Annotated in this window: 52 protein-coding genes, 1 tRNA gene, 3 pseudogenes and 1 riboswitch (1 of these 57 only partly in view); of the genes and pseudogenes, 35 read left to right on the plus strand and 21 right to left on the minus strand. The window is 62.1% G+C overall.

Annotated features, from left to right (window positions below):
• Both AC0L20_RS23430 and AC0L20_RS23435 read left to right on the plus strand, forming a co-directional pair.
• On the plus strand, positions 1–460 hold the 3' portion of the coding sequence (locus AC0L20_RS23430) for a cytochrome c oxidase subunit 3 family protein (RefSeq protein WP_473292613.1). The gene continues 185 nt to the left of window position 1, outside the view; 460 of the gene's 645 nt are visible here — the last part of the coding sequence; its start codon lies off the left edge, out of view; it ends in the stop codon at positions 458–460.
• Between the two features lie 53 nt (positions 461–513).
• Entirely contained in the window at positions 514–756 is a 243-nt protein-coding gene (locus AC0L20_RS23435; protein WP_473292615.1) for a cytochrome C oxidase subunit IV family protein, read from the plus strand.
• A 150-nt stretch (positions 757–906) separates the two neighbouring features.
• Here the strand turns inward: AC0L20_RS23435 and AC0L20_RS23440 are convergent, their stop codons facing one another.
• Positions 907–1,620 carry a PRC-barrel domain-containing protein gene (locus AC0L20_RS23440; protein WP_473292617.1) on the minus strand — a complete coding sequence of 238 codons (714 nt, stop codon included), beginning with the start codon at positions 1,618–1,620 and terminating at the stop codon, positions 907–909.
• 363 nt (positions 1,621–1,983) lie between these two features.
• Between AC0L20_RS23440 and AC0L20_RS23445 the strand changes: the two genes are divergently transcribed.
• On the plus strand, positions 1,984–2,796 hold the full coding sequence (locus tag AC0L20_RS23445) for a Crp/Fnr family transcriptional regulator (RefSeq protein ID WP_473292620.1): 813 nt from the start codon (positions 1,984–1,986) through the stop codon (positions 2,794–2,796).
• A gap of 99 nt (positions 2,797–2,895) precedes the next feature.
• Here the strand turns inward: AC0L20_RS23445 and AC0L20_RS23450 are convergent.
• A pseudogene (locus AC0L20_RS23450) lies at positions 2,896–3,070 on the minus strand (DUF1328 domain-containing protein).
• Positions 3,071–3,285: 215 nt separating this feature from the next.
• A complete protein-coding gene (locus AC0L20_RS23455) occupies positions 3,286–3,663 on the minus strand; it encodes a response regulator (protein WP_473292622.1) in 378 nt (125 codons plus the stop codon).
• A gap of 361 nt (positions 3,664–4,024) precedes the next feature.
• Between AC0L20_RS23455 and AC0L20_RS23460 the strand changes: the two genes are divergently transcribed.
• The 4 genes from AC0L20_RS23460 to AC0L20_RS23475 all read left to right on the plus strand — a co-directional run bounded on the left by AC0L20_RS23460 (position 4,025) and on the right by AC0L20_RS23475 (position 9,329).
• Complete coding sequence (locus AC0L20_RS23460) at positions 4,025–4,309, plus strand: BA14K family protein (RefSeq protein ID WP_473292849.1); 285 nt, start codon at positions 4,025–4,027, stop codon at positions 4,307–4,309.
• Between the two features lie 74 nt (positions 4,310–4,383).
• On the plus strand, positions 4,384–5,136 hold the full coding sequence (locus AC0L20_RS23465) for a PRC-barrel domain-containing protein (RefSeq protein WP_473292624.1): 753 nt from the start codon (positions 4,384–4,386) through the stop codon (positions 5,134–5,136).
• A gap of 84 nt (positions 5,137–5,220) precedes the next feature.
• Complete coding sequence (locus AC0L20_RS23470) at positions 5,221–6,603, plus strand: DUF2254 domain-containing protein (RefSeq protein ID WP_473292627.1); 1,383 nt, start codon at positions 5,221–5,223, stop codon at positions 6,601–6,603.
• 377 nt (positions 6,604–6,980) lie between these two features.
• Entirely contained in the window at positions 6,981–9,329 is a 2,349-nt protein-coding gene (locus AC0L20_RS23475) for a membrane-bound PQQ-dependent dehydrogenase, glucose/quinate/shikimate family (protein ID WP_473292629.1), read from the plus strand.
• A 105-nt stretch (positions 9,330–9,434) separates the two neighbouring features.
• On the opposite strand, the gene AC0L20_RS23480 is transcribed toward AC0L20_RS23475, so the two are convergent.
• The gene (locus AC0L20_RS23480; RefSeq protein WP_473292632.1) at positions 9,435–9,701 is read right to left on the minus strand and encodes a helix-turn-helix transcriptional regulator; all 267 of its coding nucleotides are present in this window, start codon (positions 9,699–9,701) and stop codon (positions 9,435–9,437) included.
• A gap of 124 nt (positions 9,702–9,825) precedes the next feature.
• Between AC0L20_RS23480 and AC0L20_RS23485 the strand changes: the two genes are divergently transcribed.
• The 8 genes from AC0L20_RS23485 to AC0L20_RS23520 all read left to right on the plus strand — a co-directional run bounded on the left by AC0L20_RS23485 (position 9,826) and on the right by AC0L20_RS23520 (position 20,292).
• Positions 9,826–10,677 (plus strand): hypothetical protein, encoded by an 852-nt coding sequence (locus AC0L20_RS23485; RefSeq protein ID WP_473292635.1) that lies wholly within the window; start codon positions 9,826–9,828, stop codon positions 10,675–10,677.
• Positions 10,674–11,168, plus strand: coding sequence for a hypothetical protein (locus AC0L20_RS23490; RefSeq protein WP_473292639.1), 495 nt, complete (start codon positions 10,674–10,676; stop codon positions 11,166–11,168). The genes AC0L20_RS23485 and AC0L20_RS23490 overlap by 4 nt, the downstream gene beginning before the upstream one ends.
• 21 nt (positions 11,169–11,189) lie before the next feature.
• Complete coding sequence (locus tag AC0L20_RS23495; protein ID WP_473292642.1) at positions 11,190–11,741, plus strand: hypothetical protein; 552 nt, start codon at positions 11,190–11,192, stop codon at positions 11,739–11,741.
• Complete coding sequence (locus AC0L20_RS23500) at positions 11,738–12,556, plus strand: metallophosphoesterase (RefSeq protein WP_473292645.1); 819 nt, start codon at positions 11,738–11,740, stop codon at positions 12,554–12,556. The genes AC0L20_RS23495 and AC0L20_RS23500 overlap by 4 nt, the downstream gene beginning before the upstream one ends.
• The gene (locus AC0L20_RS23505) at positions 12,553–14,118 is read left to right on the plus strand and encodes an AAA family ATPase (protein ID WP_473292649.1); all 1,566 of its coding nucleotides are present in this window, start codon (positions 12,553–12,555) and stop codon (positions 14,116–14,118) included. The genes AC0L20_RS23500 and AC0L20_RS23505 overlap by 4 nt, the downstream gene beginning before the upstream one ends.
• 151 nt (positions 14,119–14,269) lie before the next feature.
• On the plus strand, positions 14,270–15,544 hold the full coding sequence (locus AC0L20_RS23510; protein ID WP_473292651.1) for a DUF2130 domain-containing protein: 1,275 nt from the start codon (positions 14,270–14,272) through the stop codon (positions 15,542–15,544).
• A gap of 501 nt (positions 15,545–16,045) precedes the next feature.
• On the plus strand, positions 16,046–17,182 hold the full coding sequence (locus AC0L20_RS23515) for a hypothetical protein (protein ID WP_473292653.1): 1,137 nt from the start codon (positions 16,046–16,048) through the stop codon (positions 17,180–17,182).
• 41 nt (positions 17,183–17,223) lie between these two features.
• Entirely contained in the window at positions 17,224–20,292 is a 3,069-nt protein-coding gene (locus tag AC0L20_RS23520) for a DEAD/DEAH box helicase (protein WP_473292656.1), read from the plus strand.
• On the opposite strand, the gene AC0L20_RS23525 is transcribed toward AC0L20_RS23520, so the two are convergent.
• The 6 genes and pseudogenes from AC0L20_RS23525 to AC0L20_RS23550 all read right to left on the minus strand — a co-directional run bounded on the left by AC0L20_RS23525 (position 20,289) and on the right by AC0L20_RS23550 (position 27,363).
• Positions 20,289–21,395: a DNA methyltransferase gene (locus tag AC0L20_RS23525; RefSeq protein WP_473292660.1), complete on the minus strand. Its 1,107-nt coding sequence runs from the start codon at positions 21,393–21,395 to the stop codon at positions 20,289–20,291. The genes AC0L20_RS23520 and AC0L20_RS23525 overlap by 4 nt on opposite strands.
• 16 nt (positions 21,396–21,411) lie before the next feature.
• A complete protein-coding gene (locus AC0L20_RS23530) occupies positions 21,412–22,767 on the minus strand; it encodes an anti-phage deoxyguanosine triphosphatase (protein ID WP_473292664.1) in 1,356 nt (451 codons plus the stop codon).
• Between the two features lie 725 nt (positions 22,768–23,492).
• Positions 23,493–24,200 carry a hypothetical protein gene (locus AC0L20_RS23535; protein WP_473292666.1) on the minus strand — a complete coding sequence of 236 codons (708 nt, stop codon included), beginning with the start codon at positions 24,198–24,200 and terminating at the stop codon, positions 23,493–23,495.
• Between the two features lie 987 nt (positions 24,201–25,187).
• Entirely contained in the window at positions 25,188–26,966 is a 1,779-nt protein-coding gene (locus AC0L20_RS23540) for a site-specific integrase (RefSeq protein WP_473292862.1), read from the minus strand.
• A 63-nt stretch (positions 26,967–27,029) separates the two neighbouring features.
• Positions 27,030–27,188: pseudogene (locus AC0L20_RS23545) on the minus strand (DUF6538 domain-containing protein); the annotation flags it as partial.
• A gap of 100 nt (positions 27,189–27,288) precedes the next feature.
• A tRNA-Gln gene (locus AC0L20_RS23550) sits at positions 27,289–27,363 on the minus strand.
• Between the two features lie 254 nt (positions 27,364–27,617).
• On the opposite strand from AC0L20_RS23550, the gene AC0L20_RS23555 reads away from it, so the two are divergent.
• Positions 27,618–29,396 (plus strand): acyl-CoA dehydrogenase, encoded by a 1,779-nt coding sequence (locus AC0L20_RS23555; RefSeq protein ID WP_473292668.1) that lies wholly within the window; start codon positions 27,618–27,620, stop codon positions 29,394–29,396.
• Between the two features lie 91 nt (positions 29,397–29,487).
• On the opposite strand, the gene AC0L20_RS23560 is transcribed toward AC0L20_RS23555, so the two are convergent.
• On the minus strand, positions 29,488–30,729 hold the full coding sequence (locus AC0L20_RS23560; RefSeq protein ID WP_473292672.1) for an MFS transporter: 1,242 nt from the start codon (positions 30,727–30,729) through the stop codon (positions 29,488–29,490).
• A gap of 246 nt (positions 30,730–30,975) precedes the next feature.
• Here AC0L20_RS23560 and AC0L20_RS23565 point away from each other — a divergent pair, with 246 nt between their 5' ends.
• The 8 genes and pseudogenes from AC0L20_RS23565 (at position 30,976) to AC0L20_RS23600 (ending at position 40,039) form a co-directional block, all read left to right on the plus strand.
• Entirely contained in the window at positions 30,976–31,737 is a 762-nt protein-coding gene (locus AC0L20_RS23565) for an enoyl-CoA hydratase-related protein (RefSeq protein WP_007607416.1), read from the plus strand.
• 147 nt (positions 31,738–31,884) lie between these two features.
• A pseudogene (locus AC0L20_RS23570) lies at positions 31,885–33,542 on the plus strand (bifunctional metallophosphatase/5'-nucleotidase).
• A gap of 134 nt (positions 33,543–33,676) precedes the next feature.
• The gene (locus AC0L20_RS23575; RefSeq protein ID WP_007607412.1) at positions 33,677–34,606 is read left to right on the plus strand and encodes a histone deacetylase family protein; all 930 of its coding nucleotides are present in this window, start codon (positions 33,677–33,679) and stop codon (positions 34,604–34,606) included.
• A gap of 73 nt (positions 34,607–34,679) precedes the next feature.
• Complete coding sequence (locus AC0L20_RS23580; protein ID WP_027516568.1) at positions 34,680–34,931, plus strand: exodeoxyribonuclease VII small subunit; 252 nt, start codon at positions 34,680–34,682, stop codon at positions 34,929–34,931.
• A gap of 594 nt (positions 34,932–35,525) precedes the next feature.
• On the plus strand, positions 35,526–37,454 hold the full coding sequence (dxs, locus tag AC0L20_RS23585; RefSeq protein WP_247290957.1) for a 1-deoxy-D-xylulose-5-phosphate synthase: 1,929 nt from the start codon (positions 35,526–35,528) through the stop codon (positions 37,452–37,454).
• Positions 37,455–37,486: 32 nt separating this feature from the next.
• On the plus strand, positions 37,487–38,041 hold the full coding sequence (locus tag AC0L20_RS23590; RefSeq protein ID WP_473292684.1) for a nucleoside 2-deoxyribosyltransferase: 555 nt from the start codon (positions 37,487–37,489) through the stop codon (positions 38,039–38,041).
• 26 nt (positions 38,042–38,067) lie between these two features.
• Entirely contained in the window at positions 38,068–38,802 is a 735-nt protein-coding gene (locus AC0L20_RS23595) for a TlyA family RNA methyltransferase (protein WP_473292686.1), read from the plus strand.
• Entirely contained in the window at positions 38,795–40,039 is a 1,245-nt protein-coding gene (locus AC0L20_RS23600; RefSeq protein WP_473292688.1) for a class I SAM-dependent RNA methyltransferase, read from the plus strand. Before AC0L20_RS23595 ends, AC0L20_RS23600 begins: the two co-directional genes overlap by 8 nt.
• Here the strand turns inward: AC0L20_RS23600 and AC0L20_RS23605 are convergent.
• The 3 genes from AC0L20_RS23605 to AC0L20_RS23615 all read right to left on the minus strand — a co-directional run bounded on the left by AC0L20_RS23605 (position 40,036) and on the right by AC0L20_RS23615 (position 42,536).
• Positions 40,036–40,638 (minus strand): hypothetical protein, encoded by a 603-nt coding sequence (locus AC0L20_RS23605; RefSeq protein WP_473292691.1) that lies wholly within the window; start codon positions 40,636–40,638, stop codon positions 40,036–40,038. The two genes, AC0L20_RS23600 and AC0L20_RS23605, sit on opposite strands and share 4 nt — an antisense overlap.
• A gap of 205 nt (positions 40,639–40,843) precedes the next feature.
• Positions 40,844–41,476 (minus strand): hypothetical protein, encoded by a 633-nt coding sequence (locus AC0L20_RS23610; RefSeq protein ID WP_473292693.1) that lies wholly within the window; start codon positions 41,474–41,476, stop codon positions 40,844–40,846.
• Between the two features lie 175 nt (positions 41,477–41,651).
• Positions 41,652–42,536: a DUF1194 domain-containing protein gene (locus AC0L20_RS23615; protein WP_247290966.1), complete on the minus strand. Its 885-nt coding sequence runs from the start codon at positions 42,534–42,536 to the stop codon at positions 41,652–41,654.
• Between the two features lie 286 nt (positions 42,537–42,822).
• A riboswitch (Fluoride riboswitch) is annotated at positions 42,823–42,913 on the plus strand.
• 136 nt (positions 42,914–43,049) lie between these two features.
• On the opposite strand from AC0L20_RS23615, the gene AC0L20_RS23620 reads away from it, so the two are divergent.
• The 5 genes from AC0L20_RS23620 (at position 43,050) to AC0L20_RS23640 (ending at position 47,142) form a co-directional block, all read left to right on the plus strand.
• Positions 43,050–44,258 (plus strand): MFS transporter, encoded by a 1,209-nt coding sequence (locus AC0L20_RS23620; protein ID WP_473292695.1) that lies wholly within the window; start codon positions 43,050–43,052, stop codon positions 44,256–44,258.
• Positions 44,259–44,286: 28 nt separating this feature from the next.
• A complete protein-coding gene (gene crcB / locus AC0L20_RS23625; protein ID WP_247439028.1) occupies positions 44,287–44,670 on the plus strand; it encodes a fluoride efflux transporter CrcB in 384 nt (127 codons plus the stop codon).
• 137 nt (positions 44,671–44,807) lie between these two features.
• Positions 44,808–45,113, plus strand: a complete 306-nt coding sequence (gene clpS / locus AC0L20_RS23630; RefSeq protein WP_027568716.1) for an ATP-dependent Clp protease adapter ClpS — start codon at positions 44,808–44,810, stop codon at positions 45,111–45,113.
• Positions 45,114–45,659: 546 nt separating this feature from the next.
• Entirely contained in the window at positions 45,660–45,911 is a 252-nt protein-coding gene (locus AC0L20_RS23635) for a hypothetical protein (RefSeq protein WP_084462249.1), read from the plus strand.
• Positions 45,912–45,972: 61 nt separating this feature from the next.
• Positions 45,973–47,142: a sensor histidine kinase gene (locus tag AC0L20_RS23640; RefSeq protein WP_473292852.1), complete on the plus strand. Its 1,170-nt coding sequence runs from the start codon at positions 45,973–45,975 to the stop codon at positions 47,140–47,142.
• A gap of 44 nt (positions 47,143–47,186) precedes the next feature.
• Here AC0L20_RS23640 and AC0L20_RS23645 read toward each other — a convergent pair whose 3' ends face one another.
• From AC0L20_RS23645 to fabI, 4 genes are all read right to left on the minus strand, one after another.
• Positions 47,187–48,377, minus strand: coding sequence for an adenylate/guanylate cyclase domain-containing protein (locus AC0L20_RS23645; protein WP_473292700.1), 1,191 nt, complete (start codon positions 48,375–48,377; stop codon positions 47,187–47,189).
• Between the two features lie 80 nt (positions 48,378–48,457).
• Entirely contained in the window at positions 48,458–49,546 is a 1,089-nt protein-coding gene (gene aroC, locus AC0L20_RS23650; protein WP_473292704.1) for a chorismate synthase, read from the minus strand.
• A gap of 86 nt (positions 49,547–49,632) precedes the next feature.
• Positions 49,633–50,232, minus strand: coding sequence for a histidine phosphatase family protein (locus AC0L20_RS23655; protein WP_473292708.1), 600 nt, complete (start codon positions 50,230–50,232; stop codon positions 49,633–49,635).
• A gap of 14 nt (positions 50,233–50,246) precedes the next feature.
• Positions 50,247–51,062, minus strand: coding sequence for an enoyl-ACP reductase FabI (gene fabI / locus AC0L20_RS23660; RefSeq protein ID WP_007594677.1), 816 nt, complete (start codon positions 51,060–51,062; stop codon positions 50,247–50,249).
• Positions 51,063–51,234: 172 nt separating this feature from the next.
• On the opposite strand from fabI, the gene AC0L20_RS23665 reads away from it, so the two are divergent.
• Positions 51,235–51,723 carry a sigma-70 family RNA polymerase sigma factor gene (locus tag AC0L20_RS23665; protein ID WP_007594679.1) on the plus strand — a complete coding sequence of 163 codons (489 nt, stop codon included), beginning with the start codon at positions 51,235–51,237 and terminating at the stop codon, positions 51,721–51,723.
• Between the two features lie 106 nt (positions 51,724–51,829).
• Positions 51,830–52,600 (plus strand): anti-sigma factor family protein, encoded by a 771-nt coding sequence (locus AC0L20_RS23670; protein WP_473292711.1) that lies wholly within the window; start codon positions 51,830–51,832, stop codon positions 52,598–52,600.
• A 329-nt stretch (positions 52,601–52,929) separates the two neighbouring features.
• Here AC0L20_RS23670 and AC0L20_RS23675 read toward each other — a convergent pair whose 3' ends face one another.
• A complete protein-coding gene (locus AC0L20_RS23675) occupies positions 52,930–53,892 on the minus strand; it encodes a DnaJ C-terminal domain-containing protein (RefSeq protein WP_473292713.1) in 963 nt (320 codons plus the stop codon).
• 109 nt (positions 53,893–54,001) lie between these two features.
• Positions 54,002–54,403, minus strand: coding sequence for an RT0821/Lpp0805 family surface protein (locus tag AC0L20_RS23680; protein WP_027516547.1), 402 nt, complete (start codon positions 54,401–54,403; stop codon positions 54,002–54,004).
• A 113-nt stretch (positions 54,404–54,516) separates the two neighbouring features.
• Here AC0L20_RS23680 and pdxH point away from each other — a divergent pair, with 113 nt between their 5' ends.
• The 4 genes from pdxH (at position 54,517) to AC0L20_RS23700 (ending at position 56,766) form a co-directional block, all read left to right on the plus strand.
• Positions 54,517–55,158, plus strand: a complete 642-nt coding sequence (gene pdxH, locus AC0L20_RS23685) for a pyridoxamine 5'-phosphate oxidase (protein ID WP_247369234.1) — start codon at positions 54,517–54,519, stop codon at positions 55,156–55,158.
• A 71-nt stretch (positions 55,159–55,229) separates the two neighbouring features.
• The gene (locus AC0L20_RS23690; RefSeq protein WP_007607375.1) at positions 55,230–55,982 is read left to right on the plus strand and encodes an SDR family NAD(P)-dependent oxidoreductase; all 753 of its coding nucleotides are present in this window, start codon (positions 55,230–55,232) and stop codon (positions 55,980–55,982) included.
• A gap of 16 nt (positions 55,983–55,998) precedes the next feature.
• The gene (locus AC0L20_RS23695) at positions 55,999–56,484 is read left to right on the plus strand and encodes a class I SAM-dependent methyltransferase (protein ID WP_473292716.1); all 486 of its coding nucleotides are present in this window, start codon (positions 55,999–56,001) and stop codon (positions 56,482–56,484) included.
• A gap of 36 nt (positions 56,485–56,520) precedes the next feature.
• Complete coding sequence (locus AC0L20_RS23700; protein WP_473292718.1) at positions 56,521–56,766, plus strand: hypothetical protein; 246 nt, start codon at positions 56,521–56,523, stop codon at positions 56,764–56,766.
• A 78-nt stretch (positions 56,767–56,844) separates the two neighbouring features.
• On the opposite strand, the gene AC0L20_RS23705 is transcribed toward AC0L20_RS23700, so the two are convergent.
• Entirely contained in the window at positions 56,845–57,063 is a 219-nt protein-coding gene (locus AC0L20_RS23705) for a hypothetical protein (protein WP_026233114.1), read from the minus strand.
• Between the last annotated feature and the right edge of the window lie 116 nt (positions 57,064–57,179).

Consider the following 57,179-nt stretch of genomic DNA (forward strand, 5'->3'; position numbering starts at 1 on the left):
AAATATCTGGTACGGCACGATCAATACCGCCGTGCTGTTGACGAGCAGCCTCACCATGGCCATGGCTTCGCAAGCGTCCGAAGCGTCTGCGCGACTGCGACGGCTCGTCCTCGTGTGCCTCATGCTCACCGCGTTGCTCGGGCTCGCATTCATCGTCATCAAGGGCTTCGAGTACAAGGAGGACATCGATAAGGAGCTCGTACCGGGAGCCGGGTTTGCATTGTCTCTGCCAGGAGCGCAGCTGTTTTATGGATTTTATTGGCTGGTCACGGGCGTCCACGCAATCCACCTTTCCATCGGGATTGCTCTCGTGAGCCGCTTGTTCTGGGTGCTGCTCCGGCGCCGACTTCCGACCAAAGACAATCCCGAAATCGAGGTCACAGCCCTCTACTGGCATCTGGTCGATATCGTGTGGATCTTCCTCTATCCGCTGATCTATTTGCCGGGGCGTGCATCATGAACAGGCAAGGTGAATCAGGCAGTATTGTGCGCCGCCTGTGGGCGAGAAACCTCTTGATCTGGGCAGCGCTCCTCGCACTCCTCGTGCTCAGCCTCGTCGCCGCCTATGTTCCCATGGGCCGAATGACAGCAGCCAGCGGCATCATCATTGCGGGGGTGAAATCGACCCTCGTCGTCTTGCTCTTCATGGAACTCGCCTCAGCCAAGCCGCTGGTCCGGATCGCGGCGATCTCGGGGCTTGTTTTCGTGATCGCGATGTTCGCATTGACCTTCGCTGATGTTCTCGCACGCATCTGACGCACGGGAGCAAAGCGCCCTGATGCAGCCACGTTCGAACGCAAGCTTGGGAGAGGAGAACATTCGCTGCGCTCAAAGGCGTGACTGCACCAGTTCGCTCGTGAAGCCGCGCGCCTCTCTCATGAGGCACACCGCCGGGGACCATTAGGCTCACGAGTTCTGAAACTCCTTCATGTTGAGCCGCAGACCGGCTTTGTTTGCTTGCTCTGCCGTTGCGTAAGGCAGACCATAATAGCTTAGCTTTGGGCTCCACCGCCCCGTTTGACCCGGGTACGGAAAGGCATACGTCCCTCCGCCAACGGACGCCTCGCGGGATATCACAACGGCCGCGAGCTTTCCCCCGCTGTCGAAAACGAGATCGGAGACATAGCCATAGCCTTGGCCTGCCTGCAGCTGCGCATAGTCTCCGATGACCTTGGAGACCGAGAATTCGTGCGGCTCTGCTTGCGCCTGATCAGGGTCAACGAAGAGGCCGTATTCTCGCGACCTCAAATCGGAAAAGTCGGCCACGATAGCTCCTTCGTGGAGCGGGCGCAGCACCCGCTTGAAGGGAATTCGGGAGATGAACTCCGGCTCATCCTTCGTTCTGAAGCCTTCGACGAGCAAAGAATCAATCTGCCCGTCGTCTGCCAAGGTCACGTTCCGGACGGCTCCCAAATACTCACCTTTCAACGAGAACACCGCGCTCCCAAGCAGTCGCGACGCACGGTATCCATTATAGACCGTGCTGGCGAACTGCTCGGACTCCGCCGACTGTTCCGTCGCAGCCTGCGTCGCCGTCTCTGCCCATGCGGGACCCAACAGCACAGAGGTCGAGATTGTACCCACGACAATTGCAAGGGTGATCCTGCTCTTTAGGCCCATTCAGCGCTCCTACGATCCGTCGTGCGAACATTACCATTGATCGTATAATCGTCTCCGATGCGCGAAGTTCTGGCCGCCGGTCAAACGAACGGTCCGCTGCCGTGCCAAGAAGAGAGTGCCGCGACCAATCGGGTACCCGGCCCTTAGGAAACGCCCCGGAGATCCACGCGTGCACATCGAGGCACGCTGTTGCATGCCTCGGCCGACGTACTTCATTCCCTCGCGCATCAAAGGCAAGCTCACGATCCAGGCCTTGAGGACCAGGTCAGGTTTCTCCTGACGAGTCCTCACCTTCAGCCCGACTGTGAGGAGGCCGGCGCGCGCCCCACATCTTGGTGAATAGCCGTTCCAAGGAGACGCGAAATGTTGAGCAACGAACTCGAAAACGTCCTGCCAACGCACAGTCCGACGCCATCTCTCGCGCCGTCACGAGAGCGCGATCAAACGCCGCACGCACATCACGCCACGAACGATCTGGTGCGCCGCCTTCCACACTCATCACGCAGCCGGCTAGTCGAACTCTGCGACGAAGTAACGCTGCGACCGAGACAAATGCTGCAGGAACGTAATGTGCTGTTGCAAAATGCTTATTTTCTTGAAAATGGCGCGGCCTCACTGACTGCCAGAGCCGGAAACTGCCTTCCGGTCGAGATACAGACTGTCGGAGCGAAGGATTTCATCGGCATTCCCCTGATCCTTGGCATGCGCGTTTCCCCTCACCGTTGCATGGTTCAGGTTCCCGGGAGGGCCTTGCGCATCGAGGCAGATGCTTTGATTGAGCTGGTGAGGGGCGATGTCGAGATCCAGAAGCTATTGCTGCGCTACGTGCAGGCCACGCTGATCCAAAGCTCGCAGCTCGCTGCATGTAACTCGCGTCACAGCTTGCAGCAACGACTGGCTCGGTGGCTTCTCGTTGCAGCGGACAAATTGTTCTCCCGTGAAATCCCGCTCACGCATCGATGCATTGCACAGGCCCTTGGAGTTCGGCGCTCAGGTATCACGTCGACAATGGGCGAAATGGAAGCGCGAGGCATCATCAAGCGAGGTCGCGCTCAAGTCGAGATTCTGGATCAGTCGCAACTCGAGCAATTGTCCTGCAACTGCTCTCGCGTGATTTTATCTGCACATGAGAACTCTCTCAATGCAGCCAATGCTCGGCGGACAAGCAATTCGTGATGGATGGCTCAAAAGGCGCGCGTCTCCAGTCGAAGTGGGGCCGCGTGCGGATCACAGTGCTCGCTGTTGCTGGACGTGCCGAGCGCCCGTTTATCAGCGCTAAAGAATCAGCTCCCCCGCAAAGAAGGCGAGGAGCACGAACACCAGAAAAATCGCAACAGCCGCGAAAAACAGCCACTTGGCGATGGTGGATGCACCAGCGGCGATTCCGCTGAACCCGAGCAATCCGGCTACGATCGATATCACAAAGAAGATCAAACGCCCACTTCAGCATGCCAAGCTCCTACGGCCCTCTTTACAGTCGAGGTATGCACAAGTCCGGTTCGGAAGCACACCCACTGCGAAGGTGCTCCGGGCTTGCCTAGCGACAATCGTTCTGGGCATTCGGCGTTCCGATCAGAACGTTTATGCCCGGGAGAAGGTCGGCGCGCCTGCGTACGCGCTACGTCAGACGCCAAGCCACAACGCTATGCGCCCCTGTCGCGGCAATTACGGACCAACGCCATACCAGTCCCGCGGCGAGCCGTGCACAAGCGCATGGCGACACAAGCGATCAATCACATCACGAATTGGAATCGGCTTTTCAACCACGTACCGGGCAAATCGGCTGGGTATCACTTCGCGGCTGTATCCCGTGTAGATCAGGAAGGGGATGCTTCTGTTCAAGAGGAGATCTGCAAATTCGAACGAGGGCCGCCCGTGCAGGTCGACGTCGAGAAGCGCCGCATCGATAGCTGCGTTAGCCGCTGCATGGAAAGCAGGGCTTAGCTCTGCAAACGGGCCAATTGGTTGATGACCGCTGCGTCGGATCTCGACCGCGAGATCGTCGGCGATGAAGTATTCGTCTTCGATTATGGCTATTCGCATTGGGACTCCAATGACCTTGCGGCAAGCCCCTCGAGTCTTGCTTATCGTATGGATGATGCCGCGGTGATCAACCCGGACCCGGATCGTAGACGCATAAGTTGGTCCGCTGCCGCACGGGGCCAGTGGTGCTTCGACCGGAGCCTTGCCGCTGCTGCAGGAAGCAGGTGCTCCCGGCCGGGTACACATACGTACCAACTGTCTCTGCAACGGCACCGCAGCTCGCGCATTTTCTTCAGGTAATGAAAACCGCGGAGATGAGTTTATGAAAGCAAACAGATGGTACGTTGCCGTCGCCGTATTGGCGCTCGCGATTCCGGTCGGAACTACTGCGCAAGCCGCACCTATGTTGGCCGCGAGCGGGATGGCCAAGAACCACGCAAGCCTGGTGGAAGTTCAATGGAGGCATGGCCGCCACCAGGGTTGGCATCGTCATCACTGGCGTGACGGATACCGGCACCGATATAGCCGCGGCTGGGGTCCAGCGTTAGGCGGCTTCGTGGCAGGTGCGGCGATTGGAGGCGCCGTCGCCAACAGCCGGGCGCAAGCTGCCGAGAACAACGCCTACTGCTCCCAGCGATACAAGTCGTACGACCCGAGCTCCGGGACTTACGTGGGATACGACGGAATACGGCATCCATGTCCCTGAGCAAGACGGCGTTCTGCCGGCGCGGGCCGCTACGGACGCCATCAACTTTTGAACTCGAGCGAGGAGATCCATACATGAAGGCGACCTCATTCTTGGCGGCGGCAGTTCTTGTCGGCGCATCATCGCTTGCGATGGCACAAAGCGCTCCGCAAGCTACCGGTCCCGCGGACCATAGCGCAGTGCAGAACTCGAGCCGCAATCAGTCGGCTGACCAACGCGCTGAAAACGGCATGACAAACAAGGGGGGCAACAAGGCGGACGCGGTCCAATCCGACCCTGGTCAGGCAAGCACTCGGCAACAGATGGTCAACGACCTGCAACAGGCAGGTTTCACTGACGTCAAGGTGCGGCCGCAGTCGTTCCTGGTGGAGGCCAGGGATCGATCAGGCAATCCGGTGACAATGTTCGTTGGTCCAAATACGTTCGCCGAGGTGAAAACGGTCGGCGCTAACGCGCAGAAGTCGTCTTCGAATTCAAACTCGTCCAGCAACAGCGCTAACGCAACTTCGGATCGCCCTGGCGGAGTCTTCACGTCGGTGCCGCCGAAGGACGGCCTGAGCTCGCAGTTGATGGGTCTGCAGGTGTACAACAACGCCAAACAGGACATTGGCACGATCAAGGACGTCGCGCTGAACGAGAACGGCATCGACGGCTATATCCTCTCGGTGGGAGGGTTCCTGGGCCTTGGCGACCACTACGTTGCAGTGCGGCCTTCGGCAATCAATCTGAAGTTCGATCATGCGGCCAACAAGTGGACCGCGACCATGGACACGACGGCCGACCAGTTGAAGTCGGCGCCTGAATTCAAGTACCCCAGCAACGGGTAATCTTCTGAGGTGGAGCGGTTGGGCGGAACCGCTCCACCTCCCGGCTGTTGGTTCCAGGTTCGATGTGGTTATGCGGCTCAAAATATGCTCGCCCGCGCTGAAAAACTGCTGGCTGACCTTGGCGAGACATTCTGGCTGGTGCCTATACTCATGGTGCTTTCCAGCCTGATCGGCGCCTTTACTCTCGTTCATGTTGACCAAAGCGATGCGGTCTCCCTATCAAATCTACAGGGCTGGATGTACGACGGCGGCGCGACCGGCGCTCGCACCCTGCTCGGCACCGTAGCCGGCGCCACGATCGGTGTCGCGGGAACCGTGTTCTCGATCACCATTGCCGCGTTGTCTCTCGCTGCAGGTCAGATGGGGCCGCGACTGCTGCGCAATTTCACGCGCGATCGCGGCAATCAATTCACGCTGGGGATGCTGCTCGGCACCTTCTGTTACGCTCTCGTCGTGCTGAGAAGCGTCCGGACAGAGCCGGAAGGCGGCTTCGTCCCTCATCTATCACTGAGCGTTGGAATTCTGCTCGCATTGGCCTGCGTGGGGACGCTCGTCTACTTCGTCGGTCACGTCGCCGGCCGGATCAACGTTGAGACTGTCGTCGAACTCGTCAGTGAAGACCTCCGCAGCGCTATGCGCCAGCTAACCGTCCAGGATCCGCAGCCGAAGCCTCCGCCGAGTGAGTACTGGATCGGCTCCCTGCCCCTGAAGGACTCGCGGCGCGGTTATCTGCAGCATCTGGACGAAGAGGGCCTGGCCACCTGGGCGGCCAAGCATAGAGCCACCATTCGGCTGTTGATCGGCCCCGGCGACTATGTTTTTCCGGGAGCGACCGTCGCTCTGGTTAATCCTCCCGTCGACGGCGCCGAAGCGGCTATCCGGAATGCGACGGCGCTGGGCGCAACAAGCAGCATCGCTTCCGATCTGCGCTTTGCCGTTCGGCAACTCGTCGAAGTCGCGGTGAGGGCGCTTTCGCCTGGCATCAACGATCCACATACCGCCCTCTCGGTCCTGGATCGGTTGGGTGCGGCGCTCTGCGATCTCGTACCCCTGCATCTGCCATCAGGAGTGTCGATCAGAGGAAGTCAGCCGGTGCTGGTGGTGCCGCATGTGCAATACGATCAACTGCTCGGGACGATGTTCCATATGATCCGGCAAAGCGCAGGCGCCCAGCCTGCAATATCGATCCGAATGATTGAGGTGATGACACAAGTCGCAAGCTCCGAGCGCGACCCCACCCGGCTCTCGGCGCTCTCCCACCACGCCGACCTCGTCCTTGCAGACGCTCGTCGCCTGATTGCCGCTCGCAGCGACAGGGAGGATGTCGAAGGTCGACATCAGCTGTTTACTCTGATGGTCCGGGCAGGTCCGATGGGGCAATTCACCGAACAGGTCTTGCCTCTAGCGGGCGACGATGATCCGCCAAAGGCTATCGCTGAGACAGTCGCCTTTCGATCTCAGCGTTGAGTTCGGCGCCGCCAGGACGGAATAGGCGGCGACCCAGAGCCATATCGTCAACACGGCAACTGCGCCGAGCGAGCCGCAGGTCTTTATGATAGGCAGCGAACGTATTCACATACGTTGAGAATGCGTAGGACCCCGAAATCAAGATAGCCGAGCAGAAACGAATTGCCCTTCTCTTCGGGCTGCTCACGGTCGCTTGAGCTCATCGCCTCCCCGAGCCAACGGCGCTCCGTGGTCCGGAAGCGTACGAGCAAATGCAGGAACCAAAGCGGCGGACGCACTCTTGGATCTGGAGCAAAGTAATCAACAGATGACGAGTAACCGGCATGGCTCAGAGATATCGTGCACCAGATTGGGCGGCATTCACTCTCGGTGGAGTCATGGTTCTGATTGGCCTCGTGCTCGGAGCCGGCGGAGCATGGCTGCTTTGGTTGGGAGGCTCCTTCTATTATCTGCCCAGCGGAATCGTCCTGATCGTCTCGGGTCTCCTGTTGTCCCGCCGGCGCGTTGAGGGCGCATGGCTTTACCTTCTGCTCTTCCTGCTCACCCTCGCCTGGGCGTTCTGGGAAGTTGGCGCCAACGGTTGGGCCTTGGTGCCGCGGACTGTCGGGCCGGCCATTTTGCTGATCGCCGTCATGGCGCTCACGCCGAAGCTTCGCCCCATTCGCCACCAGTATGAAGCTGCGGCGACAATCGCTGCGGGGCTTGTACTGCTGATAGCCACAACTGTGTTGATGACCGGGGCTTTTCGGCCGGCAAGCGCCGCTCCTCGCGTCATGCCGTCTCCGACCGTCGCGATGACCGATCCTTCGCCTCTGAAGACTGGCGCAGATTGGCCTGCCTATGGCGGCAGCTACAGTGCGCGCCGCTATTCGCCGCTCGACGAGATCAACTCGACGAACGTCGCCAAGCTCACCAAGGTCTGGACCTTTCACACGGGCGACTTGCCCACCAAGAATACAAAGGGCACATACGGCGCAGAGAACACGCCGCTGAAGGTGGGGGATAACCTCTACGTCTGCACGCCCAAGAACATCGTTATCGCCGTCGACGCCAAGACCGGCAAGCAGATCTGGCGATTTGACCCGCGCGTCCCGGACGAGTTCATCCCGTACACTGCAGCTTGCAGAGGCCTTGCATATTACGAACTGTCCAATGCCGATCAGGGCGCGGCCTGTCAGAGCCGCATCATCGAAGGCACGCTCGACGCACGCCTGATCGCAATCGACGCGAAGACCGGCAAGCGTTGCGAGGCATTCGGATATGACGGACAGGTCGACACCGCGACGGGCGTCGGCCGGCACGATCCCGGCATGTTCGCGATTACCTCGGCGCCCACGATCGTTCGCGGCGTCGTTGTCATCGGGCATGAAGTGCTCGATGGGCAAAAGCGGGACGCGCCCTCGGGTGTGATTCAGGGATATGACGCGCAAACGGGCGCGTTGCGTTGGGCCTGGGACATGGGCAAGCCGGATGCAAGCGCACCGCCGCAGGTTGGACAAACCTATACCAGGGGCACACCCAACATGTGGACGACCGCCTCCGGCGACGAGGAGCTGGGACTCGTCTATCTGCCGCTTGGGCTTTCGGCCGTGGACTACTGGAGCAGCAGCCGCTCGGACCGCGAGAAAGAGTTCGCGACATCGCTGGTCGCGCTCGATGTTGCGACCGGCAAACCCGCCTGGCATTTCCAGACCGTGCACAATGACGTCTGGGACTACGATCTCGGCTCTCAAGCGACGCTGGTCGACTTCCCGACGGACAATGGCGCGCCGGTGCCGGCGCTGGTGTTGCCGAGCAAGCGCGGCGACATTTTCGTGCTCGACCGCCGCACGGGCAAGCCGCTCGTCGGCGTCGAAGAGAGGCCGGTGCCGCAAGGCGGCGTGGAGCCTGCGCAGCGCGCCAAAACCCAGCCATTCTCGCTTTACCACACGCTGCGAAAGGCCGATCTCACAGAGCAGGACATGTGGGGCATGTCGCCCATCGACCAAATGATCTGCCGTATCCAGTTTCGTCAGGCGAGCTACAAGGGCATCTTCACGCCACCCACGGCCAGCCCGCACTGGATTGAATATCCAGGCTATAATGGCGGCTCCGATTGGGGCGGCATCGCCATCGATCCCGTACGCGACATCATCGTTGCCAATTACAACGACATGCCGAACTATAATCGGCTGGTGCCGCGCGACGAGGCCAATCGTCTTGGTTGGGCGCCGCGGGACCAGGCGCGCGGCGAAATCGGCGGGCAGGAAGGCGCGGGTGATCCGCAGCTCGGTTCCCCCTATGCGATCAACGTCAATGCCGGCTGGCGGCTGCCGGGCACCGGATTGTTGTGCAAGCAGCCGCCCTATGGCGGAATTCGCGCCATCGATCTGAAGACCGGCAAGACGCTGTGGGATCGTCCGTTAGGTGAGGCCCGGACGAACGGCCCATTCGGGATCCCGTCGATGCTGCCGATCACGATCGGCACGCCTAACAATGGCGGCGCGGTCGTGACTGCCGGCGGCCTGATCTTCATCGCAGCGACGACCGACAATCTGATCCGTGCCATCGACATCAAGACCGGAAAAACTGTCTGGAAGGACGTGCTACCTGCCGGCGGCCAGGCCACGCCGATCACCTACGAGGCCGGCGGCCGCCAGTACCTCGTCATCATGGCCGGCGGTCATCATTTCATGGAGACGCCGATCGGTGATTCTTTGGTAGCTTACTCGCTGCCGAATAAGTGATTGTATTCCAGTTCCTACTGTGCGGCGCTCCGAGTGCACCCGGCTGAGCTACCCACGTCTGCTCTGCGGCGACGCCACCAATCAAGCTCGATAGCGTCCTCGTCGCTATTTGTCCGCCTCACGTGCGCAGATACCGACGGCGCGCTCTTCGATGAAAAGAAACTCGATTCCGAACTCTTCAAGCGCATTTCGAAAGTCACGAAGGGTCCGCGGTTGAGGCGTGCGTTTGCCGTTCTCAAAGTCTTGGATTGCGCGGCGCGTAATTCCTGTCTTCTGGGCAAGGTCGTCTTGGGAGAGATCGAGCCACGCCCGGGCGGCCCTCACCTGCTGGGCCGTAATCGTCCCTGAGGACGTGAGGGGCTTCTTAACCATTCCGGAATCCGAGCCAGAAGAGCGCTTCTTGCCTCTTGTGCAAAAAGCGACGTTGTGCCATTAATGGGAAACACATCGCATATTGCACGAGCGTTTTATCGATATCCAGAAGGAGCCATACACCATGAAGGTTGAGTCGCACATCATCCCCTCTGTTTCTGACGCTGCGCTCGCCCAGGCCGCGAAGACGGTTGTAGCCAATGCGGTCTCGACCGCCTTCAACGAGGATCCCGTCATCGGCCCCGATCTGTCTCGCGCGATCGCGGTGGTCAACTCGGTCGTCAAGCGGCACGGCCACTTGCTTGAGAGCACGCTCGCCAACGCACTCGCTGCCAGTGGGCGCTTCGACGTGCTCGTCGAAGTCGCGATCCCTGTGACAGATGCCGCGCAGGAACTTCTCCTGGCTCGTAACTCTGCGGAGGATCTGGCGCGAATCAACATTCGCGCCGATGCGTCGGCCGAGCGCATCGTGACCATCGATCTCGTCGTGATCGATGCGGAGGTGGGCTGGGCCGGTGCCTACGAAATTAAGCGCGGGAACGGCGCGATCGATGGTCGCAGCCGGCGCCCTATCGAAAACGACCTGAAAGCCACTCGCATGGTGCTCTCGAGCTACCTTGCAAAGCGCGGCTACCCGAACATCGCGCGCGTGACGACCGGCGTGATTGACTACTACGGCGGCACGGGCTTCAGCAAGGAACTGAAGATCGGCCGCGATGACCTGGACAGCCACTTCGGAGTGCCGGTGCGCCAGACGCTGGACAGGTCCACGACCTGCCTGCGGACGGCTCTGCACAGCGAACTCCCCTACCTCTTCGCGACCGTCCTCGAGGCCATAGGCGGCGAAACGGTGAAGCAGCAGCCGCCCTCGGCTCGGACAACTGTCCCTCAGGACGACCATTTCGGGGCCGAGAGTGCACTGATCAAGATCATCAACGCGCGTCCGGCCGGCCCCGGGCCCCGCAGCCGTCAGTGACCGTGAAGATGCCACGCGAGCTGATGCCGGTAACCCCAGGAGGAGCGCCTTTGAACCACATCGACAATGATGGCCCTGAACGGCACCAGGAGGTCACAAGAGAGCCGTGGCCTCGTGTCCTGAAGTACTGGCGGACGATTTCGGCCGAGGCGTTCGACGACGCGACCAAGGCCGAGGTGATCTCGTTCGTGCAGGCGACGACCACGACCATCCCGCAGTTGCAGCGCGCCATCTCGGGCGATGCAGATGCCGCTATCGGCATGGTCATGCACCGCAAGACGCCCAGTGCAATCGGCGTCAGGGTCGATTTCCCGATGACGCTGTTGCTGTCGTGCGCCTTCGAAGATCCCGGCGCGGCGCTCGCGTTGTCTCATAAGCTTGGCGAGATGCCGCTTGAGGCGCGCCTCCGTACGAAGCTCGCGACGTCCTGGCAGGTCGCCAGCTTGCTGTTGTCTTTGCGCCGCCCCCCGAATGGCCGCTCGCGCAACTAATAGAGCGAAGACCGAACGTTCATGCTGAACAATGAGAAAGAGTCCATGACACCCGCGGTGACCGGTTCCGCAACGATGGTTCGGTTGGCAGCTTACGGCCCCGCAGGTGCACGTTCCTGGCCATTCAAGGCGGAGGACAGTTCACCGCTGGCATGGTGGCGGAGGCTCCCGTCACAGGCGTTCGGCGAACCCGAGCGCCTTCACATGGGCGCAACGCTCGAGCAGATCAACGTACTGCATGCCGAACTCGATCTTTTGGCCGCGCTAAAGGGCGACGCGGCCGCCGCCATCGAGGTCACGTTCACGCTCATGCCGATGAGCGAAATCTCACTGAGGACTGACATCGCGATGACTGCGCTCCTGCGGTGCGCCCTGGAGCGCAACGCGGCGGCATCCCTGGTTCTGGCTCAGGTCTTGGGCTTGACTGACCTCGGCCATCCCTATGCCGGGGAGCTCGCAACCGCATGGCTCGCCTACGGCTGGCTGTGCTCGGAAAATCCCCGCGAGTTCAGCAATGCGGCGGCCGTGCTGCTGACCGCTTTCCAGGATCGTGAGCGGGAGCAAGATGAATGAAGATCCAGATCTTCTCCGACCTCCATGGCGACGTGCATCCGGTCAAGCCCATCACGATATTGCCTGGCGTCGACCTCGTGATCGTCGCCGGGGATACCTGCGAGAGCGCGATCCGCGCCTTCGAGTACCTCCGTCGCGTCGTGCCAATGCACATCCCGATCGCGATGGTGCTCGGCAACCACGAATACTACCGCCACTGCATTCCCGAAGAAATCGCGTCCGCCCGTTCCCAGGCGGCCTCCTTCAACATCTATCTGCTGGAAAACGCGACCGTGATCTTGGCCGGCCGGGACGGCGAACGAGCGATCCGTGTGGTCGGTGCCACGTTCTGGACCGATTATCTCGCTTTCGGCAAAGCCAATCAGTTCGGGGTGATGAACACCTGCGCGACCGGCATGAATGATCACCGCCTGATCACCTGGCGGAAGCAGCCGTGGCGCCGGTTCAGGCCCCAGGAAGCAGCCTTGGTACACCGCGAATCTAAGGCGTACCTCACTGGTATTTTGGCGACACCATTCGACGGCAGCACCGTGGTCGTCACTCATCACGCAGTGCACTGGAATTCTGTGCACCCGAAATTTCAGAGCGATCCCCTCACCGCTGCCTTCGTCTCCGACCAGAGCGCGCTGATCGAGCGCTTTCAGCCGACGCTGTGGGTCCATGGCCACGTCCACAATTCGTCGGACTATCGCGTCGTCGGCGGCGGCGGCGGCGGCGGCGCCAGCGTCGGCGGGGCGCGGATCATATGCAACCCGCACGGCTACGGATCCGAGAACGATGCCTTTAACGGCGCCATGGTGGTGGAAATCGAATGAGCAACGCCGGCGATGATGGCGACGATTTCGAGCTGCCGGCGGTCGCACGCGATGATGTGTTGACCGGCGCGGCAGCCGATTCGGCCGATTCCGAGAATCACCTAAAAAACATGCCCCGTATTCTGCGTTACGCGAAGCTAGTCGGAGACCACGCCAGGCACGTCGAACAGCGCCTGATTGCCGAGATCGACGAGCTCTGCCCGGATCTCGCGCTGAACACCGCTTGGGCGGTTGCGCTGGATGTTGACACTGGGCTTGCGCTTGCCACCGAGCTCGATCGTCGCGCGGCGCAATATAACGATCCGAACCTGCGCAGCTTGTCAGATTGTGTGCGGTTGCTTTGTTTACCCGCGACGCGAGGGGGTCTTCACTTCCAGCATTATTTTCGGGTCGCAAAGGCGCTGCTGCTGTCCTTCGAGATCATTCGCGACCGTGACGAACAACTGTGTTGCGAAATGGAGCGGTTCGCTTTTGGCTGGGCGGCACTGCCTGCGTGCGCTCACATATCCGTAGGGCACGCCTCCGCCGCGGAAAATGCGCTCATGCTCGGCTCGAGCATGGTCGAACATCGCATTGCTGCTGCCTGGCGAGAAGCCATTCAGGCGCAGAAGGAAAAGTTGCGCTCGATTGAAGAGGCCGAGCAGGAAAGAGCCGAGATCTCGCGCGAGACTCCAGCTAAGGAGGAGACCCTGCCGTCTGATCATCTTATCGTCGCTCGTCTGAGCGCCGACGAGATGAAGAACATCCGGCTGAAGGAAATTCTCGCTTCGCTGAAGAACGTCGTCAACGTGCCGCTGCCGCTCGTCATGGTGCCGCCGCTGCACGAGGTGCGCCGCAAACTGCTGCTCGAGTTTCCTTATGCAGAGCGCGTCATCGACTTGGTCCTATCTGATCTTATTGGCCGCCGCATCGTTCAGCTCCGTCCGATGATCCTAGTCGGGGAACCAGGCGGAGGTAAAACGCGGTTCGTTCGAAGCTTGGGCCAGGCTCTCAACCTGCACGTGTGGCGCACTGATTGCTCTCGGGGAGACGCAGCATTCGGCGGTACTGACCGTCGCTGGCACTCTGCCGAACCCTGCCATCCTCTTCTCGCGGTGGCCCGAAGCAAGACGGCCGGGCCGTTGGTGCTGCTCGACGAGCTTGAAAAAGCGCCCTCCAGCGCGAACTCGCCAGGCCGGCTGTGGGACTGCCTGTTGAGCTTCACGGAGCCGGAAACGAACGCGCGTTATCCCGATCCCGCGCTGCAGGTCAATGTGGATTTGTCGCGACTTTCTTTCATCGCGACCGCCAACAACCTGGACCCGTTGCCGAGCCCGATCCGCGATCGCTTCTTGGTCGTGACGTTCCCGAAGCCGGGCGCTGCCGATATCGATTCCTTGTTGCCCGCTGTGATGGTGGATCTCATCAAAGAGCGCGGGCTGGATCAACGCTGGATGCGGCCGCTCGACGAGAACGAACGCGTCGCCGTTGCCAAGCTGTGGCAGGGCGGCTCTGTGCGGCGGTTGCGCCGCATTGTCGAGGTCATCCTGCGCGAACGCGATCTCACTGCCACGAGGAATTGATATGAGCCGAGAGCCCCACGAGAAGCCCGCGCCCCACCGAGCATCGCCGCTGCCACGGCCGCCGCGATTGCCGGGGATAACGCCGGCCGAGATCGCGGATGATGCCGGAAACAGAGATACACTCACAGCTCACCATCAACGGACCAATCGCGTGAGCGACCCCCAGATCACCTGCACAAAGTGCGGAACCGAGATCAAGCTGACGGAGTCCCTTGCGGCCCCGTTGATCGTCGCCGCGCGCAAGCAGTTCGAGGCGCAGCTCGCGGCCAAGGAGGCCGCGTTCAGGCGCCGCGAAGCGCAGCTGCGTCAATCTGAAGACGATCTGGCCAAGCTCCGCGAAACTGTGGACGAGCAGATCGCGGCCAAGTTGACCCTGGAACGCGACGCCATCGCGGAGGCGGAAGCCAAGAGGGCCCGCTTGGCCCTCGCTGATGATCTTGGTTTGAGGGACCGGCAGCTTGCCGACCTGCAACAGCTGCTTGCCGCAAACGATGCCAAACTGATCGAAGCTCAGCGCACCCAGGCTGAGATGCTGCGGAAACAGCGTGAGCTCGACGTCGCCAAGCGCGAGGTCGAACTCACGATCGAGAAAAAGGTGCAGGAGAACCTGGCCGCGGTGCGCGACAAGGCGCGGCTCGAAGCCGAAGACGCGCTCAAGTCAAAAGTCGCCGAAAAGGAGGCCCAACTCGCGGGCATGCAGCGGCAGATCGAAGACCTCCGTCGCAAGGCCGATCAGGGTTCGCAGCAGCTGCAGGGTGAGGCGCTCGAAGTAGAGCTCGAATCCCTGCTCCGGAATCGCTTCCACAGCGATCTGATCGAGCCGGTGCCGAAGGGCGAGTTCGGCGGCGACGTGGTGCACGGCGTGGTCTCCGCCGGCGGCCAGCGCTGCGGCACCATTCTGTGGGAATCGAAGCGGACGAAGGCCTGGAACCCAGCTTGGCTCGGCAAATTGCGGGATGACCAGCGCGCCGCAAAGGCGGAGCTGGCGCTGATGGTCTCGACCGTTCTTCCCAAAGGCATCGAGGGCTTCGACCTCCTCGAGAATGTCTGGGTGGCAGAGCCCCGCTTTGCAATCCCGCTCGCTGTTGCACTTCGGCAGTTGCTGATCGACGTCGCCACAAGCCGCCAGGCCCAGAGTGGTCAGCAGACCAAGACCGAGATCGTGTACAGCTACCTGACGGGTCCGCGCTTTCGTCACCGCATCGAGGCCATCGTCGAAAAGTTCACCGAGATGCAGAAGGACCTCGATCGCGAGCGCGCCACCATGTCGCGTATGTGGGCTAAGCGCGAGGAGCAGCTCAGAGGCGTGCTGGAATCGACTGCGGGCCTGTACGGCGATATCCAGGGCATTGCCGGCCGCGCTATGCAGGAGATCGAGAGCTTGGACGTGCTCATGATCGAGGCGAAGGGCGAAGCTGCTAAGTAATCGGTATCAGGGTGAGCGATCGCATCTTCTAACGCTTCAAGAACCGCCGAGGGCTTACGGACCAGGCTGACCGCCTGGTGCGTCGACTGAGCGTAAACCTGCGCGACCTAAACACCTGACCTTAATCGATATCAAACTCACGCAATCGGGCGTGTACCGGCACCCGGCACCTTCCTCTCCTCGAACTACGACCGCGTCTTGTCCGGTCCGCAGCTCCTTGCATGCTGTTATCAGGTACCTCTGCAGCGCGCTTGGGGCGAAGTCCTGCGACAGGTGCCCTCGCCGGTTAGATGGCGGTTAGCCAACCCAATCAGGGCCGTCGATCGCAAACAGCGGAGAGTATCCGGCAACAGCTAGTCCCTAGCTGAATACCCAAGGTTGCGCCGTACAAACCAGCTCCAGGCTGGTTCGACAAGTTGTACTGTACTCCTATAGGATAATAACACGAGATAAGCGGGCATATAGAATGCCGCGTTGATTGTGACCGATCGAGAGACAGTTATGCCCTCAACGCTGCCGGAACGGACGGTCTCCAAGAGCGCGTTCTCAATGTTCTTGCGGACGTTATGCGATCGCGAGCTCTATCTTTCGCTGTTTTCGAACAGCCCTAAGGCGCTCGCGGCGGCGCAAATTCCGATCCCGCTGAAATCTCGTCCCGGAGTACAGTTCATCACGGCCTCTGGCGTCGCGTTTGAGAACGAGCAATATGACATACTGGCCACCGCGCTGCCTGGGCACGTAGCGCACGCAGACAACGGCAAGAAATCCGTTCCACTCAAGGCTTCAATTGCGGCCGTCAAAAGCCCAACACTTATACTTCAACCAGCTTTTGAACCCGAGCAATTTCGAAATGCATTCTTCAAGAACATCGGAGTCGAAGCCGCAGACCAGCCACTTATCCCCCCCTTCAAAGGGCTTCGTCCTGACATAATCTTTGCGGACGAGCGGCGCCCGAACGAATATGAGATACTGCCAGACGGATCGCGTCATCGCTTGACGGCGGACGACTCGAGGATGGCCCTTTGCGTCATAGACCTGAAGAACGTTACGGAAGCAAATGCGAGCTATTCGGCCGAGGTATGCCTCTACGCGATTTTTCTGTCAAACTGGCTCCATACCTTGGGCGGCGAGCTACAAAAAAAATTCTTTGTGTCGGACCGCGTCTATCTCTGGCGACATGTCGAGATGCCGCAATTCACAAAAATGAAGTCCAGCAAGGAGGGACAGGACCACGCCAAGCGGCTGGAAGCGCTTCGCACCGACCTCAACGACGGCCTAATAAGCTACTTGATCTATATGCCGAGCGTACGGAAATTCTTTGTCGAAGATCTTCCGCGTATTCTGCGTCTTGGTGATAAAACAGGCTGGAATTCAGTCGACTACCACGTTAATCCGCGATGCAGTTCGTGCGACTGGCTCGGCAATACGTTCTGGTTGTCGACGGCGGACATGGAAATTTATAAAGCCCATCCGGATCATTATTGCTCGCACAATGCGGAAACCTCCGATCATTTGTCGAAGATGCCCTCATTGAGCCGCGCGCAAGCAAAGTGCTTCACATTGGAGGACACCCAACCGTTGGGAAAGTTGCCAATATCAATGCAAGCTCCGACGTCCTTCGCAGACATGCTTTCCTAAAGAAAGATCGCGTTCAGATCGGCGCCAGGGCAAGCTCGATCGTGCAGAACGCGGTTACAGTAGATCAGCAGGCGAAAGTAGCCGGGCTGGCCCGAGGCAGGCACGCCGAGTACGACGTCGTGGTGAACTTTGACGCCGGCTCGGGATTTCTGACAGGCATCGCGGTAAGGGGTATCCTGTTCGCTCCCTTTGGAAAGAAATTCCCGGTCGAAGGTGGCGACCCAGTTTCGTTTAAGTCCTATGGCGAGTCTGCATTCGCTATCAACAAGGACCAGCTTATTGCTGAATGGGCTGCTCTCTCGTCGTTTATCGAGACGTTGGGCGGCTGGATGGAGAACACTGAAGCGCTGTTTACGGCACAGGGATTTGGTGGAGTTCGCACGCAGATATGCTTTTGGGAACTCCGGCAGTACGAAGAGCTTTGCAACGCGTTCGGCAGGCATTTATTGGAAGTTCTTAATCTGCCGAGCCGAGCGCAACGGGCGCTGGCATGGATTTTCCCGCCCGAAGAGCTCATGGAGAAGTCGGACGCGATTTGCCCGAACATCGTCTTTATCCGCGACATTGTCACAGCGTCCGTGCGCCTGCCTCAGCGCTTTGCCGTGACGCTTCTAGGCACTGCCGAGCACTATTCTCATGCGAGGATGACCCCGCGTAACATCGATAACTACTATATCGAACCACTCGGAAACGGCATCCCGCGCGAGCGCATCTACGAAATTTGGAAGTCCCCGACCGGGACCGTCCGCATTTTTGGCCAAGCCAAAAGTGTGACGGAAGCGGTGAAACGTTACGAGACAGTCCTCAAAGCTCATACGTGGGCGCTGGCAAGCATCACGGCGCGCCTCCGTGAAGACCTAAAGGGCAATATCGACGGAAATGCTCCTCCGCTTAACACTTCGATCCCATCGGGATTACAAGGCGTCGCCTATGACTCCAAACTGTGGGATCGGTGGTCAAAAGTCTCTGCCGCGGTCGCCCGCACGGAACGACTGAACGCGTTTCTCACCCGGCCCGAATGGCTAGAAGCATCGTACAAGGCCATCGTCCTGACGAAGCTCGTCAAGGATCGGGAGAATGGACTGTACGATTTTGAGGTCGGCGAAGATTCTACCGAGGCGAAAATCGAAGAGGGCGACTATTGTACCCTCGGGATCGTAGACCGGCCGGGCTTTCCGCTTCAGAACGCATCATCGTTGGGCTTGACCATCCAAGATGACAGTCTGTACGCGCCGATGCATACCGTGATCCTTGTGTTGGTCCAGCAGTTCGACCGAGCGGCGAAACGGATAACGGTTCGGATTGCCGCGCGTCGGAAGCAAATGCAATCCTCGTTCAATGCCGTAATGGCCTCCGGGATCATTCCGCTCGGGAAAGGGCACCTCTACGTACTTGAAGGAGCCCCATACGACGACTCTCCGACCGTGGGCGCAATCTTAAAAGCTATTGGCGACCCAGCCATTGCTGTCGCCGCGAACGAAGCTTTGGATGCGCTGGGGACGACCGCGGCAAAGAAGCTCAAGAAGGGGACCAGCGCAACAACGCCAGCCGCTTCTGTACTTTGGCAGGGCGACAAACTTTCGAACGTCAGCGTGCGTGACGCGAATGCCATTGCAGCGCTATCGACGTTTGCCAGCACGACGAATGAACATCCCCTCAACGCCAGTCAGGTTGCGGCCGTCCGAACCTGTGCCAGAAGCCAACTCGCAATCGTGTGGGGACCGCCCGGCACCGGGAAAACGGAAACCCTGGTTGCTTTTCTGCACGCAGTGCTGAGAGAAGGAATGGTTCGCAAGATATTGCTGACTGGTCCGAATTACCGGGCTGTCGAAGAGCTTTCAGGTCGCCTCGCCAAGAATCTAAGCACCGACGCTAAGGCGAGCTGCGATTTCTTTTGGCTTTACTCGCGAACCCGACTGCCAAAGGTCATCGATATTTCCGCAGCTCATCTAAATCTGAAAACAGCGAACCGCGACAGCAATGATGCGGCGTACAACGAGCTCCTCCAAAGCCTAAACGATCACAAGCGCACGACTATCGTATCCACAACATCGCACATCGTGGATCAGCTTACGCGCGACGCAACCGGTTCGGTTCTCGGCCCTGTATTTCAGCTTGTGGTGCTGGATGAAAGTTCGCAGATTCCGCTGACGCTGGCGCTTCGTCCGCTCGCTTCCATGCGTCCAGATGCCCAACTCATCGTCGCTGGCGACCATAAGCAAATGCCGCCGATCCATCACTTGGAGCCACCCAAAAACGCGGAATACCTCGTCGACAGCATTCAAAACTATCTGATCAAGCGCTTCAAAATCGCTCCGGCGCCGCTGCTGATCAACTATCGATCAAACGCAGACCTCGTCGAATACGCCCGGTCCCTCGACTATCCCGCGACGCTTTCTGCTCATTCACCGAAGAAGGATTTGCGAATTCTTCACCCGATCAACAATTTCGTGACAACGCTTCCCGCCAGCATACCAACAACTGCAGCATACGGCGAACTGCTGCTGCCGGAGCGACGCGTTACAGCCCTTATTCACGACGATCCCACGTCATCCCAAGCCAACGAAATTGAGGCGGGATTGGTCGCAGGCCTGGCTTTTGTGCTCCGCCACACGATGGCGAGCGAGCTCGACACCGGCGCAAAAGCGACCTTTACGGCGTTTACCGACGATGACTTCTTCAAAGAAGGAATTGGCATCGTCACTCCGCACAAGGCGCAAAAAGCCCTCGTTTTGCGGAAGATGCGGGAGCTGTTTCCGAAGGCCAGTCAGGAGGCTGTTTTCAGCGCGGTCGACACGGTCGAGCGTTTCCAAGGAGGCGAACGCAACACGATCATTGTCACTTACGGCGTAGGCGACACGGAGATTATTGAAGGGGAGGAGCAATTCCTTCTTCAGTTGGAGCGGACGAACGTCGCTGTTTCCCGCGCTCGAGCCAAGTGTATCCTCCTCATGCCGAAATCACTTGCATACCACCTGCCGACTGACCAGAAAGCGGCGGAGACATCGGTAGCACTTAAGTCATATCTGGAGGAGTTTTGCGGAAATCGGTCCACCGTGGCTATCACACTCGATGGGATAATTAGGGCCGGCCAGGTTCGCTGGCATTAGTTTAGGACGGCATGAAAATCGTATTCTTCGGACGGTGCGGAGTCTTGGCCCATTTGGTCTGCTTGACGCTTTCCCGCATGTGCAGTGTCCGCATTGCGTACCGATATCAAATCCCAGCTTCCCGCCTCCTCAAGTGAGGCCCGCAACAGGACCTTTGCATCGCTCTTTGCCGACGGAAGTGTTCCAAATCGTACATACAGATGCGCTCCATCCTGCGACCGCTTCGCAAGATTTTTCCAGACCTTTGCCACGTCGTGGATGAACGCTTGATGGCTCGAGTGGCAAATTTGCTCCTCCACCTCATAATCGACGTCATCGCTTCCGCCAAGAAACCACATTCGGAGCCATTGATCCTGCACATAGGTCCGCATGCCGTAGTATGGAGGCGACGTAATGATCAATGAAGCGTTGTAGATGTTTCGATAGGAGTTAGAAATCCGGGCATCCGAACACTTGACGTTGGTGAGCCTCCCAAAGGGATCGCTCTCCAAGTCGGTTATGCGCGAGAGTTTCTTCTTTATTACGTCGATGACGTTGACATCGGGCGGATATAAGTCGCGCTCCTTCCAAAACTTAACCGAATAAGCAGGCTTTGAAGAAAACGTCCTCGGCATCTGATTGGAAAAATAACTTGGAACGTCGCCAGCGATGAGCGGCCCATGCAAGCAGCCTAGCGCAGCCGCACGCAAGAGCGCCGACGCATGCGAAGGACGTTCTTCAGTTAGCAATCCTTCGCGAAGGCTGCAAATTTGGGTCAATGTCTTGAATGAGAAGGCGCGATCAAAGAACGACGTTTTCGGCACGTGCTTCGGCTTCTTGGCGAGAAACGCCTCCCCAAGTGCGACGATCTCTTCAAGACCTGCACTTGCAAGCTTTGCTTGCGCAATCGCAGCCGCGATCGGGGAGGTATCAAATCCGTACGAGGTAAGACCCAGCCGCCTCGCGGCGTAGATCGTTGTTCCTCGGCCACAGAAGGGGTCCACAATGACAGGCGCATCGGCACGATGCTTTCGAATGATCCTCATGGGATATTCGAGCGGGAACATAGTGTAATAAGGACAAATTGCGTTGAAGGCAAAATCCTTTTTATAAGCAAACGCCATCGCGTACGGCACCCGCTCACAATTTATCGAACACGGAGCCCATCCGTGGACTGAAGAGCCGGTCGTACGTCTTAAGCAGAAACTCGTCGGTCATACCGGCGACGTAGTCGCAAATCACGCGCTGATCTTTTCCAGATGTTTCGTAAGTCTGACGCGCGTCTTCCGGCAACAAGGAACCCGGGTCGGAGCATAGGGCTTCGAAGACGGAAACCACCATCTTCTGACCCTTGAACTCCAGGTGTTGGACGTTGGGTGTCCGAATCACTTTTTCCACGACAAGCGACTGAAGTGCGGACAGGAAGAGGCGTTGCGGATCGCTTAGGATCGCGCGATAGCGGATGAGCGGGTTTTGTAACTCGGCAAGCTTCTCAATCTCGATGTTTGTAACGAAGTGGTGCACGAGCCGGCTGATGAAGTGTTTCCGCTCTTTGCCAGAGCCAAAGATCTGCACGACAAACCGGTCATAAACATTATTGGCAGCTTCGCCAGGGTATTTCTGCTTGAGCGCGTCGAGAAATGGGGCGCAAACGGCCTCGGAGACATGCTGTCTGAAATGGCTCTCGCGTATCAAGCCAAGCGCGATGGCATCTTCCAGATCGTGGACCCCGTAGGCGATGTCATCCGACACATCCATGATGCTGCAGTCGAAAGACTTGTGTCGCGGCTTGCCGTGTTTTTCCTCCACAGGATCACGAGTCTGAAACTCGTCGCGATCGGTTTTGCCAAGCGGCTGCAAAATCCAATCGACAATGTCATTCTCCGAGTCGAAATAGCATTTCGGAGGCTTGCACACGCTGGTGTTGAGAGTTCGAATGGAGGTGGCGGTTTCGTACAGTGCGGGCACGATCTTGGGATTGGCCACACGGCTGAAAGGAACTGGATATTTGAGAACCGCAAGCATTGCGCGGCGGCTGAGATCTGAGCCATTCGCCACGGAAAAGTTTTCGAGTCGGGCGAGAATGCGAAGTGTGTGACCGTTGCCTTCGAAGCCACCATGATCACGCATGCAGTAGTTCAGCGCGACTTCGCCGCCGTGGCCGAAGGGAGGGTGGCCAAGGTCATGGCTGAAACCAGCCGACTGAATTAGGCTGAGTGGCGGAATGTACTCGCGCGCCTCATGGCTCTCATATTTGCCTTCTAGTTGACGGGCAATACTGCCAGCGATCTGGGCGACTTCGAGGGAATGAGTGAGCCGCGTCCGATAAAAATCGCTGTCGCCAAGGTTCAGGATCTGCGTCTTGCCTTGGAGGCGCCGAAACGAGCCCGAGTGCACTATGCGCGCATAGTCCACGTCAAACGGACTGCGGAGGTCCTCCGGCTGCTGCTTCCATCCGCTTGGACGTTCTGCCCAATCGCTCTTTATCCCAGCCATGTTGCTCTAGCCCGACCCTAACGCACTATTCACTGACGCACCGCGCGCCGTGAGGGTGTCGACCGACACTAATTCAGGGGTAACATCTTTCGCAGGCGAAGCCAGAATCCAGTGGTCCACCGACTGTCCGCGGTATTGCGAGTTTACTGCGCATATGGTTGGGTTCCAAGCTTTAACACGGAAAAGTCAGCTTAAACAACCACGCGGCCTCGTTGAGGAAGGCCATCATGTTGGCAAAAACTCCTCGGGACTGTCGCCCTTCGGGAAGCCGACCTCGCTCGGCAGAAACTGGCTGTACGCGTGACCTTCCAAGTGCCGCCTCCATTCGCCGAGCCCGGTCTGAGCCAGGATCCCCAGCCACGCGGCTCGGCGGTGCGCCTCCCTCTTGGGCAGCACGCCGAGCCTCACCCGGATAGGAGCGCACGGGATGCCGTCACCCGCAAGATCGCGGGGCGGTCGGATCTGGAAGAAATACGTGGAAAGCCGCCGAACAACGTAGGTCGGCGCGCCTCGCCGGCGGCTGCTGCGGGCCGGCGCCGGGGCGGCGCGGTCGTGGACTACTTGATGGACTACCTCGGGGGATACACGCTTCGGCACTTGCACACTCACGCAGGCCGGACACGCGTTTTTTCAAGGTTTTCTGCAAGAAGAAAGTGGCGGATAGGATTCGAAAACTGGCGGAGAGGGAGGGCCCAGCGCCGCGGATCGAAGAACCAATTCAAGGACTAGTGCACGCCCAGCGCCCAGCCCAGCAGTCGAGCACGAAGCCCGCCACGCTGGCGAACCTGGACGAACCTAAGAGCCTCGGGACAGCCGGACGCCGCAACGGCCGCCTCCAGCAAGCCGTTGGCAGAACCGTCCGATATGTCGCCGGCATGACGGAGAAGACTGTCGAGAACGGACAAGAAGTCCTCATTGGCCTTCGCCAAGCTGGAAACGTCGTCAACCAGCGTAGGGCGCCACGCGTGGATCGCGGCGATTTTGGCCAAATCCCCGCGCTTGATCAGCTCGATGATCGACGAGGCGTCCACTCCCGACACGATCAGGAGCTGGGCGAGCTCAAGTAGGGCCGCACTTGAAACGACGGACAGAATGGTCGCACGGACGTTCCTGCTATTGTCCCTGTCGGCGACGAGCGCTTGCGCCACCGCGTACACCGTGTTCTTCGCTTCTTCCTGTTCAGGCACCTCTACAACGTATTGCCCAAACCCGTCTTTCTTCCGCTGGGCTCGGTACTTTCGTTTCGCCTCAGCCGCCTCTGATACTTGCTTCTTCCGGCGTGCGACGCGGACGTAGGCGGTGGTCGGCTCCAGACCCAATTCCGCGACCTTCTCCTTGAATTGGGATTCGTCGCGGTCATTCGATCCCGGACCTTGATCAAAGGTCTCTGGACCACGTTCAAAGGCAGCCTTGGCGCCGGCATCGACGGTCATTCGCATGACTAGTCCGAAGACTAGTCTCCCTAGCTTGGCCGCTGCGACGCCAATCGCGTCGCACAGCCACAAAGCTGCACTTTGATTGACCCCCAGGGGCATTGTTTTCAGACGATTTCAGGGTGCGCGAGGCAGTAATTGCCGAGGAGAAGGCCGACGGTTGGAGAAGCCTTCACCGCCATTTCGGCCACAGGGTGGCCCCGGCAGGAGAAGTCCGGCGCCCCTCTCCAGGGTGCGCACTACCGCTCTCAGAAGCGGCGGACACGTCAAAATAACCCGTGGGTATCCGGACACAAGGGTTGCGACCGAACATCGTTAAACCGCGTTAACGACTGCCAAGTCGCCGAGGTTACCGGCTGTTGCCACAAGAGAGTATCTGTCATTCCACTCGTACCACCGACCCAATTCCAGTGGTCTAATCGGCGGGTTCTGGCAAATGTTTCGCACGCGATGATCGTGAAAATGGCGCCACCTCCCTGTTCTGGACCCAGGGAATGAGGTTCGCGGCATGGGGCTTGAGGTGGTCAGTGATCACACTGAGCTTCATGATGAACGAACAAGGTATCGAGTTCGTGGGGGGCACGGTGGCGTGTGCGCCGAGGATATGGTCGAGAGAGGAGACGTCGACGCCGTTGGGATGGCTTCCCTTGATCGGCTGCTCGAGTTGCCGCGGATCGCCCAACAGGGCTTCGCGCCTGCGAGACGGCGAGAACGTTCGCGATTGACATCTGGGCGGCTTCGTCGATGAAGAGAACGTCGACGATTCCGCCGCGTCGGGTCGGGCTCAGAGCCAGGCGGTCGCACCTCCGACCATGCAGTCCGAGTCCAGAGCATCGAGAAACGCAGCGTTGTCCGTCGTGAAGCGCAGTCCCGGGAGATCGTCCTCCTTTTCGGAAACCTTCCGCATCACCTCACGGCCGTCTGGCGTCTGCTTCCTCTGGACGAACGATAGACCTTTGTGTTTCGTCGCGATCCCCAAGCCCCAACTCAGCCGCCGACGCCGACAGTTCCGATCGAACGCTTTGCGCGCGACGGCTGCGAAAACGGTGCGACCTCCTTGTTCTCGACCCAAGGGATAAGTTTGATAGCGTGCGGCACGAGATGGCCGGTGATCACTTCGAGCTTCATGATGAATTCGAACAACGTATCGAGTTCATGCGGTTCGCAGTAGCGCTCGCTGGTTTCGCTGTCGCCGCCGTGCCCAAGGAGATCCGCCCGGTCCTCCTTCGAGAGCAGTTTCTTTTTCAACTGCGCGCCGAAGAGGTGACGCACGGCATGAGCGCCCAGCCCTTCTTCGGTGATCTTGGCCGCCGTGAGGATCGGCTTGAACAGCTTGTAGAAGCGATTGCCCAACGGCGAACGACTGCTGGGAGAGTAGAGGTCGGGGAAGAGCAGCTTGTAGCCGAGCGCCTTGATCTTGCCGACGTAGTCGAGGAAGCCCAACCTGATCAGCTCCGGATGGAGCGGGATGTTGCGCTTGGACTGTGCGTTCTTGATGCGCCGTTGCTCGTTGGCTGCAATGTGAATATACGGCCTGCAGCCTTCGCGTTCGACGATGACGTCGTCCACCATCGCCCCGCAAAGCTCCTCCCGCCTCGCGCCCATGTAGTAGATGAGGATCGGGACAAAATAGAGTGCGCAGTGGAAGATCCGTGCGGCGCCCTCCTCGCCCCAATTCCCGAGATCGTCCCAAGCGGCGGAATTGATGAATGGCGAGGTCTGAAAAATCGCCTTGGCGCTCTCGATCGGCAACTTCGCCCTTTCGTCGCGGGCACGCTTGTTCTTGCCTCGGCTCTTTGCGCGCAATTTCGTCAGGTTTATCGCCTCCAGGCTCTTTGAACCTCGAGCAATCGCGTAATCGAAGATCTGGTCAATGAAGGTCCAATGCCGATTGAGGGTTTCGCCGCCAATGCCGCGCTTGCTCCGATCGACCGACCGCCCCTTCTCGCGGAGCTCTCCGATCGTGAGCTTCTCGTCCCGCACCGATTTGCCGTAGTGCTTGTAGATTTCGAGACGGAGGAAATCGGCGAACTTCCCGACCTCTGCCTGGCCCAGGAGATTGAGGTCCTGAATGTGCTGATCCTGAACCATGAACTTGATGAATAGGTTCGAGATGCTCTTGGCTTGCCGCTGCGTCTTCTCGTCCCAATGATCGTCGACAGCGTTCTGCTGGATCACGCCATCCGCAAATCGCGAGAAGTCGGCCATGGGGACGAATTGCGGGATCGCAGCAACGGGACCCGCAGTCGGTGGATCGCTTGGACGATCCACCGCAGGCCCCGCCACCGGGATCATTGGCTTCGGTGGATCGTTCATCGCAAGCAGCAGGCGATCCACCAGTCCCTCGTCTTCGACCCGCGCCCCTCCGTACCGGCGCTCGGACTCTGCCAGCGCAAGCCTCATTCCACGGAAATAAGTCCCCTGCGCCACGTCCATGTTCATGGCGGTCGGCACGGCTTGCACGCCTTCGATCATTTGCCGAAGGACGTGGTACTTGGACGGCACCATGTCGTTGGCCCGAAGCATGGTCAGATGGCGCTTCACAGCCTCGATGTCCGCCTCCGAGAGACCATCGGCGATCATCCGGTCGCGATCCTGAGGGCGCACGGCAGCGCCGTGTCCTTGGGCATCCAGCAGCGTGTAGGTCCACAAGGCCCGCCGGTCGTCCGACCGCGCCTGGTCGACGTCAAAGCCGGGCGCGTTCTTGGCAGCGAACGCCACCCGCTCGAGCTTGGCTACCTGCTTCTCGACGACGGCATGAAGCATTGTCTCAATTTGAGACCGCGACAGCCGATCGGCACCATCAGCAAGCATGGCAACATCATCCAAGAACAGGTTGACCTGGGTAGCCAGCCGACAAGCCGCCGCGCGGTTCGTCGTTTTCAGGCTCATAGAAAGATGCGGGCGGCCGAGCACGCTGGCAAGCCTCCTAGGGGTACGACGGCGCCAATAATAGACGGCTTGGCGGCGAAAGATGTGGAAAGCCATCGCGAGCGACACCCTGTGCAGCAGTGATGTGTCGCAGCGCTGTGCAGCAGCGCCCCAGCCAGGCCGGTTTCGTCAGCTTTTTCAGGGGAAGCGGAGCCGCTGGCTGGGGCGGGAGGGATCGAACCTCCGAATGGCGGAATCAAAATCCGCTGCCTTACCACTTGGCTACGCCCCATCAGGCCCTCGGGAACGGCGGCGACAGGAGCGTCCGCGGATTCCCTCGAGTGGTGCCGGTCTATAGGGAGAGGCGCGCCATTTCAACCGCCCGGAGGGGCAAAATACCACAGGCGCCGGTGGCGCGGCGCCATGCCTGATATGGGCGCTACGCCCCCCGCTCCCGACAGCAGCTCCGCCACCCCTCCTGACAGTTGAGACCTCCGCCGTTTCATGGGAATACGACGCCAAGACCTGTCTCTCCGGGAGTGAGCCATGACCTACCGCGCGCCGATCTCTGACATGCTGCTGTCGCTCAACCACGGCGCCGGCCTGAAGGCTGCCATGGAGGCCGGCCATTACGGCGATTTCGACGGCGATATCGTGGGCGCCGTGCTGGAGGAAGCCGGCAAGTTCGCGACCGACGTGCTGGCGCCGCTGAACAAGGTCGGCGACGAGCACGGCATTAAGCTCAGCGACGGCAAGGTCACGACCGCGCCGGGCTGGCCGGATGCCTACAAGCGCTGGACCGAGGGCGGCTGGAACGCGGTCTCCGGCCCCGAGGATTTCGGCGGCCAGGGCCTGCCGCTCGCGATCAACGCGGCCTGCACCGAGATCTGGAGCGCCGCCAACGTCGCCTTTGGCCTCTGCCCGTTGCTGACGGCGTCGGCAATGGAGGCGCTGGACGCGCATGGCAGCGACGCGTTGAAGAAGATTTATCTCGAGAAGCTCGTCTCCGGCGAATGGACCGGCACGATGCAACTGACCGAGCCGCAGGCCGGCTCCGATGTCGGCGCGCTGCGCACCCGCGCCGAGAAGCAGGCCGACGGCACCTATCGCATCAAGGGGACGAAGATCTTCATCACCTATGGCGAGCACGACATGACCGACAACATCGTGCATTTCGTGCTGGCGCGCCTGCCGGACGCGCCGGCCGGCACCAAGGGGATATCGCTGTTCCTCGTTCCCAAATTCATGGTGAACGAAGACGGCTCGCTCGGTGCACGCAACGACATTTTTGCCTCTGGCGTCGAGCACAAGCTCGGCATGCATGCCTCCCCCACCTGCACCATGACCATGGGCGACCATGGCGGCGCGATCGGCTTCCTGGTCGGCGAAGAGAACCAGGGCATGCGCTGCATGTTCACCATGATGAACCAGGCCCGCCTCGGCGTCGGCCTCGAAGGCGTCGGTGTCGCCGATCGCGCCTATCAGCAGGCATTATCGTACGCACAAGAGCGCAAGCAGGGCCGCGCCCTCGGCAACAAGGGTGACGGCTCCGATGCGATCTTCGTACATCCCGACGTCAAGCGCATGCTGATGCGGATGCGGGCGCAGACCGCGGCGGCGCGTACCATCTGCTATGCGACCGCGGTCGCGATCGACGTCTCGACGCGCGCCAGGGATCCGAAGGTCCGCGCCGACGCTGCCGCGCGCGCGGCGCTGCTGACGCCGATGGCCAAGGGCTATTCCACCGACATCGGCAACGAGGTCGCCTATCTCGGCGTGCAGGTGCATGGCGGGATGGGCTTCATCGAGGAGACCGGCGCGGCGCAGCACTATCGCGATGCCCGCATCACCGCGATCTACGAGGGCACCAACGGCATCCAGGCCATCGACCTCGTCACGCGAAAACTCGCGGCCAATGGCGGCGCGGCGGTGTGGGCGCTGCTCGACGAGCTCTCGGCCATCGTGAAGCAGGTCGAAGCCTCCAACGATCCCGCCTTCGGCACCACGGGCGTGAAACTGCGCGAGGCACTGGAGGCGCTGACGCGCACCAGCAAATGGCTGCTGGAGCGGGTTGCGTCCGCGCCGAACGAGGCGCTGGCCGGGGCGACGCCGTATCTGCAACAGTTCGGCGCCACGCTCGGCGGCTGCATGCTGGCATCCGAAGCGCTCGCCGCGAAATCCGATGGCATCACGGACGCCGCGCGCTACGTCTCGCTGGCGCGCTTCTTCGCCGAGAACATCGCCGTGCAGGCCGGCGCGCTCGAGCGCACCGTGACGGAGAGCGCGGAGTCGGTCGCGGCTGCGGATGCGGTGCTGTTGGGGTAGCTGGGACGCGTAGCCCGGATGGAGCGCAGCGCAATCCGGGATTCGTGCCACGAGCGATGACGGCCCCGGATTGCGCTGCGCTCCATCCGGGCTACGAAGCTGCGAGCTTCGTACGTCTCCCCGGCCGCCACAGCACCACGCCCGCCGCCACCAGATCTAGCACCACGCACATCGCAAACGCGCTCGTGTAATTGCCGGTGACGCTGCGCACGAGGCCGACGATGCCGGGGCCGAAGGCGCTGACGATGCCGCTGATCGACGTGCCCAGTCCCATCGCGGCGGCGAAGGCGCTGGCGCCGATCTCGCGCTGGATGATCAAAGGCGGGAACGTGATCATGTTGCCGATCGAGAAACCGTAGACGGCGCAGCACACGAGCAGCACGGTCGGGTTCGTGCTTTGCAGAAGCACGAACAGAGCCGCCGCCTGGCTCGTCATCGATGCCGCGCAGGCGAGCCGCGGATCGAGCCGGTCCACGAACAGGCCGAGCGACAGGCGCCCGACCACCGCCATCGCCGCCATGATGGTGACGGCAAGGCCCGCACTGGCGCGGCCGATCAGCGGTTCGAGGAACGTCACCTGGTGGATGATGAATCCCATCTGCGCCAGCAGCGCGATCGCGATCGGCAGCACCATGGTCCAGAACGCCGCGTTGGCGAGCAGCGTCTTGCGCGAGTGAACCGCAGGCACGGCGGTGCCGCCATCGAATGAATCCCCGCCCGGCGTCGGCGGCATTTCGGTGCGCCAACCGGTGAAGATGACCACCACCGGCAGCACCAGCACCACCATCGCCAGCGTGGCCGCCAGCATCGCGGAACGGAAGCCGATGCTGCCGCTCAACGTCAGCAGCAGCGGCACGAGCACGATGCCGCCGCAGGTCGCGCCGTTGTAAGCGAGGCTGAGCGCGAGCCCGCGGCGCCGTTCGAACCAGGAGTTCAGCACGGTCGCGATCACCACCGTGCCCATGCCGGTCCAGCCGACCGACATCAGCGCATAGGCGAGATAGAGCTGCCAGGGCGTCTGCAGCAGTGCCAGCAGCACCGTCGAAGCGCCCAGCGCCGACAGGCCGCACAGGATCAACGACCGCAGCCCGATGCGGGCGAGCAGATCGTCGGTGAAGATGACGAGTACGGCAGTCAGGAGAAAGGAGAAGGTGCTGGCCGCGGAAACCAGCGTGCCCGGCCAGCCATGGGCGCGCTGCAGCTCGGCGAGATAGACGCCCTGGCCGTACAGGCCGAAGCCGAACATGAAGAAAGCCATCAGGAAGCAGGCCAGCACGACGCGCCAGCCGCGGTAGTGCAGCGAAGATTCGTCAACACGCGTGGCGGCAATCATCAATCGGGCAATCGGCCAAATGGAACGGCGCGAGGCGATCGTGCACCACAACCAGGGGTTTTTCAAATGAAAAAGGTGGCTGATTGTGCAACGCGCAGCACGGCGGGGAGCGTGATGCGCCCGTCTCACGCGAATTCGGTCTCCGAAAGGTCGAGCCAGCGCATTGGCACGCCTGCAAGATGATGTAGGCTGACGTTTCGCGAGTCTAGCCAATGTCAGTGTCGCGGCGATCGCAGGGGCCCCTTCATGCCGAATGGCAACATCATCGTCACCGAAGAGCGCGGAACGCGCGTGATCACCCTGCGTCGCCCGAGCAAGAAGAACGCGATCACGCAGGACATGTATCGGGAGATGAGCCGCGCGATCGACACCGCGCAGAACAATCCCGACATCCGCTGCATGATCATCACCGGCGGCTCCGGCGTGTTCACCGCCGGCGATGACATCGACGATTTCATGCACGCCGACACGTCGCGCCCCGAGACACTGTCCGACGGCGCCAAGTTTCTCTATTCGCTCGCACTCAACGCCAAGCCGGTGATCGCGGCCGTGGACGGCGCGTCGATCGGCATGGGCACCGTGATGCTGTTCCATTGCGACTATGTGCTGGCCTCGAATGCGGCGACCTTCTCCGCGCCCTACATCCATCTCGGGCTGGTGCCGGTTGGCGCGTCCAGCCTCTTGATGCCGAACACGATGGGCTACCAGCGCGCCTTCGCGATGCTGGTGATGGGACGGACTTTTACGGCCGCGGAAGCGCATGCCGCCGGCTTCGTCAACACCGTGGTCTCGCCGGGACATACCGAGGTCGAGGCGCGCAAGGTGGCGCGCGATATCTGCCGGCTGCCCGCCGAAGCGGTCGCGACCTCGCGCAAACTGCTGCGCGTGGCATCCGAGGAGCTCACCCGCCGCATCGATCAGGAGGCCCATTTGTTCGGTGAGCGGCTGAAGTCGGAAGAAGCCACCGCCGCCTTCAACGCGTTTATGAACAGGAAGAAGAAAAAATAGGCTGTTTTCCCTCTCCCCTTGCAGGAGAATTCACATTTGAATTTGCGGAGACAACCCCTCATCCGGCGCTTCGCGCCACCTTCTCCCGCAAGGGGAGAAGGAAGAAAGCTTCGTGAAATCTTCGTGCGGAACGACTAGTCTGGTTCCATGCGACATGTTCTCCGCCTGACGATCCTCTCTCTCGCGCTCGCCGCCCTCCCCGCGTCCGCCCAAACCGCCGCACCGGTCGAGCTGCGCATCCTCGCGATCAACGATTTCCACGGCAATCTGCGCCCGCCGCCGGGCGGCATCCGGATCAGTGATCCCGAGGACAAGTCCAGGAAGGTGATGGTGGCGGCCGGCGGCGCCGAATACATGGCGACGCTGGTGAAGCAGCTGCGCGAGGGCCACAAGAACACGATCTTCGTCGCCGCCGGCGACCTGTCGGCGCGAGCCCGTTCCTGTCGGCGATGTTCCACGACGAACCTTCGATCGAGTCGCTCTCGATGATGGGGCTCGCGATCAGTTCGGTCGGCAATCACGAATTCGACGAGGGCAAGACCGAGCTGTTGCGGATGCAGAATGGGGGCTGTCATCCGGTCGACGGCTGTCAGGGGCCGCATCCCTTCACGGGCGCCAAATTCCACTATCTCGCGGCGTCCACCATCGAGACCGCGACCGGCAGGAGCGTGCTGCCGCCTTACGAGATCAGGGAGTTCGAGGGCATCCCCATCGCCTTCATCGGGCTGACCTTGAAGGAGACCGCGGGCATCGTCTCGCCATCGGGCGTCACGGGCCTCGAATTCCGCGACGAAGCCGAGACGGTGAACGCGCTGGTGCCGCAGCTGAAGGCGCGCGGGGTCGAGGCGATCGTGGTGCTGATCCACCAGGGCGGCGAGCCGGCCGGTGACTACAATGAATGCCCTGCCATCACCGGGCCGATCGTCGACATCGTGAAAAAATTCGATCGCGCCGTCGACGTCGTGGTCAGCGGTCACACTCATCGTGCCTATGTTTGCCAAATCGACGGGCGGCTCGTCACCAGCGGCGACAAATACGGTACGCTGGTCACCGCGATCGATCTCAAGCTCGACCCGGCAACGCGCGACGTCGTCAGCGCCCGGGCCGAGAATGTCCTCGTCGCCAATGCCTCGCTGCCCAGGGATCCCGAGCAGACCGCACTGATCGACGCCTACGACAGGCTTTCGGCGCCGATCGCCAATCGCCCGGCTGGATCGGTGACGCAGACGCTGTCACGCGTACCGAACGAGGCCGGCGAAAGCGCGCTCGGCGACGTCATTGCCGACGCGCAGCTCGCCGCGACCCGGGACGCCAAGGACGGCGGTGCCGTCATCGCGCTCACCAATCCCGGCGGCATCCGCACCGACATCGTTCCAAAGGAGAACGGCGCGATCACCTTCGGCGACGTTTTCGCCAGCCAGCCTTTCCGCAACCGGCTCGTCACCATGACGCTCACGGGCAGCCAGCTCAAGGACATGCTGGAGCAGCAATGGCTCGATCCGAAGCGGCCGCGGATTCTCCAGGTCTCGAACGGGTTCAGTTACGCCTGGGATGCGGCGAAGCCGTACGGCGAGCGCGTGATCAACGAGAAGATAACGCTCAACGGCAGACCGATCGAAGCCGGAAGCGGCTACCGCGTCACCCTCAACGATTACCTCGCAGTCGGTGGCGACGGCTTCACGGTCGTCAAACAGGGCACAGGGCTGCAATATGGCGGCTACGACGCAGACGCGCTGTTCGCGTTCTTCAGGGCGCACGGACCGATCGGGCCGCTGCCGCTGAGCCGCATCCTGCGCATGAATTGATCCGGATCAAACGGACCGGTTCGGGACCACCCTTTGCCATTCCCGGGGGAACGCATAGATTGGGTTTTGCATTTGCGTTTTGGCGCCGGATGCGCCAAGCGACGTCGAGAGCCCGCATCCCATGAGGCCGACTGATGAGTACGCTTCTCCTCTCCCACAAGGCCTGCCTCGACCACGTCACGCCGCCGGGACACCCTGAAAGGCCGGACCGCCTGCGCGCGGTGGAGGAGGCGCTGTCGCATGAGCGCTTCCAGTTCCTGGTGCGCGACCAGGCGCCGGAGGGCGATCTCGACCTCGTCACGCTCTGCCACAACGAGCACTACGTCACGGAGCTGCGCCACATCGCGCCGACCAGCGGCCTCGTCTATATCGACGGCGACACCTCGATGTCGCCGGGCACGTGGGAAGCGGTGATGCGCGGCGTCGGTGGCGCGGTCGCGGCGACCGAAGCGGTGATGGCCGGCGAGCATCGCAATGCCTTCGTCGCGGTGCGCCCGCCCGGCCACCACGCCGAGATCGGCAAGCCGATGGGCTTCTGCTTCTTCGACAACGTCGCCATCGCCGCGCGCCACGCACAGCGCAAATACGGCATCAAGCGCGCGGCCATCGTCGATTTCGACGTGCATCACGGTAACGGCACGCAAGACATCTTCTGGTCGGACCCGACCGTGATGTACTGCTCGACGCACCAGATGCCGCTGTTTCCGGGCACCGGTGCCAAGAGCGAGCGCGGCGACCACGACACCATCGTCAACGCGCCGCTCGCCTCCGAGGACGGCGGGCCGGAATTCCGCATCGCGTTCGAGAATTTGATCCTGCCTCAGCTCGAAAAATTCAGCCCGGAGCTGCTCGTCATCTCTGCCGGCTTCGACGCGCATTATCGCGATCCGCTGGCGTCGCTGAATTTGCGCGCGGAGGATTATGCCTGGGTCACGCGCAAGCTGATGGACCTCGCCGACAAGACCGCAGGGGGGCGCGTTGTTTCTGTGCTCGAAGGCGGCTACGACCTGCAAGGACTGAAAGAATCTGTTACGGCGCATGTCGGCGCCCTGATGGGCGCCTGACGCACCCGCCACATTGCGCCCGCAAAACTTTGCTTTCTCCGACGTGAAGCGAATCGGGCAATCGGAAACTTATATGGCCGAAAATACCCAAATCGACGTCTCCAGGCTGACCTTCGAACGCGCCATCGAGGAGCTCGAAACCATCGTGAAGCGGCTCGAGGACGGCAAGGTGCCGCTCGAGGAATCCGTGACGATCTACGAGCGCGGCGAGGCCCTGAAGCGCCGCTGCGAGGAATTGCTGCGCCAGGCTGAGGCACGCGTCGACAAGATCACCACCGATGCCAGCGGCCAGGCCACCGGCACCGCGCCGCTCGACGTCCAGTAAGGGCCGCCTTCAAAGCCGCTTCTCTCACGCAGTGGGCACCGGGATTTTCATGATCGCACGCCGCCGTCGGGCGTTGCTGCTGCCTGATCTCAGGGAACCGGCGCTCTGAAGGTTACGGAACCTCCCTCACGGGCCCCGCGCCCTCCTGAATCCGTCGAAAAATAGCTTCCCCTCGCCGAAAACCTCGCCGAGGAACCCGGGCAAGCTTGGAACCCTTCCGCTGGCGCCAAGATTAACCACTCTGGCCCGCGGGTTGCAGGTGCATGGCCGTAATCGGCCCAGCGGGTTGGCTTTGGCCCAAGCTTTGGTGTAAAGCTGCGCGGAGTGTGGCTTTTTGTAAGCCTTGCGTGGGCACTGATTACCGACGACAAGCGCTTCAAACTGCTGATGAATTGGCTGGATGGACGAAGCCGATCTAAGTGACAGGGATCACAGAGACTGAACCGGAGAGCACTTAAGCTCACCTAAGCTTGAAGACGGGGCTTTGCCCCATGCAGGTGGCTCCGACGGTTTAAGGACTCGCGCTGCGCCGATATTGTGCAAACCCATCGCGCACCGGAATGACCTTCCGGCGCTGACAAATTGGAAATCGCCGTGAACGCATACAGTAAAACGCCGCTTCTCGACACCATCCGGACGCCGGACGACCTGCGCAAGCTCAAGATCGAGCAGGTTCGCCAGGTCGCCGACGAGCTGCGTCAGGAGACCATCGATGCCGTCTCGGTGACCGGCGGTCATTTCGGCGCAGGCCTCGGCGTGGTCGAGCTCACCACTGCGATCCATTACGTCTTCGACACCCCGCGCGACCGGCTGATCTGGGACGTCGGCCACCAGGCCTATCCGCACAAGATCCTCACCGGCCGGCGCGATCGCATCCGCACGCTGCGCACCGGCGGCGGCCTGTCCGGCTTCACGAAGCGCAGCGAGAGCGATTACGATCCGTTCGGCGCCGCGCATTCCTCGACCTCGATCTCCGCCGGCCTCGGCATGGCGGTCGCGCGCGACCTCGCCGGCGGCAAGAACAACGTTATCGCCGTCATCGGTGACGGCGCGATGTCGGCGGGCATGGCCTATGAGGCCATGAACAATGCGGGTGCGATGAACTCGCGCCTGATCGTCATCCTCAACGACAACGACATGTCGATCGCACCGCCGGTCGGCGCGATGAGCGCCTACCTGTCGCGGCTCTACTCGGGCAAGACCTACCGCACGCTGCGCGATGCGGCCAAGCAGATCAACAAGCGCTTGCCCAAGATCATCGCCAGCCGCGCCAACCGCGTCGAGGAATATTCCCGCGGCTTCATGATGGACGGCGGCACGCTGTTCGAGGAGCTCGGCTTCTATTACGTCGGCCCGATCGACGGCCATAACCTCGACCATCTCCTGCCCGTGCTGAAGAACGTGCGCGACATGGAGACCGGCCCGATCCTGGTTCACGTCGTGACGCAGAAGGGCAAGGGCTACGGCCCGGCGGAAGCTTCCGCCGACAAGTACCACGCCGTGGTCAAGTTCGACGTCGCGACCGGCACCCAGGCCAAGTCCAAGCCGAATGCACCGGCCTATCAGAACGTGTTCGGCCAGAGCCTCGTCAAGGAAGCGGAGAAGGACGACAAGATCGTCGCCATCACCGCGGCGATGCCATCCGGCACCGGCGTCGACATCTTCAACAAGGCGTTCCCGGACCGCACCTTCGACGTCGGCATTGCCGAGCAGCACGCAGTGACGTTCGCCGCCGGTCTCGCCACCGAAGGCTACAAGCCGTTCTGCGCGATCTACTCGACCTTCCTGCAGCGCGGCTACGACCAGATCGTGCATGACGTCGCGATCCAGAGCCTGCCCGTGCGCTTCGCCATCGACCGCGCCGGCCTCGTCGGCGCTGACGGCGCCACCCATGCCGGCTCGTTCGACAACGCCTATCTCGGCTGTCTGCCGAACATGGTGATCATGGCCGCGGCCGATGAAGCCGAGCTGGTGCACATGGTTGCAACGCAGGTCGCGATCAACGATCGTCCGAGCTCGCTGCGCTATCCGCGCGGCGAAGGTCGCGGCATCGAGATGCCCGAAGTTGGCATTCCGCTCGAGATCGGCAAGGGACGCATCGTCCGCCAGGGCAGCAAGATCGCCCTGCTCTCCTTCGGCACGCGCCTCGCCGAATGCGAGAAGGCCGCCGACGAGCTCGCAGCCCATGGCCTTTCGACCACGATCGCGGATGCGCGCTTCATGAAGCCGCTGGACACCGAGCTGGTGCTCAAGCTCGCGCGCGACCACGAGATCCTCATCACCATCGAGGAAGGCTCGGTCGGCGGTTTCGGCTCGCATGTCGCGCAGTACCTGAGCGATCAGGGCGCGCTCGACAGCGGCCTGGTGCGGTTCCGCACCATGGTGCTGCCCGACGTGTTCCAGGACCACGACACCCCGGCGGCGATGTACGGTCGTGCCGGTCTCGACGCCAAGGGCATCGTCGCCAAGGTATTCGAGGCGCTCGGCAAGGACGTCAAGGCCGAGACGGTCAAGCTCGCCTGACAGCGAGCTTCGACCTTCCGTAAAGCAGCTCGATGAAAATCTATCTGGCAGGCCCCGACGTGTTCCTGCCAGATGCGGTCGAGATCGGCCGGCAGAAGGCCGCGATCTGTGCTGCCCACGGCCTCACCGGCCTCTATCCCCTCGACAACGGGATCGACCTCGCCGCTCCCGACGCCTCGCGGCAGATCTTTTGCGGCAACGAGGCGATGATGGACGCGGCCGATGCGATCATCGCCAACCTCACACCGTTCCGCGGCGCCGGCGCCGATCCCGGCACCGTCTACGAGCTCGGCTACATGGCCGGCCGCCGCAAGTTTTGCCTCGCCTATTCCAATGACGGCGCGGCCTATGCGGACCGTGTCGGTCGCTTCATGAACGTGACGTCCGAGGACGGACGGCTGGTCGACGCGCAGGGGCTGACGGTCGAGGATTTTGGCCTGGTCGACAATCTCATGATGATCCATGCGCTGGAGCTGCATGGCTGCCCGCTGGTGACGCCCGCGCAGATGCCGATCGATGTCTGGCACGATCTGGCCGCGTTCGAGGCTTGCGTCCGGATGGCGGCCGCGCGATTGATCGCTACATAAGCGCCTCAGGCGTCTTCGGAGAGATGATGTCCCCTGCCCGCAAGCGCGCGGATGTTCTGCTGGTCGAGCGCGGCCTGTTCGAGAGCCGGGCGCGGGCGCGCGCGGCGATCGAGGCCGGGCTCGTCACTGCCGACGACAAGCAGGTCGCAAAGCCGTCGGAGACTATCGCCGAGGACGCCGTGATCCAGGCCGAGCCCGCGCACCCCTACGTCTCCCGCGGCGGCGTCAAGCTCGCCGGCGCGCTGGAGCGCTACCCGATCGAGATCGAGGACCATGTCTGCCTCGACGTCGGCGCGTCCACCGGCGGATTCACGGAGGTGCTGCTGGCGAATGGCGCAAGTCTCGTCTTTGCCGTCGATGTCGGCACCAGCCAGCTGCATCCCTCGCTGCGCGGTCACTCCAAGATCGTGTCGATGGAAGAGACTGACATCCGCGCCTATGACGGCAAGCGTTTGCCGGCGCGGCCCGATGTCGTCGTGATCGACGTCAGCTTCATCTCGCTCAAGACGGTGCTGCCCATCGCGCTGTCGCTGGCCGCCGCGCCGATGAGCCTGCTGGCGCTGATCAAGCCGCAGTTCGAGGCGGACCGGAAGCACAACAAGAAGGGCATCGTCCGCGACGCCGCCGTGCACCGCGAGATCTGCGACGACATCGCCGCCTTTGCGGCCTCGCTCGGCTGCACCGATATCGAGGTGTTCCCATCGGCGATCACCGGCGGCGACGGCAACATCGAATTCTTCCTGGGCGCGCGCCGTGGTTGAGCGCATGAGAATCGATCACGTCGGTCATCGCGGCGACGGCGTCTCGCTCGACGCCGGCGATGCCGTCTATGTGCCCTACACGCTCGGCGGTGAGACCGTCGAGGTCGATCATGTCGTCGGCAATCATCCTGACCGCCGCAAGCTGCTGGCAGTGGACGTCGCCAGCCCCGAGCGCGTCGCGCCGTTCTGTCCGCATTTCGGCGTCTGTGGCGGCTGCGCGATCCAGCACTGGGCGGCAGAACCTTATCACGCCTGGAAGCGCGGCATCGTGGTCGAGACCCTGGCCCAGGTTGGCATCGACTGCGAGGTGGCGTCGCTGGTCGATGCCCACGGTGCGGGACGCAGGCGCATCACGCTGCACGGCCGGTTCGGCACCCATGACATCCTCAAGGTCGGCTTCTCGGCTGCCAGCTCGCACGACGTCATCCCGATCGATCGCTGCCCGATCCTCGATCCCGGGCTCGAGGGTGCACTCGATGCCGGTTGGGCGCTCGCCGAGCTGCTGACGTCCAAAATGTCAGTGACGAAACCGCTGGACATCCAGGTCACCGCGACCGCCAACGGTCTCGACATCGATGTGCGCGGCTCCGGCCCGCTGCCAACGCCGCTCGTGACGGCGCTGTCGCGCGTCGCCGAGCAGCACCGTCTGGCGCGGCTGACACGGCACGGCGAACTGGTGCTGCAACGCCTGCCACCGACCGTGAAGATGGGCCGCGCCGAGGTGACGCTGCCGCCGGGCTCGTTCCTGCAGGCGACCGTCGCCGGCGAAGAGACGCTTGCGTCGCTCGTCGCGGAGCGCATCGGCAAGGCGAACGTTCTCGATCTCTTCTGCGGCGTCGGGCCGTTTGCATTGCGGCTTGCCGAAAAGGCGCGCGTCACCGCCTATGACAACGACGCCGGCGCCATTGCAGCGCTCGAAAAAGCCGCGCGCACACCGGGCCTCAAGCCGATCAAGGCCGAGCCGCGCGATCTGTTTCGCCGTCCCCTGGTGGCGCCGGAGCTGCGCGATTTCGACGCAATCGTGTTCGACCCGCCGCGCCAGGGCGCGCAGGCGCAGGCCCTGAAGCTCGCCGCGAGCAAAGTGCCTGTGGTGGTCGCGGTCTCCTGCAACGTCGCGACCTTTGCCCGCGACGCGCGGCTGCTGATCGACGGCGGCTACAAGATGGATGCCGTGGTGCCGGTCGACCAGTTCCGGCATACGCCGCATGTCGAGCTGGTGGCGAAGTTCACGCGCTAGCGCCGAAGGCCGCCCAGGGCCGGCGACTCGCCGGGCAGTATCGACGAGTTGATGTCGCTGTCCATGCGTCCGGATTGCTGCTGGGTGAAGCCGGCGCCGAACGACAGGCTGAGGTTGGAGGTCGGCTTGAACTCGACACCCGCAAATGCGCCATAGCCGGGCGAGGCGCTGGAGGTGAGCGGCGCAAGCGAGCTGCCGATGCCGCCGCCGTATTTCAGCGTGTCGAAACCGGCAAAGAACGTGACGGGCATGCCGCCCGCTGTCTTGGTATTGTAACCAAATTGCGTGCCATCATAAGAGAGCGCGCTGAAACTGCCGACGGCCCCGCTCTGGCTGAAACCGTTCAAACCGAGACTGCCGCGCTCGCTCCCGACAAAGAACCCGGGACGAAAATTGTAGCTTCCGTCGGCATCGCCGGCCTTGAAGCTTGGAAAGTTGCCGTAGGCATCGGCACTCTGGCCGGCACTGCCGCCCCAGCCGAAAGGACCACCCGGTATCCAATACCTCACGGGCGCCACCTGCGCATGAGCCGATGCGCCGCCGAGGCAAAGCACGGCGAAGAGAATTGCGAAGGCGGGGGAATCTGTGAGGCTGGACATTGAGGTGACCGACAAGGAAGTGCGGAAATTATACGCGACGGATGCTCCGAAGGCCAGCGGAGCCGACCGGAAGCGTCGTTTCAATCAACTCCCGCACGCGTTCCCGAGGTCTTGCACGGTTCCCACGGTGACAAGAAGGTCGAAAGCGTTCGATTGCAGTACCCTGGCGGCGCTGACTCAAGCCGCGGCAAAGGCCGGCGAGGCGTTATGCCGTCCTGTCCACCGAGGACGATGTATCCGACGGCGGATATTTCGTCACGGGCACGACGAAGGACTTGTTGCGGACCTGGTAGATGATCTTGCCATTCTGCCCGTCGTCGCTCGCAATCTGCGCCTGCCCGAACATGATGACGTTCTTGTAGACGGTGCCGGTGCCCTGACGGGTGACGCCATCGGTGGTGACGCTGACTTGCGCTTCGTTGCCGTTGACAGCGAGCACCCTGAAGCTCGCGCTCTTGCCATTGTCACTGGAATAGCCGCCCCAGCTTCCCATCAGGCGGCTGTCGGAAGCCGGCGGCGCCTGCTTCTCGAGAGTCGCGGTCTGCTTGCCCGCGCCCGCAGATGACAACAGCACCAGACTCTTGCCGTCCTTGGTGCCGACCGTGACCGTGCCGAAGGTGAGAAGCGAACCGGCGACCTCGCCAAAACCGCGCTCCGTGCGTCCGTTATGGGTGTACTCGACCTGCGCCCGGGCACCGCGGATGTTCACCACCTTGAAGCTGACGGGCTGGTTGTTGCCCGCCCAATTGCCTTTCCACTCACCGAGCAGGGAGCTCTGGTGATACACCCGCTCGAGAGCGGGAGAAATCTGGCTAGTGCTCGATGAGACGATGGCCATTGGATTGCTCGGCGGATTTGTCTGACGGGCCCGCTTGGTTCGCGCCCCGACAGGAACGTCAGAACAGTATCCGGAAACAATTGGAAGCAGCCGATTAGGGCCACGCAACAGTTAACGCATGGTTAACATTCCATCGCGGGCAAATAGGGCAAAAGGTCTCGTCCGGTGGCGGCGCTCAGCGACCCCAGCGGTCCGACCAGATCTTCTCGCCGATCATGCAGTTCACACGCGGCTCCTTGTCCTTCTCAGCAACCCGCATCACGGGGCGCTCCGGCATACGGCCCGCAACCTCCATCAAGAGCTTGGTGCGGATGGCCTCCTTGAACTTGTCGCGGTCCTTGATCGTGATGACGAAGGAACCGGGACCGCCGATGACGCAATCCTCATAGTAGAAATCGAGATTGTCGATATCCATGGTCGAATAGGAGGGCTCCTTGACCATGATCGGCAGGCCGTTGATGACGATGCCCTTCTCGATCGCCGCGTCGCGCGCAATCGTGACCGGTGTGCCATTGTTGTTGGGACCGTCGCCGGAAATGTCGATCACGCGGCGCAACCCCCGATAAGGATCCTCATCGAACAGCGGCATCGCGAAACTGATCGCGCCGGAGATCGAGGTGCGCGAGGCGCGCCGGATCGGCGTCTTCATGATTTCGGCGGCGACGGCATCGGCGGTCTCCGGTCCGTCGATCAGGCGCCAGGGAATGATGATCTTCTGGTCGGTCGAGGCGGCCCACTCGAAATAGGTCACCGCGATCCGGCCGTTCGGGCCCAGCTTCAGCGCCTGCAGGAATTCCTTCGATTGGATCGCCTGCGCATAGCCTTCACGCTGGATCGCAAGCTCGTCCATGTCCATGGAGTAGGAGACGTCGACAGCGAGGATCAGCTCGACATCGACCGTCTGCGCGTCCCTGTCGGCTGCTTGCCGCTGCGGCTGATTTTTGAGCAGCGCCAGTCTGGGCGACTCAAATTTAGGTCCTGGTGCCGCGATGCCCGCGACGTCCCCTCCGGCGAACATGCCGGTCACCAGCACAGCCCCGATCGAGAACAGCAAGCGCATCGCAGCCTCCCGTCGTATGACGCGATGGTGACATGCAATCGCCTTGCCGCAAAGTCCGAAGATCGCTTGCGCTTCACATTCCAGTTAGGGATTTGCGCGTTGGGATCTGCGGGTCGGGAATTGCGAAGCATTACGCAAAGCTGCCGCCATGTTGCCGCGCTCGCGCCGCTGACTGCGCGATCGCTGGCACGGGCATGCCGTCATGTGCCATGCGCCCCGGAAGAACGGGCCACTGGACAGAGCACCCTCGCCCACTTGTCCGGCGCGATTTCCATGTTAGGCTGGCGACACAGATGGGGATGGAGTCCCCCGACAACCGCCCGGCGGCCTTGAACCCGAATCTTGGACCGTAGTGGGCTGATGACTCCTGCTTGAGGAGGGGCAATTTTCAGGCCTCTGCCTTCGGCGGGAGCATGGACAAACCCGCCGCTGGCGGGTTTTTTGTTGCCTGGATGCGAAGGCCAAGGAGAGGTCAAGCAGAGGTCAAGCAGAGGCCGAGGAGAAGTCCTGGACGTGACGACGACAACACCGAATGCTGCACGTGCGGGGCTGCCCAGGGGGATCTGGGTGCTCGGCTTCGTCTCGATGCTGATGGACGTCTCTTCCGAGATGATCCATGCGCTGCTGCCGGTCTATCTCGTCACCGTGCTCGGCGCCTCCACGCTTACCGTCGGCTTCATCGAGGGCATTGCGGAGGCGACCGCCTCGATTACGAAAATCTTCTCCGGCGCGTTGTCCGACTGGCTCGGCCGGCGCAAATTTCTCGCCGCGCTCGGCTACGGGCTCGCCGCGCTGACAAAACCGCTCTTCCCGCTTGCCCCCAGCGTCGGATGGCTGGTTGCCGCGCGCTTCATCGACCGCGTCGGCAAGGGCATTCGCGGCGCGCCGCGCGATGCACTGATCGCCGATATCGCGCCCATCGGCCTGCGCGGCGCGAGCTTCGGCCTGCGGCAGTCGCTCGACACCATCGGTGCGTTCGTCGGGCCGCTCATCGCGATCGGCCTGATGTGGTGGACGGCGGACAATTTTACGGCGGTGTTCTGGGTGGCCGTGCTGCCGGGCTTCCTGTCGTTCGGGCTGATCGCGTTCGCGGTGAGCGAGCCGGAGCCGGACCCTGGCCGGGAGCCGTCAAGGAATCCACTGAATACCGCCGCGATGCGCCAGCTCGGGTCCGTGTACTGGCGTGTGGTCGCGGTTGGCGTCGTGTTCACGCTGGCGCGTTTCAGCGAGGCCTTTCTGATCCTGCGCGCACAGAACATCGGGCTCAATGCCATGTGGGTGCCGGCCGTGCTGGTGCTGATGAACATCGTCTATGCGTTGTCGGCCTATCCGGCCGGCGTGCTCTCGGACCGGATCAACCGCACCGGCCTGCTCGCGCTCGGCCTCGTCTTCCTCGCCGGCGCCGATCTCGCGCTCGCGCTGCTGCCAAACCTTGAGGGCCTCGCCCTCGGCGTCGTGCTGTGGGGACTGCATATGGGATTGACGCAAGGCCTGCTCTCGGCCCTCGTCGCCGACGTAGCGCCACCGGACTTGCGTGGCACCGCGTTCGGCTATTTCAACCTGTTCACCGGCCTTGCCATGCTGGCCGCAAGCGTGATCGCCGGCGCCTTGTGGGATGCCTATGGTCCGGCCGGCACGTTCCTGGCGGGGCTCGGCTTTGCGCTGATCGCGCTGATGGGACTATTTGCCGTCGGCGGGGGGCTGGTAAGGGAGGATACATGATGGAAATGGCAAACGGGGGAACGAGACGTTGAACGTCCAATTCATTCTGGCGGTCGCCGCTGGTGGAGCGCTTGGCGCAGTCGTGCGCTATCTCGTTGCGATCGGTTCAGGCCGAGCGTTCGGCACCGATTTCCCCTGGGGCACCCTGATCATCAACGTGACGGGATCGTTCCTGATCGGGGTTTTCACCGCGATGTTCGCGACGAGGTGGAACCTGCCGCAAGCCGTCCGGATATTCCTGACGGTCGGGATTTGTGGCGGATACACCACATTCTCGACGTTCTCGCTGGATGCCTGGTCTCTGGTCGAGCGTGGACAGACATGGGCCTCGGCCGCCTACATGATTGGATCGGTAGTGTTGTCGGTTGCAGCCCTCATCGCCGCAATGCAACTCGTCCGCGCACTTCCGTGATAGGCGAGCGCAGCGGCGCATTCCTGCTCATCCGGAGCCGCATATGACAAGCGCGCCTACCATCTAGGAGAAGGGCAGCGTCCTGCAATATGATCGGCCGGCTGGAAGCTCAACTGCACCAAGGCGTTTCGGAAGCGATGGCCGACACTGTTGCCAAACCGAAGACCAGGACGAAGACCAAGGTCGAGCGGCCGAAGCTGCACAAGGTCATCCTGATCAACGACGACTTTACGCCTCGCGAATTCGTCACCATGATCCTCAAGGCCGAGTTCCGGATGACCGAGGATCAGGCCTACAAGGTGATGATCACCGCCCACAAGCTCGGCGCCTGCGTGGTCGCGGTGTTCACCAAGGACGTCGCCGAGACCAAGGCTACCCGCGCAACGGATGCTGGCCGCACCAAGGGCTATCCGTTGCTGTTCACCACGGAGCCGGAGGAATAGTTGCACCGGTCCGCCTTTGGTGCGCCATCTTTCGATTTCGGCGTCAAATCTGCCCTGCTGAATAATGTATCTATTGGCTGCCAACAGGCGCATGGTGAGCCATCACCGGCCCATCACGGCATCTATCGGTGACTGAGAGAGTCTTTGCGCTCCCGCCCAATGCGGAGCGCCCTATGCAAGACACCACAAAGAGAACCATCCCGCTGAGCAATCGCCTTGCCCAATTGGCAGCCGAGGCTCGCCGTCGCGCAGAGATAGCCCCGCCCGGCGTCCAGCGGGAAGCGCTGCTCAAAGCGGCGCGATTGAGCGAAACGGCGTCGCACATTCATGATTGGATAAGCCTGCCTGGCCCCAAGACACCGAGGTAATGGTAGCCAACCTGGTCGGCGGCCTCTTCTCATCGAGCGGCGATCCGGGCCGAGGGCGGCATCCGCCCGCAAAACACACTTCAAATATAAGTTGTATGAAATGAACAATATTTCATTTTGGTTGTTGTAACAGCGTCCCCAAACGAAACGGGGCGGTCGACAGCCAAAGCAGCCCCAAATGATGAAATCTCTTATCGCGTTCGCGATATTCGCGCTCCTCGGAGTGTCCGTAATGGTGTTGCCCGGTTTTGCTCCGCAAGTGAAAGCGCGCGAGACAGTTGCTTTGGCGAAGGCGGACCGGCTGGCGAGCCATCCGGTGGCCACGAATTGCGGTAGCCAAGTCTGGCCGGACTTCGAAGCATCGTGTCTGCGCCGAGGTGAATCCGATGCCAGGGTTCATGAAGCTCGCTTGGTGACGGCGCGCCGCTAGACCAACAATCGCAAAGCGCCGACCGGCCTTGTCGGATTATCCAGGAAAGTGTCGTGCACAGATGTCTACACCTCCAACCTCCTTGCCGAACGTACTCGTCGTCGAAGACGAGATGATCTTGCGCATGCGCGCAGTCGATATCGTGGAGGATGCAGGCTTCTGCCCTGTGCAGGCCGTCAATGCCGACGAAGCTATCGCAATCCTCGAGTCGCGGTCGGACATCTCGCTTCTGTTCAGCGACATCCAGATGCCCGGGACCATGGACGGCTTGAAGCTGGCCCACGCGGTGCACGATCGCTGGCCTGCCATCAAGATCGTGCTGGTTTCCGGTCAGGTAAAGCCATCTGAAAACGAAACGCCGGCGGACAGCCGCTTCTTTCGCAAGCCGCTCGCCGTCGACGAAATGATCTCGCAATTGCGGGCAATGATCGGGGCTGGCGCGCTAAAAATCCTTCCGACCACCACGACGGATCCCGGGGAAAACCTTGAGGTTGGTCGTTCGCCACAGGAATCGGTTCTGGCCGCGGAAAACGACAATCTGCGCCTGTTGCTGGAACAGGCCGACACCGACGCCAAGGTCCTGCTCGCTCAAGCCGGTATCGAAGCCCACGAGCGCGAGGCTGCCGACAAGTTGCAAAAGCTCATCCTCGGAGAGCTGCATCATCGCATCAAGAACACGCTTGCGACGGTGAGCGCAATCGCAGCCCAGAGCTTCCGGACCGCAATCAATCTGGAGCACGGGCAAAAGGCCATGGATGGCCGCTTGCTGGCGTTGGGGCGCGCCCACGACCTGTTGATACAGGTCAGCTGGTCAAATGCGAGCCTCACTCATACGCTGAGCGGCGCCACCGATCCTTTTGACAGTCAGGGGGGCCGACGATTCCATTTCAATGGCCCGGACCTCCGGATCACGTCCGGTGCCGTGATAGCGCTGGCGATGACGTTCAACGAGCTCTGCACCAACACGACGAAATTCGGCGCGCTGTCCAGTTCCTCCGGGCATGTCGAGATCGCATGGACGGTGGACGAGATCGAGCAAAGGCTGCGCTTGAAGTGGAGCGAAAGCGGCGGCCCCGTGGTGGCGCCGCCGACGCGGCGAAGCTACGGCACCCGGATGATCGAGTCGCTCGGCCAGCAACTGAACGGGCAGGTGCGGCTGGCCTATGAACCGTCCGGATTTATCTATCAGCTGGACGTACCGCTGAGGTCGGTGATGGCGTCGAACGCCTGAATTCTGCTCACCGGGTTGACGGCGGCGGACATCCGAGGACGACCTCAGGCCGTCACCACCGGCGTCTCCTCGGTCAGCCCGTAGACGCGCTGCGCCTTTGAAAAGCCCGCGATCGGGAATTCGCCGAGCTCGTGCCAGTCGTGCTGGCAGACATTGGCGAACATTTCCGAGGCGACGACCGTCCGCCCCAGGCGACCCGTGATCTTCTCGAGCCTGGCGGCAAGGTTCACGGCCGGGCCGATGCAGGTGAAATCCAGGCGGTTGCCGCCGCCGATATTGCCGTAGAGGATATTCCCGACGTGGAGCGCCACCCCAAAGCGGAAGCGCTCGACGACGTCGCCGACAGGATACGCGAGCGCCTCGACGCTGGCGCGGGATTCGCGCGCCGCCTCCAGAACCCGCGTGCAGACATGCGCGGCATCGCCGACATATTCGTCGATCGGGAACACCGCGAGCAAGCCGTCGCCCATGAATTTCAGGACCTCGCCGCCATGGCCCCGGATCGCGGCGACCTGACAATCGAAATAATGATTGAGGATCTCGACCACGGTCTCGGCCGGCAGCCGGTCCGACAGTGCGGTGAAGCCGCGCAGATCGGAGAGCCAGATCGCAGCCTGCATGGTGTCGTTGTGGCCGCGGCGGATCTGACCGCCAAGGATGCGCGCGCCGGCACGATTGCCGACATAGGTGTCGAGCAGCATCTCGGCGGTGCGGCGCAGGCTGATGATCTCGGTGATGCGCGCGAGCGGTTTGATGATGGCGTGGATCGCCGCGATGTGTTCAGCGGTGAAGCCGCCTGGATGGCGCGTGGTCCAGCTCGTCGCGTGGACCGAGCCGTCGAGAAACGGCATTGGCGTCGCGACGTAGTCGGTTACGCCTTCGGCACGCATATCGTCGAAAAAAGGGAAATGCTTGCTGCCGGGATCGTCCATGCGTCCCCGCACCTCAAGTCCCTGCTCGAACACGACCCGCAGCGGACTTCTGGCGAATTCCGGCGTCTGCAGGATCTCGAAATCGACCGTGCCGATCTCGACCTCCTCGCCCTCCCGCCAGATGAAGTTGCGACCGAAAATTTCGGGATGCAGCGTGCGGATGAAGATGCCGAACCGCCATAGCGGCAGACCGGCTGCGACCATCCGTTCGCAGGCTTCCGCCGTCATCTCGGCCGGGGTCTTCGACGACCAGGCGCCGTCGATCAGCCAGTTGGTGATACGTTGGAGCTCGGAGCTTTCCATGTCCGCATTTGCGGACGAAGTTGTGGGATCGTCAAGCTGCGCGGTGGGCTAGTGGCGCGACACAAGCGCCTCGCGCAACGCTACCGCCCGACCTGGCCGCGGTCGCGCAGGAAATGATCCGCCAGCACGCACGCCATCATGGCTTCGCCGACGGGGACGGCGCGGATGCCGACGCAGGGATCGTGGCGACCCTTGGTCATGATCTCGGTGTCGGCGCCGTTGCGATCAACGGTGAGACGCGGCTGCAGGATCGACGAGGTCGGCTTGACCGCGAAACGCACCACCACCGGCTGTCCCGTGGAGATGCCGCCCAGGACGCCACCGGCATGGTTGGAGAGAAAACGCGTGCCGTCATTGCCGGTGCGCATCTCGTCGGCGTTCTCTTCGCCGGTGAGCTCGGCTGCGCCAAAGCCGGCGCCGATCTCGACGCCCTTCACGGCATTGATGCTCATCATTGCGGCGGCGAGCTCGGCATCGAGCTTGGCGTAGATCGGCGCGCCAAGGCCTGCCGGCACACCTTCGGCGACGACCTCGATCACCGCGCCGATCGAGGAGCCGCTCTTGCGGATGCCGTCGAGATAGGTCTCGAAGAACGCGGCCTTGTCCTTGTCGGGACAGAAGAACGGGTTGTTCGCAATCTCGTCCCAGTCCCACTTCGCGCGGTCGATCTTGTGCGGGCCCATCTGCACCAGCGCGCCGCGTACCTTCACGTCGGGCAGCACCTTTCGCGCGATCGCACCGGCGGCAACGCGCGTCGCGGTCTCGCGCGCCGAGGAGCGGCCGCCGCCGCGATAGTCGCGCAGGCCGTACTTTGCTTCATAGGTGAAGTCGGCATGACCGGGACGAAACTTGTCCTTGATCTCGGAATAGTCCTTCGAGCGCTGGTCGGTGTTCTCGATCAGGAGCCCGATCGGCGTGCCCGTCGTCACCTGCACGCCGGTCTCCGGATGCGCCATCACGCCGGAGAGGATCTTGACCTGGTCCGGCTCCTGACGCTGGGTCGTGAAGCGCGACTGGCCGGGCCGGCGGCGATCAAGATCACCCTGGATGTCGGCCTCGACGAGCGGGATCATGGGCGGGCAGCCGTCGACCACGCAGCCGATCGCCACCCCATGGCTCTCGCCGAAGGTCGTGACGCGGAACATGTGGCCGAAGGTGTTGAAGGACATCGCTGCTCGCAGGCTCGGTTCCCGCGTGTGGTAACGCGCGGGGCGCCGGTGGTCAAACCCGCAGCCGCCACGGACGGCGAGCCGGCTTAACTAAACTTCTCCAGCCGCCCGTCGCGGAACACGTAGACGGCGCCCTGCTCGATATAGAGCTCGGCGGCGCTCGCCGGCGTCTCCAGGCCGAGTGAAACCATCAGGGCCCGGCAGGTCCCGCCATGGGCGACCGCGACGGTGTCGGTCCGAAGTTGGTCGTACCAGGCGCGCACGCGGATCTGGACATCGGCGTAAGTCTCCCCGCCCGCGGGGCCCACCGTCCATTTGTCGGCGAGGCGCCGGGCGTAGATCTCGGGATCGGAGGCCTCACTCTCGGCCAGCGTCAGTCCCTCCCAGGTGCCGTAGCCGATCTCGCGCAGGCGATCGTCGAGCGCGTAGTCCGCAGTCGGCAGTTCGAGCTTGCTCCGCGCCAGTTCCATGGTCTCTCGCGCGCGGCCAAGCGGACTCGACACGTAGGCTAATGCAGCCTTGTCGCGGCCCTCGCGCTTGAACAGATCGGCGAGAATGCCGCCGGCCTGCACGGCCTGACCGCGACCGCGCGCGTTCAGCGGAATGTCCTTGATGCCCTGAAGCCTCCCGAGCGCATTCCACTCGGTCTCGCCGTGGCGAAGGTAATAGATCGTGGGTACGGGCATTGCTGGGTGAAAAGTTAGTCCTTCCCGCCGAACGAAATGTCCGGCGCGTCCGGGCGCTTCATGCCGAGCACGTGATAGCCGGAATCGACGTGGTGCACCTCGCCGGTGACGCCGCGCGAAAGGTCGGAGAGGAAATACAGCGCGCTGCCGCCGACGTCTTCCGTGGACACGTTGCGCCGCAGCGGTGCGTTCGCTTCGTTCCACTTCAGGATATATCTGAAATCGCCGATGCCGGACGCAGCGAGCGTCTTGATCGGCCCCGCCGAGATCGCGTTGACGCGGATGTTCTTCTCGCCGAGATCGGCGGCGAGATAACGCACGCTCGCTTCGAGCGCCGCTTTCGCAACGCCCATGACGTTGTAATGCGGCATCCACTTCTCGGCGCCGTAATAGCTGAGCGTGATGAGCGAGCCGCCGTCGGTCATCAGCTTCTCGGCGCGCTGCGCCACGGCCGTGAACGAGTAGCAGGAGATCAGCATGGACTTCGAAAAATTCTCCTGCGTGGTGTCGACGTAGCGGCCGTCGAGCTGCTCGCCATAGGCGATCGCATGCACCAGGAAGTCGATCTTGCCCCACTTCTCCTTCAGCACCGCGAAGGCCGCATCGATGGTCGCGGCATCGGTGACGTCGCAATGGCCGAGCACGAGCCCGCCGATCTCGGCGGCGAGCGGCTCGACGCGCTTCTTCAGCGCATCGCCCTGATAGGTGAAGGCGAGCTCGGCGCCGGCCGCGTGGCATGCCTTGGCAATGCCCCAGGCGATCGAGCGGTTGTTGGCAACGCCGAGGACCACGCCCCGCTTGCCCTGCATCAGACCTGAATTCTGCGCCATTTTGCTAACGTCCCGTCGAGCTCCCGGTGAGGTTTGGAGGTACACCAGCCCTCCGTTGCGGTACAGTCCTAATACGCGGCGTTAACGCTGTTTCAAGCGCCGGAATAGCCGTTCCGCTCGGGTGTTATGATCGTTGTGGCGCTCGCGCCGACATCAGGACGTCAAGACCGCAATGAGTGCGTTTCGCCAAAGTGTTGAAGCCATGATACCGGCGTTGCGCCGCTACGCCCGCGCGCTCACGCGCGAGGCGGATGCGGCCGACGATCTGGTGCAGGATACGCTGGTGCGAGCGCTGCGTTCGGAGCGCCTGTTTCTCGGGGGCGACGTCAGGAGCTGGCTCTATACGATCCTGACCAACCTCAACAAGAACCGGCGGCGCTCGCTGGCACGGCGGCCGCAATTCATGCAGCTGACGGAGAACAACCCGGATGCCAGCGGGACCGAAGCCGAAGGGCGCGATATCGAGAGGGCGCTGGCGACGCTCGTCGAGGAGCAACGCTCGGTGCTGCTCCTGGTGATGCTGGAGGGCATGAGCTACCGCGAGGTCGCCGACATCCAGGGCGTGCCGATCGGCACCGTGATGTCGCGCCTGGCACGCGCCCGCGCCCACGTCAAAGCCTCGCTGGAGGGTGAGCGCCCGGCGCTCAGGCGGGTGAAATGATGGCAGGATTGATGCATCGCGCCGGTCGTTTCTCCTGCATGGCATGGGAAGCGGCGCAGTTGAACCACGAAGAACATTTTGGGCCGCAGAGCCAGAGACGATCGATATGAACGACCGCAAGATCCCAGTGACCGAGGACGAACTGCACGCCTATGTCGACGGCGAGCTGCCAGCCGAGCGCCGCGCCGATGTCGAGGCCTGGCTTGCCGCGCAGCCCGAGGATGACGAGCGCGTGCAGTCCTGGCGCGCCATGGCCGAGATGCTGCACGCCCGCTACGATTCCGTCGCCCAGGAGCCGGTGCCGGCGCGGCTTGAGCTCGAACGGCTGGAGCGCCGCCCGCGGCACTGGCTCTATGGCGCCGCCGCGGCCGTGCTGGTGGCCTTCGTCGCCGGCGGCACCGCCGGCTGGCTGGGGCATGGCGCCGCCAACGCGCCGTCGACCTTCCAGAGTTTTACGACTGACGCGCTCGACGCCCACCGCCTTTATGTCGTCGAGGTTCGCCATCCCGTCGAGGTCGGCGGCAACGAGCGCGACCACCTCCAGGCCTGGCTGACCAGACGCTGCGGCTGGACCGTGTTTGCACCGAATCTGGAGGCGAGTGGACTGAAGCTCGTCGGCGGCCGGCTCTTGCCGGGGCCGAACGGGCCGGCGTCGTTCCTGATGTATGAGGGCGCCTCGGGCGAGCGGTACACGATCTACACCGCCAAGACCGAGAATGGCGCGACGCAGATGCGCTACGCCAGAACGGACAAGGACGGGGCGCTGTTCTGGTCGGAGCGCGGCGTCGGCTACGTCGTCAGCGGTGGCGGCGACCGGGATCGGCTAACCAAAGTGGCGCAGGCGGTCTACGACCAGGCAGAGAAAAGCGGCACCTAGACAACCACGCCAACGCGGTGCCTCGATTCCGACATTGAAAATTTGGAATGAAGACATCGGCGCGTCTCATTATCGCACCGGATGATCACGCGAAAATGAGCGGCGTTCGATCCGCCGATCGACGCGGGCGGCCTCGATTGGGGTTTTTGGTACCGCGCTGGTCCCCCTCTCGAGGCCGCACCTTTTTATCGGCTGCCCCGCCGGACAGCCGACACGTCGAGCACGTGGCCCAATAAGGGCTACCACGCCTCGGGCATATGATGAGCATCATCTCGACGGACGACGCTCTCAGTCTTTAGGAGAACCCCTTCACACTTTCCGGATCACGCTTAGCCAAACCCGCTACGTGGATTGTAGGGGTGCTGGTCCCGCCACTTCTGCATCAATGCTTCAAGCTCGGCGTCGTTCCCGTCCGGTAGCATAATCCTGATGGTGACGAAGAGATCCCCGGTTCCGCCAGCTTTTGGCAGTCCCTTGCCCTTAAGGCGGAAGGTCCGACCGCTGGAGGTGTTTTGCGGGACCGAAAGCTCCACGGCATTGCCGAGGGTGGGCACGCGGACCTTGCCGCCAAGCACCGCCTCGTAGAGCGTGACCGGCAGGTCGATCCTGAGATCGGCGCCCTCGATCTTGAAGAACGGATGCGGCGCGATGCCGATCGTGATCAGGAGATCGCCCGGCGGACGACCCTGAGCGCTCTCGCCCTGTCCCCGCAACCGGATCTGCTGGCCCTCGGTGACGCCGGCCGGAATCTTGACGTTGAGTTCCTTGCCATTCGGCAGCCGAACGCGCTTCTCGCCGCCCTTGACCGCCTCCTCCAGCGAGACGGTCATGGCGACATTGACGTCGAGATCGAGCCCGATCCCCCCGGTGTCGAATTCGAACTGAGCACCGCCGCCGGCCCCGGGGCGCGGACGCGGCGCACCGCCGAACATGCTGTTGAGGATGTCCTCGAACGCGCCGCCGCCCGGACCAGGGCCCGCGCCGCCACCGCGGAACGTATAGCTTTCGAACCCACCGGGACCTGCGCGCCCGCGCGGCCCGCCGCCGCCCGGAAAGCCCTGGAAGCGCGGCTTGCCGTCGGCGTCGATCTCGCCGCGGTCAAATTGCTTGCGCTTGTCCTCGTCGCCGAGGATCTCGTTGGCCGTATTGAGCTCAGCGAAGCGCTCGGCCGCCTTCGGGTCGTTCTTGTTGCTGTCGGGATGGTGCTTCTTGGCAAGCTTGCGATAGGCGCTCTTGATCGCGGCAGCGTTGGCGCTCCGCGGCACCCCCAAGACCTCATAGGGGTCGCGCATCCGTCACGTCTCCTTCAAGAAATCGAATTGTTCAAAGGGCTCCCCGCCCCACTTGAGCCTCATGTGGGGGGCGAGTGGTATTTTTGCAACTAGCCTGGTGAAGCGATTCCTAGCTCCGCCACGGCTTTAGCGTATGAATCTCCCAACTGCCACGGCTGCTTTGGCAGCCCGCACCCTGGAGCCAGCTTTCGGTGCTGCCGTTGACGTAGCTCGCCAGGAAGTCGCGGCACTTGCGGCCGTCTTCAGCGGCATAGGATTGCGCGATCGGCGTGACCGAACCGCGCGCCCCGGTTTCCGGATTCTCCCAATGCTGGCTGGAATCCTTGTCGTTCTTGCTGAGGACGTCGGAGGCAGCGTTGCGGGCGAAGGCGAGATCGGTGTCGGTCGGCGCCTTGGCCGGCATCGCGATCGAGCCGGTGAGGTCGCTGTCGTCGGCCTTGGCGTAGGCACTCTTGTCGTTGCGGGAAAAGCTGCAACCGCCGGTGCCGAGCCCGATCAGAATGATCGTCATGACGAAGCCGGACGGCCGGATCGCCAATAGGCCAACGCGTCCCCATACCCTATATAGGGCGGTAGCAGACAACGACGCGTTTTGGACCGCAGGACGCAACTCGGACCCCAGACATGACCGACACGAGCTCGATGAAACACCAGACACCCTTAACATCCGGTGATTTCACCGCCGCCGACGAGCCCTTTGCGCTGTTCGAGGCCTGGCTGAACGAAGCCATCAAGAGCGAGCCGAACGATCCGAACGCCATGGCGCTCGCGACCGTCGATCCCGATGGCCTGCCGGACGTGCGCATGGTGCTGATGAAGGGCTTCGATACCGATGGTTTCGTCTTCTACAGCCACATCGCCAGCCAGAAGGGCCGCGAACTCGCCGCAAATCCTAAGGCCGCGTTACTTTTTCACTGGAAGTCGCTGCGCCGTCAGGTCCGCATCCGCGGCAACGTGACGCCGGTGACCGAGGCCGAGGCCGACGCCTATTTCGCGACCCGGCCGAAGCAGGCGCAGATCGGCGCCTGGGCGAGCAAGCAGTCGCAGGAGCTGGAGAGCCGCTTCGCCTTCGAGCAGGCGATCGCCAAGGTCGCCGCCAAGCACATGATCGGGGAGGTGCCACGGCCGCCGGGCTGGAGCGGCTGGCGTATCACGCCGTCGCGTATCGAGTTCTGGCACGACCGCCCATTCCGCCTGCACGACCGCATCGAATTTCGCCGTGACGCGGCCGGCCAGAAATGGTCCAAGACGCGGATGTATCCTTAGTATTTGTTCGAGCATGATCCTTTCGGAAAGCCCCTCCGGGTCCGGATCATGCTCCAACCTGAAAGACCTTCATGCCGCAGCCTTCCAATGCGCCGCGCCGCACGCTGCTCCTGACCGGAGCGAGCCGCGGCATCGGCCATGCCACCGTGATCCGTTTCTCCTCGGCCGGCTGGCGCGTGATCACCTGCTCGCGGCATCCGTTCCCGGAGGATTGTCCGTGGGACGCGGGCCCTGAGGACCACATCCAGGTCGACCTCGCCACCCCCGCTGATACCACCCGCGCGATCTCCGACATCCGCGACCGTCTCGAAGGCGGCATGCTGCATGCGCTGGTCAACAACGCCGCGATCTCACCGAAGGGCGCCGGCGGCTCCAGGCTCGGCTCGATCGACACCGACCTCGACACCTGGACGCACGTGTTCAATGTCAATTTCTTCGCGCCGATCATGATGGCGCGCGGGCTGATCGAGGAACTGAAGACGGCCAAGGGCTCTGTCGTGAACGTCACCTCAATTGCGGGCTCGCGCGTGCATCCCTTCGCGGGCGCGGCCTACGCCACCTCGAAGGCCGCGCTTGCGTCCCTGACGCGCGAGATGGCCTCCGACTTCGGCCGCGTCGGCGTGCGCGTCAACGCGATCGCGCCGGGCGAGATCGACACCTCGATCCTATCGCCGGGCACCGAGAAGATCGTCGACCAGCAGATCCCGATGCACCGGCTCGGCACGCCCGACGAGGTCGCCAAGATCATCTACGTGCTGTGCACGGACACCAGTTCTTACGTCAACGGCGCCGAGATCCACATCAACGGCGGCCAGCACGTGTAGGCAAGGCGCGCCAAGCATGGGCCGGTTCGCAAGCACTGCCGCACTCTACGAGCATTTGCGGCCGCCCTACCCGAGCGAGTTCTTTCGCAGCGTCGCGGAAAAGCTGGGCCTCTCCACGCAAAGCAGCTTGATCGACCTCGGCACCGGACCTGGGCTGCTGGCGCTCGGCTTTGCGCCCTATGTCGGCCGCATCGTCGGCGTCGATCCAGAACCTGCCATGCTCGATGCGGCGCGACGCGCGGCTGCGAGCGCAGGCCACGCACTCACGCTGATCGAAGGCAAGGTCGAGACGCTCAGCCCCGACATCAGCTTCGACATCGTGACGATCGGGCGCGCGCTGCATTGGATGGATCGTGAGCCGACGCTTGCTCGGCTCGATCGGCTGGTTGCGCGCGGTGGCGCAATTCTGATCTGCGCCTCGTTCTCGGCCACCGACGGCAGAAACCCGTGGCTCGATAGCTACAACGACGTACGCCGCCGCTGGTCGCCGGCCAAGCTCTGAGAGGAGGCAGGCAGGGGCACGCGCACCCATCGCGATTTGCCAGCGTTCTTTCGCGGCAGCGCCTTTCAGCCCACCGAACTCGTTACGGTCGAGACCAGCCACGTAGTTGGCGTGGAGGACCTGACGCGGCGCACGCTGACCTATTCGTCGTCATCACCTGATGCATTGGGCGACAATGTCGAGGCGATGCTACGCGACGTCAGGGAGCAACTGGCTGCTTTCAGCCGCAACGGGGTCGTGGCCGAGACCATCGTCTCGACGGCGCAGATCGTGAAGCGCTAGCTGATTTGCCGAAGGGCGGGAGCAAGGCGATCCAGACAACGCCGCCGCAAGACCTGGATCGCCCTTGGCTTCCGTTCCTCAATCGAGTCGAATCCGACGTGACCTCTCGCGTGGCTGCGGAGCGGCCGTGCTGATTGCAGTCGAGCAGTCGTCGTCGTTCTCGCCATCGAGCAGCGGAGCACCACAGTGCCGGCACATGCGTGCCGACATCGACGACGCCTTGCCGCTCGTCGCGACGTGGCGATAGCTCGCCAGATCGATGACGTTGGGGGGCGTCGTTATGTGTTTTTCAACCATGGCTGTTCCTCGCGGCTTACCTGCTCCTTATCGCAGACAAGTTTCGCGCAAACGTTCAGCCCACCGCTCAAATTTTACCGGAGGAATTGGGGCGGCGAGCACACATCGCCGTGCGG

It is taken from the genome of Bradyrhizobium sp. Kon58 (genome assembly GCF_055807455.1).

Bases quoted from the DNA above. Each gene is read 5' to 3' on its own strand.
- AC0L20_RS23440 (WP_473292617.1), bottom strand. From the start codon at position 1,620: ATGGGCCTAAAGAGCAGGATCACCCTTGCAATTGTCGTGGGTACAATC.
- AC0L20_RS23445 (WP_473292620.1), top strand. From the start codon at position 1,984: ATGTTGAGCAACGAACTCGAAAACGTCCTGCCAACGCACAGTCCGACG.
- AC0L20_RS23455 (WP_473292622.1), bottom strand. From the start codon at position 3,663: ATGCGAATAGCCATAATCGAAGACGAATACTTCATCGCCGACGATCTC.
- AC0L20_RS23460 (WP_473292849.1), top strand. From the start codon at position 4,025: ATGGCCAAGAACCACGCAAGCCTGGTGGAAGTTCAATGGAGGCATGGC.
- AC0L20_RS23465 (WP_473292624.1), top strand. From the start codon at position 4,384: ATGAAGGCGACCTCATTCTTGGCGGCGGCAGTTCTTGTCGGCGCATCA.
- AC0L20_RS23470 (WP_473292627.1), top strand. From the start codon at position 5,221: ATGCTCGCCCGCGCTGAAAAACTGCTGGCTGACCTTGGCGAGACATTC.
- AC0L20_RS23475 (WP_473292629.1), top strand. From the start codon at position 6,981: ATGGTTCTGATTGGCCTCGTGCTCGGAGCCGGCGGAGCATGGCTGCTT.
- AC0L20_RS23480 (WP_473292632.1), bottom strand. From the start codon at position 9,701: ATGGTTAAGAAGCCCCTCACGTCCTCAGGGACGATTACGGCCCAGCAG.
- AC0L20_RS23485 (WP_473292635.1), top strand. From the start codon at position 9,826: ATGAAGGTTGAGTCGCACATCATCCCCTCTGTTTCTGACGCTGCGCTC.
- AC0L20_RS23495 (WP_473292642.1), top strand. From the start codon at position 11,190: ATGCTGAACAATGAGAAAGAGTCCATGACACCCGCGGTGACCGGTTCC.
- AC0L20_RS23500 (WP_473292645.1), top strand. From the start codon at position 11,738: ATGAAGATCCAGATCTTCTCCGACCTCCATGGCGACGTGCATCCGGTC.
- AC0L20_RS23505 (WP_473292649.1), top strand. From the start codon at position 12,553: ATGAGCAACGCCGGCGATGATGGCGACGATTTCGAGCTGCCGGCGGTC.
- AC0L20_RS23515 (WP_473292653.1), top strand. From the start codon at position 16,046: ATGCCCTCAACGCTGCCGGAACGGACGGTCTCCAAGAGCGCGTTCTCA.
- AC0L20_RS23525 (WP_473292660.1), bottom strand. From the start codon at position 21,395: ATGGCGTTTGCTTATAAAAAGGATTTTGCCTTCAACGCAATTTGTCCT.
- AC0L20_RS23530 (WP_473292664.1), bottom strand. From the start codon at position 22,767: ATGGCTGGGATAAAGAGCGATTGGGCAGAACGTCCAAGCGGATGGAAG.
- AC0L20_RS23535 (WP_473292666.1), bottom strand. From the start codon at position 24,200: ATGACCGTCGATGCCGGCGCCAAGGCTGCCTTTGAACGTGGTCCAGAG.
- AC0L20_RS23540 (WP_473292862.1), bottom strand. From the start codon at position 26,966: ATGCTTCATGCCGTCGTCGAGAAGCAGGTAGCCAAGCTCGAGCGGGTG.
- AC0L20_RS23555 (WP_473292668.1), top strand. From the start codon at position 27,618: ATGACCTACCGCGCGCCGATCTCTGACATGCTGCTGTCGCTCAACCAC.
- AC0L20_RS23560 (WP_473292672.1), bottom strand. From the start codon at position 30,729: ATGATTGCCGCCACGCGTGTTGACGAATCTTCGCTGCACTACCGCGGC.
- AC0L20_RS23565 (WP_007607416.1), top strand. From the start codon at position 30,976: ATGCCGAATGGCAACATCATCGTCACCGAAGAGCGCGGAACGCGCGTG.
- AC0L20_RS23575 (WP_007607412.1), top strand. From the start codon at position 33,677: ATGAGTACGCTTCTCCTCTCCCACAAGGCCTGCCTCGACCACGTCACG.
- AC0L20_RS23580 (WP_027516568.1), top strand. From the start codon at position 34,680: ATGGCCGAAAATACCCAAATCGACGTCTCCAGGCTGACCTTCGAACGC.
- AC0L20_RS23590 (WP_473292684.1), top strand. From the start codon at position 37,487: ATGAAAATCTATCTGGCAGGCCCCGACGTGTTCCTGCCAGATGCGGTC.
- AC0L20_RS23595 (WP_473292686.1), top strand. From the start codon at position 38,068: ATGTCCCCTGCCCGCAAGCGCGCGGATGTTCTGCTGGTCGAGCGCGGC.
- AC0L20_RS23605 (WP_473292691.1), bottom strand. From the start codon at position 40,638: ATGTCCAGCCTCACAGATTCCCCCGCCTTCGCAATTCTCTTCGCCGTG.
- AC0L20_RS23610 (WP_473292693.1), bottom strand. From the start codon at position 41,476: ATGGCCATCGTCTCATCGAGCACTAGCCAGATTTCTCCCGCTCTCGAG.
- AC0L20_RS23615 (WP_247290966.1), bottom strand. From the start codon at position 42,536: ATGCGCTTGCTGTTCTCGATCGGGGCTGTGCTGGTGACCGGCATGTTC.
- clpS (WP_027568716.1), top strand. From the start codon at position 44,808: ATGGCCGACACTGTTGCCAAACCGAAGACCAGGACGAAGACCAAGGTC.
- AC0L20_RS23635 (WP_084462249.1), top strand. From the start codon at position 45,660: ATGATGAAATCTCTTATCGCGTTCGCGATATTCGCGCTCCTCGGAGTG.
- AC0L20_RS23640 (WP_473292852.1), top strand. From the start codon at position 45,973: ATGTCTACACCTCCAACCTCCTTGCCGAACGTACTCGTCGTCGAAGAC.
- AC0L20_RS23645 (WP_473292700.1), bottom strand. From the start codon at position 48,377: ATGGAAAGCTCCGAGCTCCAACGTATCACCAACTGGCTGATCGACGGC.
- aroC (WP_473292704.1), bottom strand. From the start codon at position 49,546: ATGTCCTTCAACACCTTCGGCCACATGTTCCGCGTCACGACCTTCGGC.
- AC0L20_RS23655 (WP_473292708.1), bottom strand. From the start codon at position 50,232: ATGCCCGTACCCACGATCTATTACCTTCGCCACGGCGAGACCGAGTGG.
- fabI (WP_007594677.1), bottom strand. From the start codon at position 51,062: ATGGCGCAGAATTCAGGTCTGATGCAGGGCAAGCGGGGCGTGGTCCTC.
- AC0L20_RS23665 (WP_007594679.1), top strand. From the start codon at position 51,235: ATGAGTGCGTTTCGCCAAAGTGTTGAAGCCATGATACCGGCGTTGCGC.
- AC0L20_RS23670 (WP_473292711.1), top strand. From the start codon at position 51,830: ATGAACGACCGCAAGATCCCAGTGACCGAGGACGAACTGCACGCCTAT.
- AC0L20_RS23675 (WP_473292713.1), bottom strand. From the start codon at position 53,892: ATGCGCGACCCCTATGAGGTCTTGGGGGTGCCGCGGAGCGCCAACGCT.
- AC0L20_RS23680 (WP_027516547.1), bottom strand. From the start codon at position 54,403: ATGACGATCATTCTGATCGGGCTCGGCACCGGCGGTTGCAGCTTTTCC.
- pdxH (WP_247369234.1), top strand. From the start codon at position 54,517: ATGACCGACACGAGCTCGATGAAACACCAGACACCCTTAACATCCGGT.
- AC0L20_RS23690 (WP_007607375.1), top strand. From the start codon at position 55,230: ATGCCGCAGCCTTCCAATGCGCCGCGCCGCACGCTGCTCCTGACCGGA.
- AC0L20_RS23695 (WP_473292716.1), top strand. From the start codon at position 55,999: ATGGGCCGGTTCGCAAGCACTGCCGCACTCTACGAGCATTTGCGGCCG.
- AC0L20_RS23705 (WP_026233114.1), bottom strand. From the start codon at position 57,063: ATGGTTGAAAAACACATAACGACGCCCCCCAACGTCATCGATCTGGCG.